The following is a 56,990-nucleotide window of genomic DNA, read 5'->3' as shown; positions in this document are numbered from 1 at the left end:
TCTTGAAAACCACCCTCAACGACGATTTGGCAATCGGTGAATTTGAGCGTAAAATAACCGACATGAACAACGCGTGCCAAAAAGCACTGGCGCGCTTGGAGCAAAACTAATTTCCCCTTTTCCCTGCGGTGTTCGCGAAGGCATATATTCCTTTGAACCAATACGTTCGCTTTAGGTTGCCGGGAGCTGTAGTGGGCGCGAGTGTCCGTTTATCGGACGCACCCGAAACTACCCGAGGTGACCGCCTTGTCAGCAAGGTTCAAGCGGATTCAGCCTAAACGGCACTCGTGGGGATTCCCTAAAAAAAGCCATACCGACAGGTGTGGCTTTTCCCTTTCTAAGTAAAGACTTTCGTAAAGATTTCCGGCCGTCTGAAAAAACCGCATATTCATGCATCAAACACACTCAATTAAGATTGACAAAAACCAATCTCCTCTTTAAAATCCATAACTTTCTATATATATCTGGATTCCAACCATGAAAACCTTCTCTGCAAAACCCCACGAGGTGAAGCGCGAATGGTTCGTCATTGACGCAGAAGACAAAGTTCTGGGTCGTGTCGCAGCCGAAGTCGCACACCGTCTGCGCGGCAAACACAAACCCGAATACACCCCTCACGTTGATACTGGCGACTACATCATCGTCATCAACGCAGACAAACTGCGCGTGACTGGTGCTAAATTCGAAGACAAAAAATACTTCCGTCACTCTGGTTTCCCAGGCGGCATCTACGAGCGTACTTTCCGCGAAATGCAAGAGCAATTCCCAGGCCGCGCTTTGGAACAAGCCGTAAAAGGCATGTTGCCTAAAGGTCCTCTGGGCTACGCCATGATCAAAAAACTGAAAGTGTACGCCGGCGCCGAACACGGCCACGCTGCACAACAACCTAAAGTTTTGGAACTGAAATAATAAGGACACGACATGAACGGTAAATACTACTACGGCACAGGCCGCCGCAAAAGTTCAGTGGCTCGTGTATTCTTGACTAAAGGTACCGGCCAAATCATCGTAAACGGCCGCCCCGTTGACGAATTCTTCGCACGTGAAACCAGCCGCATGGTTGTACGTCAACCTCTGGTTCTGACTGAAAATGCCGAATCTTTCGACATCAAAGTTAACGTAACCGGTGGCGGCGAAACCGGTCAATCCGGCGCTATCCGTCACGGTATCACCCGCGCCCTGATCGACTTCGATGCAGCCCTGAAACCAGCCCTGTCTCAAGCAGGCTTCGTTACTCGCGATGCTCGTGAAGTTGAACGTAAAAAACCAGGTTTGCGCAAAGCACGTCGCGCAAAACAATTCTCCAAACGTTAATACGTTTCTAGGATCGAATCAAAAGCCTTGCTCTGCAAGGCTTTTTTCATTTATAAAACGATAATCCAATATCCCCCGCAATATATGATGAAAACTCTGCTCCACTACGCCAAATCATTGCTTCAGGCTGTGATTATCTTCATCTTCTTATCCATGATTGTCGACTGGGTGCGCAAGCCTGACCAACCCTTGCAGTCGGCAGCACAAACCATCACTTTAACCGATGGACAAACCACTTCCCTCCAATCCTTCAGCCAAAATCGGGTTGCCGTCGTTTATTTTTGGGGCAGCTGGTGTCGTATTTGTTCATACACATCATCAACCATAGAAAAACTACACCAAGACGATATCCCAACACTGGGCATAGCCTTGCGCTCCGGAAGCGACGCGGACATTGCCCACCATATGCAACAAAACAATCTATCCTTTCCAAACTTCAATGATTCAGACGGCCTGATGGCTCAAAAATGGAATATAGCCGTCACACCGACCATTATCATATTAAAAGATGGCAAAATGATTCATCACACATCCGGGCTTTCTAGCTACATCGGCTTAAAAATCAGAATTTACTTAGCAGACATCTTCGGCTAAATTCATTGAAAATCCACCAAAAATAGAAAATCCAAAGAATCATCTTCGCCGAATATTTTTATCCTATTCCACTTCATAAATAAATAAACTATCTCTTTCCCGATAACATATGATTTTGTTGAGATTATAAAGAAAATAGACTAAGATATAACCATAAGAACAATTGGAAACATTATTATCAAAACAAACTGTTAGAGATCTTCATCTAATATTGTGGCAGTGATGCTTTTGTTCCCATGACCCGGCTGCCGACGGCAGCCTTAAAACAGCAATATTCGCCTTTATCAATCTACCTCACGCTTCAACGGTTTGATTTTTGATAACACCGGAGACTTAGTAATGCCCAACCAATCTAAACATGCATCTATCAATATCGGTCTGATTCAGGCACGGGAAGCATTGATGACCCAATTCCGCCCTATTCTGAACCAAGCCAATATTACTGACCAGCAATGGCGTATCATCCGGCTCTTAGCGGAAAACGGCACTCTCGACTTCCAAGACTTGGCTAATCAGGCCTGCATCCTCCGTCCCAGCCTGACCGGCATTCTGACCCGCTTGGAAAAAGCAGGTTTGGCCGTGCGCCTGAAGCCTTCCAACGACCAACGCCGCGTTTATCTGAAACTGACGCCCGAAGGCGAGAAACTCTATGAGTCCACCGGCGCATTGGTTGACGAGCGCTATGACGCAATTGAAAAAGTCCTTACCAAAGAAAAAATGGCACAACTCAAAGAACTCTTGGCAGAGCTGGCAAAAATCGAACAGGCATTAAAATAAAGCGAGCCGGATGACAGATTCAACACACACACTCAAGAGACCATTTCGAGATGCCATGGCCTCCTGTGCCGCCGGTGTGCACGTTATCACGACAGACGGCGAAGCGGGACGCTATGGCATTACTATGACTGCCGTAACTGCCGTTACCGACGAACCGCCGACAGTCATGCTGTGCATCAACCGCCAATCCGCCATTATTCCCATCCTGCAAGGTAACCGTGATCTGTGTATCAACACACTCAACGACAGCCAGCAGGATGTCGCCGAACACTTTGCCGGACTGACCGACCTCTCGCCCGAAGAACGCTTTGAATACCATATTTGGCATAGAGGACAAACCGGACAGCTAGAAGTCGAAGGCGCGCTGGCGCACCTGCACGGCAGCATTGTCGATCAACGCGAAATCGGCACGCATTACGTCTTTTTCGTTCAGATCAACGAAATCCGCAATACCGATACGCAAGCGCCGGCATTGCTGTATTTCCGTAGGCAATTCAAATCTTTGGCATAAATAAAGGTCTCATGCCGTCTGAAACATCGGTTTCATTTTTTCAGACGGCCTGAGACCTTTTCTGTTTCACACATTATAGGCACCCCCATGAAAGCAATGATACTGGCCGCCGGTCGCGGCGAACGCATGCGCCCCCTGACCGACCACACGCCCAAACCCTTACTCGAAGTAGCAGGCACGCCGCTTATCGGCTGGCACTTACGCCGCCTGCGGAAGGCCGGCTTTACTGAAATCGTCATCAACCATGCCTGGCTTGGCCAGCAAATCGAAGACACCTTGAAAGACGGTTCAGCCTACGGCGTACACATTGCCTATTCTCCCGAGCGCGCCGGAGGCCTGGAAACTGCCGGAGGCATTGCCACCGCCCTGCCGCTTTTGGGCAACGAGCCGTTTTTGGTCGTCAATGGCGACGTGTTGACCGACATTGATTTCCAAGCTGCACGACTGGCTGCCCAGCGCATGCAGGAACACAACTTTCTCGCCCATTTGTGGCTGGTGGACAATCCACCCCATCATCCCGAAGGCGACTTCGGCCTGCTTTCAGACGGCCTGGTATCCGCATCATCCTCAGACGGCCAGGCCCTGACTTTCAGCGGCGTGGGCGTTTATCATCCCGCGCTTTTCAAAGATACCCCGGCGCACCAGGCTGCCAAACTTGCCCCTCTGTTGCGTCAGGCCATGAGTCAAAGCCAAATCAGCGGCGAACACCACAACGGCCTTTGGTTGGACGTCGGCACAGTCGAACGCCTGCAAGAAGCTGACCGTATCGCCCAAAGCTGGTAAAACAAAAGGGACGTATCGGATACGTCCCTTTTAATATTCAAGGCCGTCTGAAAATATTGATCAACCCATTTTTCAGACGGCCTTAATCCATCAATCAAGCTTTAGCCAATTTCTTTTCTTTCTTCATTCCCAACAAGCCATTGACAATCATCACGCACAAACCCGACCAAATCAGGCCATAGCCGATCAATGCGCCTTTTTGCACCGGCTCGCCCAGCCATACAATCGACACAATAAAAAGCAATACAGGCTCCAAATAGCTCAACATGCCGAACACCGCCACCGGCAGCAACTGATTTGCCTTCAAATTCAAATGCATAGATATTGCACTATTAAAACCCAGCAACACAATAAAGAAAATTAAAACTGGTTTGGCCGCAATCATCGCCGGCGTATCCGTTGCAAATATAATATACGCCAATGCAAACGGCGTAATCATCATTAAATCAAAGGTCAGACCGATTAAAGAAGGCACGCCCAGTTTTCGGCGCAGCAGATAATAAAACGGATAAGTACCGAACACCCATACCGTCGTCCACGAAAACGCGCCCGACCGCACCAATTCACATGCCACGCCTGCACACGCCAAGATTACCGCCACCCTCTGCAACCGGTTCAAACGCTCTTTAAACCAAATCCGTCCACCCAGCATCATCGCCAAAGGAAACAGGAAATAACCCATGGCGATGTTTACCCCTTCCCCGTTGACCGGCCCCCAGACAAACAGCCACAACTGGCTGGCAAATATCGGCGTCGGCAATACAATCAGCAGCCATCGTTTCCAATCCCGGCCGACGCCATAAGCAAAACGCGTTGCCGCCTGCCAACCGTTGACCATCGTCATCAGCACGCACAAAGCCGACAGCATGGCGACCATGCGCCAGGCAAACACCTCCGTCCCCGTCATCGGCCGCATCCACATACCGTACAGAAACAGCATGGAAAACAACAAATTGGACGCTATCGCAGCCAGCAAACCTTTGGATAAATTCGTCATTTCAGACGGCCTTTTGCAATCAATCAACGTTAATATTGTAGAAAAAACGGATGAAAAAATTACTCATCTTTTTGAATGAAGTTTTACCGCAAACATCCGTTTCATTAAACGGCCGTCTGAAAACCCTGTCTTCGGGTTTTCAGACGGCCTTTCATTGCATCGAAGCAGTCTAATGCATCAACCCTGCTTCACAATATCCGACAGCGGCCAGCGCGGCTTGACATTGAATGCACCGACAGCCTGACGCTCGGCAAGTCGCATCGCGCCGGCAAAGGCAATCATTGCGCCGTTATCAGTGCAATATGCCATCGGTGGGAAATAGACGTTGATTTTTTCTTCCTGCGGTTTGGATTTGCCTTTTTCAGACGGCATTTTGACGGTTAAGCGCGAAAATTCATCACGCAGTTTCCAGTTTGCACCCACGCCGCCGGCAACCACCAAAGTTCTGAAGCCGGTATCCAACAACGCTTTTTTGGCTTTGGCCGCCAATACGTCAACCACCGCATCTTGGAAAGAGCGGCAAATATCGTTGCGCGTCTGTTCGGGAATTTCATCGCTGCCGGTTTCGGCGCGGACTTTTTCGACATCTGTCAAAACGGCGGTTTTCAAACCGGAAAAGCTCATCTGCAAATCGTGCGAATGGAGCATGGGGCGTGGGAATGTGAAAGCATCAGGCGTGCCGAGTTTGGCCAGCTCGGATAATTTGGCACCGCCGGGGTAAGGCAGGCCCAAAAGCTTGGCCGTTTTATCAAACGCTTCGCCTGCCGCATCATCCACACTTTCACCCAGCAAGGTGTAATCGCCGATACCGCGTACAGCCATAAATTGCGTATGTCCGCCCGACACCAGCAAAGCGACAAATGGAAATTCAGGCTTGTCGTCTGCCAACAAGGGAGAGAGCAAATGGCCTTCAAGATGGTGAACGGGGATAACGGGCTTGCCGATGGCAAATGCCAAGGCGTTGGCAAAGCCTGAACCGGCCAGTAATGCGCCGCCCAAACCCGGGCCTTGCGTAAAGGCAACCGCGTCAATGTCGGCATAGCCTACGCCTGCTTCCTTCAAGCAACCTTGCGTCAACGGCACGACACGGCGGATATGGTCGCGGCTGGCCAACTCGGGGACAACGCCGCCGTATTCGGCGTGCATCGCCATTTGTGTGTGCAAATGATGCGCCAACAGGCCGCGCTCGGTATCGTAGAGCGCAACGCCGGTTTCGTCGCAAGATGATTCAATTCCTAATACCAACATGGTTTGAGGCCGTCTGAAAAAATGATTAAAAACGATTAAGACGGCGTTTTCCCCGAAAACGGAAAAAGGCCGTCTGAAATAAAGTGCGGGATAAGCTGCTTACAAAGTGCCGTAAGAGTGCAGGCCGCTCAAGAACATATTCACGCCGATAAAGGCAAAGGCGGTAATGATCAAGCCGATGACCGCCCACCAAGCCAACACTTTGCCGCGCCAGCCTGCCACCAGCCGCAAATGCAACCAGATAGCGTAATTCAGCCAAACGATGAATGCCCAAGTTTCTTTCGGGTCCCAGCTCCAATAGCGGCCCCACGCATCGGCTGCCCACAATGCGCCGAGAATGGTGGCAATTGTGAAGAACAGGAAACCGACGGCAATCGCTTTGTACATGACTTCTTCAATGACTTGCGAGTGCGGCAGCCATGATTTTTTGCCCGCATCTTCTTTTCGGAGTGCCAGCAGTTCGGCAATACCCAGCATGGCGGCAATACAGAATGCACCGTAGCCGATAAAGTTGGCCGGAACGTGGATTTTCATCCACCAAGACTGCAAAGCCGGAATCAGCGGCTGAATGGCATGAGCCTCGCGTGAAACGCTGTACCACAAGACAAATCCGACCACAATCGCCATAAAGCTGAAGACAAAGCCACCCAGTTTTTGTACGGCAAAACGGCCTTCGTAATAGAGGTACATCAGCGCCGTAATGACCAAGAACAAGATGAATACTTCGTAAAGGTTGGAGACCGGAATATGGCCGGCATCGGGACGCAGCAGATAGCTTTCATGCCAACGCACCAGCAAACCGACAAAGCCCGCCATCGCGGAAACCCACGCAAACACGGTACCCATGCCCAAAAGCGTATTGGACGGCACATTCTTGCGCACCGCTGCCATCGCGCCGACGATATAGGCAAACAAGGCAAAGAACACAAACGCGCATTGCCACATAATCGCCGACTGGCTGCTTAACAGGTATTTGAGCAGGAAGCCGTCTGCGCGTTTGATGTCGCCGCCATACAAATCAACGGCCAAATACGCCAAGCATACGCCCACAGGGATAAACCAGCGCATCGGTTTGAAAAACCAACCTAGAAAAACAGCAATACCGGCACTCGCCCACAAAATCACCATTTCGTAGATGTCCATGTGCAAACCGGCCTGGGTTTGGGCAATAAACGCGCCGACTGCAATCAGCAGCGCGAATGCCCAGTCGAAGAGGTTGAGGTTTCGGATAAATGATTTGTGTGTCAGAAGCTCATGCTCGGGCAAGGCCTGATGTTTGTTATTCATGGTTCAAATCCTTGGCAAGCTGCTGCAATTGCCGTGTGTGTTGCGGAAATTCTTTCTGCAAGTCGCGTTCGTTGCGGCTGGAAGACATGGCAAAACGGATACGGCCGTCTGAAAACAGCAGCCAAGCACGTTTTTCACGGATATAGAACATAAACACCGTGCCCAACACCAGCAATACCGAACCCAGATATACCAAGAATGCGCCCGGCGAACGGGTCATCTGCAATCCGGAAGAGCGCACTTCGGAATAGCCGTCCAATTGCAGCAACATCGGCGCAGGATACTCGGTCAAACCGGTGTACGCGTCCATTGCATGCAGCAGGAAGCGGTTGCGTTTTTCATCTTGCGGCCAAGCCGGCAGGTTGTATGTACTGATCGTGTCTTCCAAAGCGGCATTCATCACGCCATAGAGCATCTCGTAGAAATAGCCCTGCATTTTTTCCTGCTGATCTTTCGGAATATTGGTGGTAACAAATTCGTCCAAAGCCAAATAGCCGCCTTTGGCAAAAATCGACAAGGTATTTTCCGCCGCCGCCATGAATTGCTCACGGATTTCGGCAGGCGCGTCTTTAACGGCATTGGCAACGGTTTTACGGCGTGCCGTATCGTTTTTCAGATATTGGCGCAAAGCCATAAAGGTGTCGATTTGGCCGTTTTTATCCATCGGAATGCGCAACCAACGGTATTGCTGCGCCAAGCCGCTGCGCGTGCCGGTAATGAAGAAATAGTCTTCATCTTGTTTCAGCGGCAACATATAGTTTTTATATTCGACCGCCTGCCCTGCTTTGTCGCGGATGCGGTAAACGATAGACGGACCGATATTGGTGTATTTTTTGCCTTCTTGACGGACGGAGCGAACATCATTGATGGCGGATTTCAGATTTTGCTCTTTTTCAGACGGCTCGCTCATGTCTTCGACGTTCATCGAAGTAAACTGGTCGAATTCCAGTTTATAAGAAGCCTTGTCCAAATCCAGCGGAAACTCGCGCATGGAAGTCGCTTTGAGTTTGACCGGAGTGCGGTCGGCATCGGCCAGATTCCACGCTTTAAACGTCAAGTCCGAGCCGCCGTCGGCGAAACTTGCCTGATAAACCGTAATACCATGCAGCGTCAAAGGATGGTTGACGCGGATGGTGTGTTCGCTGACTTTGCCGGTCGCCTTGTCCGTGACTTCCAAGTCGCTGGCGAAATCGCGCGGCATACCGGTATCGTAAAAGTCGATATGGAATTTCTTTAATTTGACCGAAAACGGCAAATCTTGCACCAGCATGCCGTTATCCGCATTCAGAAACACTACGTCCGCGCTCTGCCCTTCCGAAATATTGACATTGCCCCTAAACGACAAATTGGATGCGCCCAACACGCTTTCGGGCTTAAAGTCTTTGGCGTAAACCGCCGTATTGTCCGGCACGACTTGGCCGGTGAGCATGCCGATTTTCAGCAGGATATTGCTGTCTATCAAACCGCCCAAACAAATTACAATCAGCGCGGCATGGGCAAAGATATAGCCCCATTTGTTCATCGCACCTTTTTTCGCCGCCACCAAAACCGAACCGTCTTCACGCGTAACGGTTTTGCAGCCATAGCCCTGCACTTCCAAATAACGTTGCGCAACTTCGGGCGTTACCTGTCCGTCTAAAACGATGGAATGGCGCATTGCCGCCAGTGATTTTTCCTTCGCGTTTTCACGGAAGGAACGAATCTCGCGCAAAAACGGCGGAACATTGCGAATCAGGCACAATCCGGTGGAAATCACCAAAAACATCATGATGACAACGAACCACGCCGAGGCATACACGTCGTACAGGCCCAAAAAGCCGAAAATCTGCGACCAAAACGGGCCGAATTTCACCAAATAATCGACTTGTGGCTGATTTTGTTGCAAGACCGTACCGATAATCGAAGCCACGCCCAACAGGCTAAGCAGGGCAACGGCAAAGCGCATGGAGCTGAAAAAGGCAAACCATGGTCTACGGATAAGTGGGACGGATGATGAAGATTTACTCATGTCTCAAATGTCGGCTTGGGGCAACCCGATCGGTAGAACGGACTGCAATGACGTGTGATGCGAAAGGAAGAATACTGCATATTGTAGTAAAAATCTTTCTGTCGCTATTTGAAAAAAACAATCAGGCTTATCGGCCTATATTGGCTAAGGCCGTCTGAAGGGTTTTCAGACGGCCTGTATCAATAAGCTCGTTTCAAAACGAAATTAGTGCAAACCTTGGATGAAGTTGGCTACTGCGTTCAACTCTTCTTCGCTCAGACGGTTGGCAATATCGGCCATGATGGCGTTTTTGCGTTGGCCGGATTGGTAAGCTTTCATTTGCTCGACAACGTAAGCTTTGTGTTGGCCGCCCAGACGAGGATAGGCTTGGATTTCAGTACCGCCGCCAGGGATACCTGCGCCGCTAGGACCGTGGCAAGACATACATGCCGGCAGTTTTTTAGCGCTCAGGCCGCCGCGATAGATTTTCGCGCCCAGCTCTGGGTTTTCTTTAGGATTGGCTTCGCCCGGTTTGCCTTGTTGTTTAGCGTAGTAGGCGGCAGCGTCGCGGATGTCTTGTTCGGACAAGTTCATCACCATCGGTTTCATCACGCCGGCAGCACCGTGGGTACGGGTACCGTCTTTGATGGCCATGGTTTGACCGTAGGTGTAGGCCGCAGCCTGACCTGCCAGTTTAGGATAAGTTGCGATACCGCTGTTACCATCGGCTGCGTGACACGCCGCACAGATAGTAGTCGCTACCTGTTTGCCTTTTTCAGCATCTGCTTTAGGGGAAGCGGAAACCGCACCGGCAGCCAATACCAAGGCCAATAAAGTCAATCGTTTCATGGAGTGCTCCTGATTACAGCATTGCGTACCGCGTCAATGCCTTTTTTATACTCAAATACCGGGGAATTTTCCCGATTAAAACCGATAATTCTATAAACGTGCTATTCTATACCAAGTTTACATTAAATTACTACTCAAATTACCAAACTGCTGCAACATAAATGCCCGATACAAATTATGATGTTGCAGTTTTGTTTCCATGTAAGGAAATACTGATGAACCTTTTTCAAAACGCCAAATTCTTTACGACGGTCAACCATCTGAAAGACCTGCCCGACACGCCGGCCGAGATTGCCTTTGTCGGCCGAAGCAATGCCGGCAAATCCAGCGCCATCAATACTTTAACCAATCATGTGCGCCTTGCCTACGTTTCCAAAACACCGGGCCGCACCCAACACATTAATTTCTTTGAACTGGAAAACGGCAATTTCATGGTCGACTTGCCCGGCTACGGCTACGCGCAAGTACCGGAGGCCATCCGTGCGCACTGGGTCAAACTCTTGGGCGACTACCTGCAACAACGCCGCCAACTGATCGGCCTGATTTTGATTATGGACTCGCGCCATCCGCTCAAAGCTTTAGACATTCAAATGCTGGACTTTTTCCACATCACCGGCCGTCCTGTGCATATCCTGCTGTCAAAAGCAGACAAGCTGTCTAAAAACGACCAGATTAAAACTTTAGCGACGGTAAAAAAATCACTCAAGCCCTACACCGAACGTCAAAAAATCAGCGTTCAACTGTTCTCCAGCCTGAAAAAGCAAGGTATGGACGAAGTCAATCAAGTGGTCGGCTCATGGTTTGACGCGCATCGCGAAGAAATCGAGAATTTTGCAGGAGAAACATCGCCTGAATGATTGTAAAACAAGGAGGAATAAGATAAGTTGACCAACCGCAAATCTTATTCCGTCATTTGGTTTCTCAACATCGCGTTTACCATTTAATTCGGGGCATGTCTCACACATGCCCTTTTTTTCATCACGCTTTTTTGTTTTCACACGCAAACCACAATCTCCACCAAATATACCATCACAATATATCAGCAAGACCGTCTGAAAGCGCGGCTTCAATCTCCATTATTATTAAAGTGTTAATTTTAGTATTGCAACTAATTACACATCTTAGCATTTTGCTCATATTCAGCTAATTGTTGAGGCATAGAATGCATTCATCGTTCAACAACACAGTAGGAAAGAAAATCATGAAACGCATTAATGCTTTTATTTCAAAAAAACTCATCATTGCCGGTATTATTGCTTCAAGTTTGGGCGTTGCCGGTGCTGCGGGTGCCGTGGCTTTTAAAGAAGGCATGTTTGCGCAGGTTTCCGGTCAGCAAGCGGCAGCAACGGCAGTGGCGCAAGTTGGCGGCGTGGCCAAAGATGTTGATTATAAATACAAACAGCATTTGGGTGGCCGTTATAAGGTGGAAATTTTAAAAGACGGGGTCGAATATGAGGCTCTGGTTGATGCTCAAAGCGGCAAAGTATTGGCGGTAGCGCAAGATAACGATCAAGACAAACGACACTTTGATAAGTATGATAAGCATCATAAACATGACAATGCTGAGCCCTCTTCATCGCAAAATACAGATTATCAGGCTCCTGCCGATGCTGCACCTGGCACACCTGAAAATGCAACCGCTTCCGAGGTAACAAAATCTTAATTTATTTAAACTTTAAAAAAGCCAATGCCGTCTGAAACTTTCAGACGACATTGGCTTTAATGCAGCATTGTTTGAAACACAGCTCCTATCAAGCCCAATCGTTTTCAGACGGCCTTTGCCTCATCTTCGCCATCAGTCCAACCCGCTTCTTTCAATTTCCGCTGTTGCGCGTCATAACGTGCTTTTTCCGCCCAATACATTGTCTGGATACAAGCATCGCCGCATTCGCTGCCACAACATTCCCACGACTCGGGGCGGACGGGTTCGTCTAAAAGCGATTCGCCCAAGATGGCTTCGGCTTTATTCTTCAGGGTCGTATCCATCGGCAATTTCCAAGCGTGCGCCGTCAAACTCAATTACTTCGCCGCCGCGTATTTTGGCGGTTTTACGGGTTTCGGTTTTGCCGTTGCGCAACACCAGCCCTTCGGCGATAAACGCTTTTGCCTGTCCGCCGCTTTCGGCAAGACCGGCCAATTTCAATAAGTCGCACAACGCGATGTATTCGTTGTCTTCAAGATAGACAGTTGCTTCCATCATTTAATCCTTTTCAATAATGGCGATATTTTAACATGGCCGTCTGAAAGAAAGCCCCCTTCTGTTTGATTTGCTTTATCCAACCCCATTACATTTGGTTTTCAGACGGCCTTTAGCTGCCAACCCTGCTACAATACGCCTTTTATTGTTCACGCCGATTTTGCCATGACCGAGCCGACCTACATCCCCCTGCGCCTGCATACCGAATTTTCGATTACCGACGGTATGGTGCGGATTAAAAAACTGATTGCCAAAGCACAGGAATACGGTTTGCCTGCTTTGGGCATCAGCGATTTGATGAACGAATTCGGCTTGGTGAAATTCTATAAAGCCTGCCGCGGTGCAGGGATTAAGCCCATCGGCGCGGCGGATGTGTGGATAGGCAATCCGAATGCGCCTGACAAGCCGTTTCGCTCCATGCTGATTATCCGCAACGATGCGGGCTATCTGCGCTTGAGCGAGCTTTTGACGGAGGCTTATGTCGGCAAAGACCGCAATATCCATCATGCGGAACTCAACCCCGAATGGCTGGAAAATGGCGACAACAGCGGCTTGATTTGTTTGAGCGGCGCGCATTACGGCGAAGTGGGCGTGAATCTCTTAAACGGCAATGAAGACGCGGCACGTGCGGCGGCGTTGAAATATGCGGCGTGGTTTCCCGATGCGTTTTATTTAGAACTGCAACGCCTGCCCGAACGCCCTGAATGGGAGGCTTGCGTTTCCGGCAGCGTGAAGCTGGCGGAGGAGTTGGGTTTGCCGGTGGTGGCGACGCATCCGACGCAGTTTATGAGCCGCGACGATTTCAACGCGCACGAGGCGCGGGTGTGCATCGCAGGCGGCTGGGTGCTGACGGACAAAAAACGTCCGCGCGATTTTACGCCGAGCCAGTTTTTTCTTCCGCCGGAAACCATGGCCGAACGTTTCGCCGATTTGCCCGAAGCCCTCGAAAACACGGTAGAAATCGCCAAACGCTGCAACCTGCACATCACATTGGGTCAAAACTTCCTGCCGCTCTTCCCTACTCCGGACGGCCTGTCGCTGGACGATTATTTGGTGAAGCTGTCCAACGAGGGCTTGCAGGAACGCATGATTCAGCTTTATCCCGACGAGGCGGAACGGGCGGCGAAAATGCCTGAATATCAGGAACGTTTGGATTTTGAGTTGAACATCATTATCCAGATGAAATTCCCCGGCTATTTCCTTATCGTACAAGACTTTATCAACTGGGCGAAAACGCACGGCTGTCCGGTAGGGCCGGGCCGTGGTTCGGGCGCTGGCTCGCTGGTGGCGTATTCGCTGAAGATTACCGACCTTGATCCGCTCAAATACGCGCTGCTGTTCGAGCGTTTCTTGAACCCTGAACGCGTTTCCATGCCTGACTTTGACGTCGACTTCTGTCAGGCAAACCGCGGCCGCGTGATTGAATATGTGCGCGAGAAATACGGCGCGGATGCGGTAAGCCAGATTGTCACCTTCGGCACAATGTCGTCCAAAGCGGTGATTCGTGACGTCGGACGCGTGCTGGAACTGCCGTTTATGCTGTGCGACAAACTGTCCAAGCTGATTCCGTTGGAAGCCAACAAACCCCTGAGTTTGGAAAAAGCCATGGAGGCCGAGCCGCAGATTCAGGAATTGATTGAAGCAGAAGAAGCGGACGAACTCATTACGCTGGCGAAAAAGCTGGAAGACCTGACGCGCGGTCTGGGTATGCACGCGGGCGGCGTGTTGATTGCGCCGGGTAAGATTTCCGATTACAGCCCTGTGTATCAGGCAGACGAATCCGCCTCGCCCGTATCCATGTACGACAAAGGAGACGTGGAAGACGTGGGTTTGGTGAAGTTCGACTTTTTGGGTCTCCGCAACTTGACCATTATCGAAATGGCGCAGAACAACATCAAAAACACCACCGGCGATATCGTCGATGTCGGCAAGATTCCGCTTGACGACCAAGCCGCCTACCAAATCTTCCGCGATGCGAACACCACCGCCGTATTCCAGTTCGAGTCGACCGGCATGAAAAAAATGCTGAAAACGGCGCACACCACCAAGTTTGAAGAACTCATCGCCTTCGTATCACTCTACCGTCCCGGTCCGATGGACAACATTCCCGACTTTGTCGCGCGCATGAAGGGTCAGGAATTCCAATATATCCACCCGCTGCTCGAAGGCATCCTCGCGCCGACCTACGGGATTATGGTGTATCAGGAACAAGTGATGCAGGCGGCGCAGATTATCGGCGGTTACTCGCTCGGTGGTGCGGACTTGCTGCGCCGTGCCATGGGTAAGAAAAAGCCCGAAGAAATGGTGAAACACCGCGAAATTTTCGCCGAAGGCGCGGCAAAACAAGGCATTTCGCGCGAAAAATCCGACGAAATCTTCAACTACATGGAAAAATTCGCCGGCTACGGTTTCAACAAATCCCACGCCGCCGCCTACGCCCTGATTTCCTACCAGACCGCATGGCTCAAAGCGCACTACCCCGCCGAATTTATGGCGGCAACCATGTCGTCTGAATTGGACAACACCGACCAGCTCAAGCATTTCTACGACGACTGCCGCGCCAACGGCATCGAGTTCCTGCCGCCCGACATCAACGAATCCGACTACCGCTTCACGCCGTATCCGAACATGAAAATCCGCTACGCACTCGGCGCGATTAAAGGCACGGGCGAAGCCGCCGTCGAATCCATCATCGCCGCGCGGCAAAGCGGCGGCAAGTTTACCGGCCTCTTGGACTTCTGCGAGCGCGTCGGCAAAGAGCACATGAACCGCCGCACCCTCGAAGCCCTAATACGTGGCGGCGCGTTCGACAGCATCGAACCCAACCGCGCCATGCTCTTGGCAAACATCGACCTCGCCATGAACAACGCCGACCAAAAAGCCGCCAACGCCAATCAGGGCGGGCTGTTTGACATGATGGAAGACGCCATCGAACCGGTGCAGCTCATCGACGTGCCCATGTGGAGCGAATCGGAAAAACTCGCCGAAGAGAAAACCGTCATCGGCTTTTACCTGTCCGGCCACCCCTTCGGCCCGTATGCCCAAGAAGTCCGCCAAATCGCCCCGACCAAATTGGGCCGTCTGAAACCGCAAGACAGCGTGCGCCTCGCCGGATTCGTGACCGCCGTGCGCACCATGATGGGCAAGCGCGGCAAAATCGCCTTCGTCAGCCTTGAAGATTTGAGCGGGCAGATTGAAATCATGGTCAGCGGCCACACGCTGGAAAACTGCGCCGACTACCTCAAGTCCGACCAAGTGCTGATTATCGAATCCAAAGTCAGCCGCGACGACTACGGCGGCGGCGACGGGCTGCGCATCATGGCCAACCAAGTCATGACCCTGCAAATGGCGCGTGAACGCTACGCCCGCAGCCTCAGCCTCGCCCTCGCCCCCGGCCACGACATCACGCGCCTCGCCGCCATCCTCACCGCCCACCGTCTGCCCGATACGGCGCACATCCCGCTGCAACTGTCGTACAGCAACGGCAAAGCATCGGGCAGGTTTCAAGTGCCGCCGAAATGGATGGTTACGCCGAGCTCCGCGTTATTCGACGAACTGGAAAAACTGCTTGGCAGCAGGGCAGTTCGAGTGAATTGGTAAGGCGCAGAGGTCGTCTGAAACGGCGACGGAAAGCTGCTGTTTAAACTGCATCGCCATAAGATGCAAAGCTGTACCTTTATTTTCAGACGACGTTTGATAAACCATTCAAAGACGTCGTCTGAAAACGCAAAACAAAACCACATTACAACCAAATCATCACTCACCACATCATGAACACATACCAAGAAGAACCCGACGGCTTCATCCTGAAAGAGTTATTTAATCACTAATTGAGTAAAGGAAATTTAAAATGAATAAAGAATACGAGGATGTTTATTATCTAGATTTGTCTAGTGAGAAAACCTTAAAAGAGTCTATTGCTGATTTAGTTAACGACCATTTAAAAGGTGAAATCTCAACTCATGACTTTGTAACTTATTTAGATATTGCTAATAGCGTTATTCAAGAGTTAAACGAAACACGTAAGTGTTTAGACGCGTTTATTAAGAAAATTCGATATCATTCGATTAAAATGAGTGAATATATTGTAATGAATTACGTAGAAGAGGTAGATTTTGTTTTTACTCTGAATCCCACATACGAGCAACTATATCAAAAATTTATTGAGCGTAGTCAGTATCTTACCCAAGAATGGATACGTTACGAAAAAGAATTCGGCATGAGCTTAAACTATATAAAACCAGATGATCACTTCATGTTTGTATTCAGAATGGCAAACTTAATCACCGATGAATTTGAATCACGACAATCTCCAGATCCCGATTTACAACACACCTATCTTCTGGCTCGCGAAGTGCCTTATCTACTACAAAAAGCTCGTGACCTAGCACTACATCTAAATGTGAAATTAGTTACTGATAAATACTTCATGAAGAAATATTTAGGTAAACCCACTTATCCTAGTGTAGTTTATACTGGTTAGTATAAACCACCTAAAGGTCAGGTAGTGATACCAGGTTCTATTACTCCTCCACGTCCTAAAATGGATCGCAATGACAATACTCGTAAATATTAAACTAGAAAAGAAATTAATTATGCTCTACTCTCGTTATAATGATGATGAAATCCTATCTAAAGCTAGAGCTGTTTCTAAATTAAGAGATTAAGTTAATGAAACTGCCCGTCAGTACGGTAAATTCATTAATGCGGTTCATAAATCTCAAGGTGTTGAAGTACTCTCTTCTGTTGTTCAATACCTAGCGAAGAATAACCATAAAGCATTTAAAGCTTTCGCGGAACATCAGCCGTTAGATAAGAAATAAGGTCGTCCTTACTTCGGTATCAAAATCAGTAACCCTTTTATGACGAAAGGCCTGATTCCTTCGACAACCGCCGCGCCAGCCGTACGCGCTTTGCGGCAGTAAACCTGCCCATTTTGCTGGGCATAAGCGCAGTGTCCGCACTATTGCTGTGGATTACCCAATCATGTTTGGGTCAATGCGGCATCAACCGGCAGGTCGGCGGCGCAGTGTATGTCTTTGCTATCGCCCTTTACGGCCTACTGCACTATCAAAGCACTTGGCTGGAAAAGCGGTGCAATGATGCCGGAAAAGGGCATTATCCGGCGATATGGATGTTCAGAATCAGCATCGTACTTGCCGCCATCAGCCTGATATTTCCGATATACACATTGCCTATGGTGGCGGGCGGACTGCTTCAATTCGCCTACGGCATGATATTGCCATCCAACCCTCTACCGAATCTGATGGGCTACCCAAAAGCCAACTCAACAGCCCTGCAAATCTGCGCGCTCTTAGCATGTATCACGGCAGTGTTGATGGCTGTCGGTTTGCCGCATTGGTTTTAAGTGTTCCCCAATAAAGCAAAGGTCGTCTGAAAACCTTGTATAGAAGGCTTTCAGACGACCTTATTGTATAGAGAGATTATCTGAAAAGCTTATTGCATAAAGCCTTTGACTAATAAGGAAAGATAACCCACAACAAAGGGGAACGACAATGCCGAAAGAATGCCAAGCACCCAGTAAATACATTGGTTCAGTACAGTTTTTGAGGCGGTAAGCCGCAGCAGTTTGAAATACAGAGAGAACCAAGTGGATGACAAGACAATAATCAGCAAAAAGCTGACTAGGGAGAAGGAACCGGAGAAAACGTATCCCAGCATTGTCCCTATCGCGGCATAAAGCATGCCTGCGCCTAGCGCCCATTTCCAGATGGGATAAAGCCTATCGGGGAAATTCAGTGTTCCGGAGGCTTGGAGCCTGCCGAATACCAATACAAATATGATGTCAAACATGATAATGGCTGTTTTAGTGTAGGGTACGACAATATATATGAAAAGGGGGTGAAAATACCCCCCCCTTTCCCTACAGATGCCCCATATCAGAGGCCGTCTGAAAAACAGTTTTATTTAACGATTTCAACCGGACCGTGGTCGTCGCAGTGGTCGCCGTGTTGGTGATGCAGGCGGCCGTTGACGATGTAGTCGACGTGATCGCCGTGCGGTACGGCTTCGTGGCCGCAACCTTCGCCGTGAACGTGGCCGTGGCAGGTGTCAACCGGATGGCAACCGTCAGGATTGGTTTCATTGACGCTCAGGGCGTGCTCGTCGTAGTGGCCGTTGTGCTCATGGTGCAGGTGGCCGTCGTGCAGATAATCGACGTGGCCTTCGTGTTTGATGGCAGTGTGGCCGCAGTTTGCGCCGTGGACGTGGTCATGATGTTCGTGGGTTTTGCAGGTCATTTTTCTCTCCTAATGTTCAGTGAATAGCAATCTTTCTCGATTGATTATTCCATCTTATCTTTTTTTCATGCAACCGTAAAAAAATTTACAGTTATTAATATATTGTTACGATATATCATCTGTTGATATATCAGCCTATTTTGTTTTTCAGACGGCCTTTTATTTATTATTCATTTATTTTCAGCGGGTAATTTAACCCTTTCCGCCTATGCTGAATATCGAATTTTTTAGCCGTAACGGGTAATATTGAAACCAAGGGATGAATCCTTCAAACAAACAGGTACTGCAATGGGAAAGCAAGCCAAACTTTATATGGTTCGCAGCACGCAAGGTGCGCTTTATGATGTATTTTTTGAACGCGGTGTGGCGGCGTTGGCCTGGCCCATGCTGGCCGAAGCGGCGGCCAAGGGTTTTAGCCGTGAGGAACTGACGGATATTTACCGTTCGGCCGTGCCGGATGTGAAATTGAGAACGGCGCAATCGGGTGCGGCTCAGATGTGGCGTTTTGTCAATGAGTTGGCCGATGGAGATGCCGTACTGACCTACTCGCCTGCCCTGCGCCGTTATCGGGTCGGCAGGATTACGGGCGGCGCGGTGCATTGTCCGCAATGGGACGATGAAAAAATGTCGCTGGTGCGGCCGATTGAGTGGCTGGGAGAAGTATGCCGCGATGATTTGAGCGTGGCAGCGCAACGGGCTTTGGGCAGCGTGGCAACTTTGTTTGCGGTATCGGAAGCGTGTGCGGCAGAAATTTTTGAACGCGTGGGTTTTCAGACGGCCTAAGAAGGGAAAGGAAACAGGATTATGTGGAACACCATGCATGAATGGCTGAACGCTTTGCCTGTCAGTGAAGAAATCATCAAATCGGCATTGATGTCGGTATTGATGATTGTGGCCGTCATTGCCGGGCGCAGCATCTTGCTCTCGGCGCATTTTCGCAGCCATCCGGATTTGAGTATCGAAAATAAACGCCGTTCGCTGGTGGTCAGCCGCAACGTGACCATGCTGCTGATCCTGCTCGGGCTGGCGATGATTTGGGCGGCACAGATTCAAACTTTGGCCTTGTCGATGTTTGCAGTAGCCGCGGCGATTGTGGTGGCAACCAAAGAGCTGATTATGTGTTTGTCCGGCAGCATCCTGCGCTCGGTAACCAAACAATACTCCATCGGCGACTACATCGAAATCAACGGCCTGCGCGGACGGGTGGTCGATATCAATATGCTGAACACGCTGATGATGCAAATCGGCCCTAATCCGTTGATCGGCCAACTTTCCGGCAAAACGCTCTCGTTTCCCAACAGCCTGCTTTTGAGCCATACCGTGCGCCGCGACAATATTTTGGGTAATTATGTGATTCATACGGTGGAAATCCCCGTGCCGATTCATTTGGATTCGGACGAAATCATAGGCCGTCTGAAAGCCGTTCTTGATCCGTTGTGCGCAGCCTATGTTCCCGTTATCCAACAATATTTGGAAAACGTTCAAGCGCAAAAACTCTTTATTACCCCCGCCGCCCAGCCGCGCGTGTCCCGCGTGCCGCATGATGACAAGGTGTACCACATCATCGTACGCTTCGCCTCCCCCGTTTCCAAACGGCTGGAAATACAACAGGCCGTCTTAGACGAATTTTTGCGCACGCAATACCGACTGATCAACCAAACAAAATAGTACGGTTTGTTTATTGATACAATCAAATCCCTTACAATAATGAAGTTCACAATCAACAATAAGGAAAAGTCATGTTGCCCGAATCAGCCCTTGCCGAAATGTATCCCGTCATTATGACCCCCAGCCATGACGGCAAATATTTCCACAACTACACCCTCTCGCTTCTGAACATCGTCCACACCAACGCCTCCCTCGGCCTGCCGCTGCAAGTAATGATGCAGCGCGGCGAAAGCCTGATTACGCGCGCGCGCAACAACTGCGTGGCCAAATTTTTGGAAAACAAAGAATGGACGCATTTATTCTGGATTGACTCCGACATCGGCTTCTCTCCCGACTCATTCTACCGCCTGCTCTTGGCCGATAAAGACGTTGTAGCCGGCGTTTATCCACTCAAACGCGAAAACTGGCCCCAAGCAGGCCTTCCTGCCGGCATGACCCAAGCCGATTTCGAGCGCATGTACACTTCTTACACCGTCAATACCAACGACAAAAATGAAAACGGCGAAATCGTCCTGAAAGTCGATGAAGAAGGCTTTATGAAGGTTCATGACGCACCAACCGGCTTCATGGTTATCAAACGCAGCGTATTTGAAAAAATGATAGAGGCCTACCCCGAGTTGAACTACGTCTCCGACAGCGACTACAGCCCGGAAAACAAAGGCCTGCACTACCGCTTCTTCGACTGCATGGTCGATCCTGAAAGCAAACGCTATCTGTCCGAAGACTACACCTTCTGCCACCTCTGGCGTCAAATCGGCGGAGAAGTGTACGTCGACGTACAATCCAACCTGACCCACCAAGGCGCAAAAGTGTATCGCGGCTCGTTTGCCGAATCCCTGCAAACCAATGTTGCCAATGCGGTTTATGCCCCAGAAGGCACCACTATGCGCCTCGAGCTGGCCGCACCATTGCACGCCAATCCGCGCGGCGCAGAATAAGATTGGTTGATAGATAGGCGGAACACTTTAATTCTGTCTGTCTGCCACCATATAACGCCTATCGTTTTCTTTTCAGACGGCCACAAGGCCGTCTGAATCCATCTTATTCAGGAGAAACCATATGAGCGACAACGTCCTGCTCCACTTGGGCGAAGAACCCCGTTTCGACCAAATCAAAACCGAAGACATCAAACCCGCCCTGCAAACCGCCATTGCCGAAGCGCGCGAACAAATCGCCGCCATCAAAGCGCAAACGCACACCGACTGGGCAAACACCGTCGAAAAACTGACCGACATTACCGAACGCGTCGGCCGCATTTGGAGCGTGGTTTCCCATCTCAACTCCGTCGTCGATACGCCCGAGCTGCGTGTCGTATACAACGAATTGATGCCTGAAATCACCATTTTCTTCACCGAAATCGGTCAAGACATCGAGTTGTACAACCGCTTCAAAATCATCAAAAATTCTGCCGAGTTCGACACCCTCTCCCAAGCGCAGCAAACCAAGCTCAACCACGACTTGCGCGACTTCGTCCTCAGCGGTGCCGAATTGCCGCCCGAACAGCAGGCAGAACTGGCGCAACTGCAAACCGAAGGCGCGCAACTGGGTGCCAAATTCGCACAAAACATCCAAGACGCGACCGACGCTTTCGGCATTTACTTTGATGATGCCGCGCCGCTTGCCGGCATTCCCGAAGACTCCATCGCCATGTTTGCCGCCGCTGCGCAAAGCGAAGGCAAAACAGGCTACAAAATCGGCCTGCAGATTCCGCACTACCTCGCCGTTATCCAATACGCCGACAACCGCGAACTGCGCGAACAAATCTACCGTGCCTACGTTACCCGTGCCAGCGAATTGTCTGACGAAGGCAAATTCGACAACACGGCCAACGTCGAACAAACCCTCGCAAACGCGCTGAAAACCGCCAAACTGCTCGGCTTCAAAAACTACGCCGAGCTGTCTCTGGCAACCAAAATGGCGGATACGCCCGAACAGGTTTTAAACTTCCTGCACGACCTTGCCCGCCGCGCCAAACCGTTTGCCGAAAAAGACTTTGCCGAAATCAAAGCCTTTGCGCGAGAAAACCTGAATATCGAAGATCCGCAATCTTGGGATTTGAGCTACGCCGCCGAAAAACTGCGCCAAGCCAAATACGCCTTCAGCGAAACCGAAGTGAAAAAATACTTCCCTATCAGCAAAGTATTGGCAGGCCTGTTTGCCCAAATCAAAAAACTCTACGGCATCGAGCTGGCTGAAAAAACCGTCCCCGTTTGGCACAAAGACGTGCGCTATTTCGAGCTGAAACAAGACGGCCAGACCATCGGCGGCGTTTACATGGACTTGTACGCACGCGAAGGCAAACGCGGCGGCGCATGGATGGACGGCTACAAAAGCCGCCGCCGTTTCGCCGACGGTACGCTGCAACTGCCGACTGCCTACCTCGTCTGCAACTTTACCCCGCCGGTCGGCGACAAAGAGGCGCGCTTGAGCCACGACGAAATCATCACCCTCTTCCACGAAACCGGCCATGGCCTGCACCACTTGTTGACCCAGGTTGACGAAGTGGGCGTATCCGGCATCAACGGCGTCGAATGGGACGCGGTCGAGCTGCCCAGCCAATTCATGGAAAATTTCGTTTGGGAATACGACGTATTGGCACAAATGTCCTCGCACGAAGAAACCGGCGCGGTATTGCCGAAAGAGCTGTTCGACAAAATGCACGCGGCCAAAAACTTCCAACGCGGTATGTTCCTCGTCCGTCAAATGGAATTTGCCCTCTTCGACATGGAAATCTACCATCAGGAAGATGAAGCCCGTCTGAAAGAATGGCCGCAAATCTTGGACAAAGTGCGTCAAGAAGTCGCCGTGACCCAACCGCCGGCATACAACCGCTTTGCCTTGAGCTTCAGCCACATCTTCGCCGGCGGCTACTCCGCAGGCTATTACAGCTATGCATGGGCGGAAGTTTTGAGTGCAGACGCTTATGCGGCGTTTGAAGAAAGCAACGATGTTGCCGAAACCGGCCGCCGCTTCTGGGAAGAAATACTGGCCGTCGGCGGTTCGCGCAGTGCAGCCGAATCCTTCAAAGCCTTCCGCGGCCGCGAACCAAGCCTGGATGCCCTGCTCCGCCACAGCGGTTTCGACAACGCAGCTTGATTTGAAAACCCGCCGTTTTAAACAGAACGGTTGCTGATTCAAAATTAAAGGCCGTCTGAAATGTTTCAGACGGCCTTTCGGTTGGCACAATTAATGAGGAACAATAAATACGTCCAATCTCTAACAATTTTTTCGGAAGAAACTGAAGCACGTATTTCAAACCCCAATCTCCCCCGGCCCATCGCTAAAATTAATTTTTGCCCTTTTTATCGCCGGCATTCAAGCGCATATTGATAAATTCCATCATCAAATCTTTTTTCGTCCAGAAAAAGGTTTTCATTTTTTCCAAAGAATAGATTTTCCGAATCATCGCCGGCAATCCTGCGTGAACAATGGCTGCGACTTCGCCATTGGTTGTTTCGTTGTCCATGGCGGCTTTAAGGTTTAGATTGCGCGTATTCAGGTAGTTGCTAAGCTCTTTCCTGACGCTGTTGCTGATTTCGAATTGTTTCATGTTTTCCGTCCATAATGTTTTTATAATTAAATAGCATAGGATTCTAACAAGTTTTTTGCATCGTGCATATCTCAACTTGCATATTGTTGCGGAATTTACAATTTGGTTTTTGGGTAATTTTGTGCCTGCAACACATTGTTGCGGCGCACTAAATCGGATTGTTTTGACTATTTTGTTTTGGCTTAAGCAGTATTGCGGATAAAATAATGGTTTTAGGTTTTAAGGCCGTCTGAAATGTATTTGTGGTTTAAGCTGCTGCATGTGTTTTTTGTAATTTCTTGGTTTGCCGGACTGTTTTATCTGCCGCGGATTTATGTGAATCTGGCGCAATTAGAGCCTGGCAGCGTGGAATATGTACGGCTGACGGATATGTCGCGGCGGCTGTACCGCTTTATGTCGCCTTTGGGCTGGGGAACGCTGATATTTGGCGCGGCCATCGGGTTTATCAATAATTGGTGGGGCAACGGCTGGCTGGCGGTTAAATTATTGTGCGGCCTGCTGCTCTTGGCTTACCAGCTTTATTGTGGCCTGCTGCTGCGCCATTTTCAAAACGGCAGCAATGTGTATTCGCACCGCTGGTATCGGGTATTCAACGAACTCCCCGTATTGATGATGGTGGCCGCGCTTTATATGGTGGTTTTCAAGCCGTTTTGATCTTCAGACGGCTTGTTTGGTAAATAAGGAAAGAATTCATGACGATCGAAATCGAACGCCGCTTTTTGCTGGCGGATGACAGTTGGCGCGAAGCGGCAAGCGAGCCTCTGGTGTTGCAACAGGGCTATTTGAGCGTGGAAAAAGAGCGCACCATCCGTGTGCGGATTATCGGTTCGCAAGCCTGGCTGACCCTGAAAGGCTATATTTCCGACATGACGCGCAGCGAGTTTGAATACGAAATCCCGCTGGCTCACGCGCAAGCGATGATGGCGGATATGTGTCCGTTTAAAATGGAAAAATACCGCTACCGGGCCGAATTTGAAGGCTTTGTGTATGAAATCGACGAATATTTCGGCGACAATGCGCCATTGATTGTGGCGGAAATCGAATTGCCGTCTGAAGATACCGAGTTCTCCAAACCGTCTTGGTTGGGCAAGGAAATCACGGCAGACGGTAAATTCACCAATGCGTATCTGAGCAAACATCCATATTCGTCTTGGACGGAATAACGAGTACAACCCACATACAAAAAAGGCATGTATCGCACATGCCTTTTTTCTTTTCAGACGGCCTGATTTGCCTTACCGATATTTGTATCGAGCTGCTTTCGACATACCGTTTCAAATATTGGGCAAGCCCTTGTGTTTTATCCGTGTAGCCTTACGCCGGACGGCAGGCCACCATGTAGTTGACTTCGGTTGAGTCGCACAAAGAATAACGGCCGCTCAACAAATTATAGGTCATGCCCTTGCTTCCGACGGTATCCAATCCGGCTTGGCGGCACATGCGAGCGAGTTCTGCCGGCGTGATAAATTTTTTCCAGTCGTGCGTGCCTTTGGGGACGAATTTCAACAGATATTCTGCACCGACAATCAGATGCAGATAAGATTTGGGATTGCGGTTGATGGTGGAGAAAAACACCATGCCGTCGGGTTTGACCAGTTTCGCACAGGCTTGAACGATGGCAGACGGATCGGGAACGTGTTCCATCATTTCCATACACGTTACCACATCGAAGCTGTGCGGCTGCTCGGCGGCGAGGTCTTCGACGCGGATGCAGCGGTAATCGATATTGGCAACGTGTTGAGCGGCCGCATGGGCAGCGGCGGTTTGCAGGGATTTTTCCGCCATATCGATGCCGGTCACGTGTTCTGCACCGCGTTTGGCCATGCTTTCCGACAAAATACCGCCGCCGCAGCCTACATCCAGCACGCGTTTGCCTGCCAATCCGGCATAGCCGTCGATATAGTCGAGGCGCAAGGGGTTGATGTCATGCAGGGGCTTGAATTCGCCGTTTTTATCCCACCATTTGTCGGCGATTTGGCTGAATTTGGCGATTTCGCCGGCATCTACGTTGTCGTGTTGATTGCTCATGGTTTGCTCCTGCATAAAATAATTCGCCTGATTTTAGCCGATTGCGCTTCAAAATAAAATGTTTCAGACGGCCTTTGCCCGTTTATCGGCCCTATTTCAACTTTCATCCGCCTGAATATAAAAAACGCACCTTGTGGCAAGGTGCGTTTCAATCGGTGCGATTTAGAATTTAGCGCCGGATTCGTTGGCCATGTAGTCAACTGCGGCTTTCACTTCGTCGTCGCTCAAGCTGCCGTTGCCTCCTTTGGCAGGCATGGAATTAAAGCCTTCGAGGGCGTGTTTGTGCAAGGTGTCTTTACCTTGTTTAATGCGAGGCGCCCAGTCTTCTTTTTTGCCTATGGCAGGAGCACCGGGAATCAAGCCGCTGTGGCATGCTTTACAGTTCGCTTCAAAAACAGCTTTGCCGTCCACTTTGGCGGATTCGGCAGGCTTGGCTTCAGCGGCAGGCGCTTCGGTTTTCTCTTCAGGCTTGGCCGCTTCTTCAGGTTTAGCGGCTCCCTCTGCTTTGCTGGCAGCGGCTTCGGCTTTATCGGCAGCTTCTTGAGCGGCAGATGCAGCATCGGCAGCAGAAGCAACTTCGTTTTTAACTTCAGATGCAACGGCTTGAGCAGTCTCTTGTGTCTCCTGTTTAGCCTCTTGGGAACAAGCTGTCAAACCAGCCATCATCATTACGGCAATCAGTAATTTGTTCATGTTCGGTCTTTCCTTAGTTTTAGTTTAAATCACTGTTTTATATAAACAGCTTAAAAATTCTAGCATAGAAACTAATACTTTCGACCTACACTATAATAAATATTGGTATAAATCAGATTTTGTCTCAAAAACTGAAAAACATATTGACACCACCTCTCTACTCGGATAGAAATTTACCCCATTTGTCATGAAGCGCGATAACTTTCATTTTATTGTTCAATCAGTTACTCATTTTATTTTCAAAGTTTCTTTTAGAATTCAACTTTTTACCTACTTCTCCATGAGTAGCGTCAACCTGAAAGCCATCCCCATCTCAAAAAGGCCGTCTGAATCCCAATCAGGTTTCAGACGGCCTTTTTGAATTATGTTAATAAACATTTGCCGCTTGCCTATGCAAAACACACCAGCAGACTTACCTATTTATGTGGTTATTCATATTCCGACGACAATTTAATCCATTGCTGCCATTAGTCTTTTGCCAATGTTTCAGCTTCAGCCCACAATTCCCGCTTCTGCTCCGCCGTCAATTTCTTAATCCCGATTTCCCGTTTCAGCGCTTCACTTTTGTTCAGGCCGTCTGAAACGATGCGCATCTCAACAGGCTTGTTCAACCGCGTGTATTTCGCGCCTTTTCCTGACAAATGCGTTGCAAATCGCTCTTGCGGACGGTTGCTGATGCCGCAATAAAACGCGCCGTTTTCACACAAAATCAGGTAAACGCTCCAATTGTCCGCGTTCATAAATCCCCTTCCTTGGCAAAACTCTCAGTAAAAATGCGCACGGCAGCCTCGGTTTTGGCAGACTGCACACGATAAGGCGTGACCAAATAAAGGCTGACCGGAGGCAATGTCCATTCGGGTAAAACGCTTTTCAGACGGCCTTGTGCAATTCTCTCCCTCACTTCGCCGCCCACTTGCAACGACAAACCGAAACCGCTTTCGGTCAAGCTACGCACAGCGGCCAAATGCGTGCAGGCAATGCTGTCGGAAATATCGAGAAAATAGCTTTCTTCACCATTTTGCAAGGTGGTGCGGACAGGTAAAAAATGCAGCCAGCGGTGCGCATGAAGCTGCGCGGGATGGGTGATGGGCGGATGGCGGTCGAGATAATCGGGGGCGGCGCAAATGGTGTACGGCCAGGTAACGAGATGGCGCGCGACCAGATTGGGATCGTCCAAAGCGCGGTCGCCGCCGCGTATGGCGATGTCGGTCTGATTGTGTTGCAGGTCGTCCAAGGTATCGCTGAAATTGAGGACGGGACGGATTTTAGGGAACTCGGTTTGCAATCGCGAAAAGGCCGTCTGAAAAGCGCGGGATTCGATGACCGTAGAAGTCAGGGAAATCCGCAATTCGCCGACAGGTTCGGTTTTCAGATTGTCGATAACGGTACGCGTATCGGACAAGGTAGCGGCGAGGCGGCGGCAGTATTCGCCCAAGGCGCGGCCGGCATCGGTGGGCGAAAGGCTACGCGTACTGCGGTTTAACAGCTTGATGCCGTGCAGGGTTTCAAGGCGGTTGATGTGCTGGCTGACCGCCGACGGGGTCATGCCCAGCGCGGCAGCGGCGGCGTTCATGCTGCCGTGTTCGAGGACGGCAGTGAAAACAAGCAGGGGTTTGATGTCTTGCATTTTGACTGATTATGTAGTTTAACTTCACAATCATAACAGCAAAACAGGGATTATCAAGCGTTTCAGACGGCCTTACAATGCACTCATCTAATCAATCACATCCCCACAAGGAGTTAAACATGAAAATCGCAGTCATCGGTGCAACAGGTTATGTCGGCAACGCAGTCGTGCAAGAACTGGCAGGCCGCGGTCATGAAGTAACCGCTTTCGCCCGCAATACAGACAAAGTTTTCCAAGCGCAAAATGTTGCCGCCGTTTCCGCAGATGTCAACGCGGCGAATTTTGCCGACAAACTGGTCGGTTTTGATGCCGTAGTCAGTGCCTTCAACCCGGGCTGGACCAATCCCAACATCGGCGCGGATTTTACACGCGGCGCAAACAGCATCGTCGAAGCGGCAAAAGCAGCGCAAGTGCCGTATCTCTTGATTGTCGGCGGCGCGGGCAGCCTGTATGTCGCGCCCGGTTTGCAAGTTATCGATACGCCCGATTTCCCCAAAGCCATTTACGACGGCGCCAATGCCGCACGCCATCTCTTGGCAGAACTCCTGCCGCGCCGCGACGTGAACTGGTCTTTCGTTTCCCCTCCTGCACGACTGGGCGCGGACGGCGGCTTCAGCGAAGACAAAACCGGCAAATACCGCTTGGGCAAAGACGATTTGCTGATGGACGGTGAAATTCCGGCAGGCATCAGCGTGGCTGATTTGGCAGTCGCCATCGCCGACGATGTGGAAAACAAAGCGCATTTGTTTGAACGCTTTACCGTCGCCGCTGTTTAATCATCTTAATTTAAAGGCCGTCTGAAACTAAAAGTTTCAGACGGCCTTTGCATGCGCTCATCTCATCAATCGAATCTCAACAAGAAGTCACACATGAGAATCGCAGTGATTGGTGCAACAGCTTATGTCGGCAACGCAAGCAAAGTTTTCCAAGTGCAAAATATTGTCGTCGTCTCCACATACGAATAAAATCTGTCGGCAATTTATATCAAAATTACAAAAATATTTTGAACAAAGTGAAGGAACTGTACCAGAGTAGTAAGGAGCCCATCCTGAAAAGATGTAGATCATAAATTGCATATTGTGAGCAACAATCCGCTCCGCTACCGATCTTTTCTCACGCAAGCGCTGATGGTTAAGATGATCTGAAAGCATCTCTCTAATTTTTCAGACGGCCTCAATTTTCCCTGTACTCTATTTCAAGGAGTTTTCATGACACCTCAAACTGTCTTAGATTTCTGGTTTACCGAAGAAAACCACCCTTTCCAATTTGCCCGCAACAATGGATTCGATGCCCAAATTCGCGCTCAATTTTTCGATATCTGGCAGCAGGCAGCTCGCGGCGAACTTTCACACTGGCGCGATACTCTGCAAGGCAGGCTCGCCGAAATCATTATTCTTGACCAATTCTCGCGCAATCTGTTCCGCGACAGCCCTCAAGCGTTTGCCCAAGATACTGCTGCACTCATTCTTGCCCAAGAAGCCGTTCGCCAACCCGGCTTCGCCGACCTCCTTCCGCATGAACGCCATTTCATGCTGATGCCGTTGATGCACAGCGAAAGCCAAGTTATCCATGAACAAGCCGTACCGCTGTTTGAACGCTATACCAATGAAAACGCATTGGCCTTTGAAATCAAACACAAAGTCATCATCGACCACTTCGGACGCTATCCGCACCGTAACGCCGTATTGGGGCGTAAAACCACGGAAGAAGAAGCAGAATTTCTGAAGCAGGAAGGTTCATCATTTTAATTCCATCAAAGTCAAAGGCCGTCTGAAACCGAAATCAAGGTTTTCAGACGGCCTGCATCATCGTGAAATCACTATATAATACCGTCTATTAAATTCCAGATACGAGCCAACCATGTCCGTAACCCAACCCACCATCGCCGCCATCGCCACCGCACCCGGACGCGGTGGAGTCGGCGTTATCCGCCTTTCCGGCAAAAACCTGTTGCCTTTGGCGCAAACCCTCAGCGGCGGCAAAACGCCCAAACCGCGCACCGCGCTTTACACCGACTTTCTCGGCGGCGACGGGCAGCCGATAGACAACGGCATCCTGCTCTACTTCGCCGCGCCCGCCAGCTTTACCGGCGAAGACGTGATTGAATTGCAGGGACACGGCGGCCCCGTCGTGATGGACATGCTGCTTTCGCGTTGCCTCGAACTGGGCGCGCGTATGGCGGAGCCGGGCGAATTTACCAAACGCGCCTTCCTCAACAACAAACTCGACCTTGCCCAAGCCGAAAGCGTCGCCGACCTCATCGACGCCTCTAGCAAGTCCGCCGCCCGCATGGCGTTGCGTTCGCTCAAAGGCGCGTTTTCCCAACACATACACGAGCTGGTGGACGACCTTATTACTTTGCGGATGCTGGTTGAAGCCACATTGGACTTCCCTGAAGAAGATATCGACTTTCTCGAAGCCGCCGACGCGCGCGGCAAGCTCCAAGCGTTGCAAGGCCGTCTGAAAACCGTGCTTGCCAGTGCGGAACAGGGCGCGATTTTGCGCGAAGGCATGAACGTCGTCCTCGTCGGCGCGCCCAACGTCGGCAAATCCAGCCTGCTCAACGCCTTGGCGGGCGACGACATCGCCATCGTAACCGACATCGCCGGCACCACCCGCGACACCGTGCGCGAACAAATCACCCTCGACGGCGTGCCTGTCCACATCATCGACACCGCCGGCCTGCGCGAAACCGACGACGTAGTCGAACAAATCGGCATCGAACGCAGCCGCAAAGCCGTCTCCGAAGCCGATGTCGCCCTGATTCTGATTGACCCGCGCGAAGGCGTGAACGCCAAAACCCAAGCCATTTTGAACAGCCTGCCCGAAGGTTTGAAAAAAATCGAAATCCACAACAAAGCCGACCTGACCGGCGAACCCGTTGCCGTCCGTTCAGACGGCCTCGCGCAAACCGGTGCGGACACCGTCATCAGCCTGTCCGCCAAAACCGGCGCGGGTCTCGACTTGCTCAAACACGCGCTCTTGCAGGAAGTCGGCTGGCAGGGCGAAAGCGAAAGCCTGTTCCTCGCCCGCAGCCGCCACCTCAACGCCCTGCACGAAGCCGAAGCCGAGCTGGAAAACGCCGCCCTCTGCAACAACAACCAAATCGAGCTTTTCGCCGAACACCTGCGCCTCGCCCAAAACGCGTGCAGCGAAATTACCGGTGAATTTACCGCCGACGATTTGCTGGGCGTGATTTTCTCGCGCTTCTGTATCGGCAAATAAAACGGTTTACCATCAAATACAAAGGCCGTCTGAATGTTCAGACGGCCTTTTTATCACCAAAACAAGCTTTGTTTTACTCGTATTTATTTATCGGCAGCTTCTGCCATATTCTTGACGATATTGGTCGCACCCACTGTCAAACCGGACATGCCGATCAGAGAAGCTGCGGCCAATTTGATTAATTTTTTCATTCTGACTCTTTTCTGTGTATTGATTTGAGGAAGCGTTGTGTGTTTTTATTTGTCGGCATCAGCCATATTGTGGGCAATATTGGTTGCACCGGCGGTCAGGCCGGACATGCCGATTAAAGAGGCTGCAGCCAGTTTGATTAAAGTTTTCATTGTTTGTCTCACTTTCTTGTCTGTCGGCCGAAAAACGGCCTAAGTTGCGTTTTCTAAGGTATTGTAATTGATTCGTTTATAATTGAATTATTTGTGTATGGCCGTTTCGATATTACGGGAGATGCCGATGGCAGAAGCCGATATTCCGGACATACCGATTAAAGAAGCGGCAGCAAGCGTTATTAAATTTCCCATTTTAAGTAGTCCTTTTTCATAGAAACAAAATGTTATTTAACAACATACACATTTTTTCATCGGCATCTGCGCTACCGACAGGGCGAATCATACCGTTTTAAATGTAAACTAATACAGCTTAATCGTAAATATATAGCGCAAAAATCAAACATATCAATATTTTTTGTTAATTTCCATTATTTTTTGAAAATGACACCGATGTCTTACCAAATGACACCGATGTCTTGATTACATACGCACTACAAACGTGTTTCATTCCCCCCATAAAATCCCACTTTTTTTGTTGCAAAATTGCACTCTAAATAAAATAAATTTTAAAATTCAATATCTTATAAATTTATATTTTTTACAACAAAAATATTTAATTAGTCAAAACCAATACCCTTGATAGCTTCTTTTAAAAGAAAACCCACGTTACCCGCACACATCCGACCATAAAATGCGTTGCAAATATATGATATAGTGAAACATTCCGCATATTGACTATTTCCAGCATGAACACCACCCTAATCCTGACCGGCGCGGCCGCATTTTTTATCGGCGCGCTGTTTGCTTGGCTGATAACACGCTACCAAGCCCAAAACCGACACTTTATTGTTTTGCAAGAATTGGCCGAAAGCCGCCGCCTGCATGAGTTTGCCGAACAGGTACAGGCTCAAACTGCGGCGGACTTGGCGCAAAGCCGCCATACCGTGCAGGAATTGCAAGACGAATTGCAGGAGACGGGCAACCGCTTTGCCGCAGCCGAAAAACAGATTGCCTATCTGCAAGATTGCGAGGCCGAAGCCGAAGCTTTAAAACACGAATGTGCAAAATGGCAGCAAAGTGCGCAAAACCTGCAAATCAACAACGAACTCCTAAACACGCAACTGGCTCAAGAACAGGCATTGAGTGCGGATAAAAATACACTTTTACAACAGCAGGAAACGGAAAAAGGCCGTCTGAAACAAGACTACGACACGCTTTTGGAGCAAAACCATGCGCTGCAAGTCCAAAATGAACGCCTCTCCACACAACTGGCGCAAGAAAAAGCCAATATCGACGACAAAAACAGTCTTTTACAGCAACAGGAAGCTGAAAAAGGCCGTCTGAAACAAGAATACGCCGCCCTTTTGGAGCAAAATCACGCGCTTCAAGTCCAAAACGAGCGCCTCAATACCCAATCGGAAAAAGACCGTCAGGCTGCCGAAGAAAAACTGACCCTGCTGGCAGATGCGCGTAAAAACCTGAGCGACCAGTTCCAAAACCTCGCCAACACTATTCTGGAAGAGAAAAGCCGCCGCTTTACCGAACAAAACCACGACCATCTCCAACAACTGCTCAATCCGCTCAACGAACGCATCCACGGCTTCAGCGAGCTGGTTCAGCAAACCTACGAAAAAGAAGCCAAAGAGCGCCTGACCATCGAAAACGAGCTCAAACGCCTGCAAACCCTCAACACCCAGCTCCACCACGATGCCAAAGCGCTGACCACTGCGCTGACCGGCACGCAAAACAAAACCCAAGGCAACTGGGGCGAGATGATTTTGGAAAGCGTATTGGAAAATTCCGGCCTACAGAAAGGCCGCGAATACATCGTTCAAGCCTCCAGCGTCCGCCACGAAGCAGATGGCACCCAACGCCGCCTCCAGCCCGACGTCCTCATCAATCTGCCCGACAACAAACAAATCGTCATCGACTCCAAAGTATCGCTGACCGCCTACGTCCGCTATACGCAAAGCACCGGCGCAGAAGCAGAACGCGAGCTTGCCAACCACGTCGCCAGTATCCGCGCCCATATCAAAAGCTTGGCAGCAAAAGATTACACCGACCTTGAGGGTATCAAAACGCTGGACTTCGTCTTTATGTTCGTCCCTGTCGAACCGGCCTACCTCCTCGCCCTGCAACACGATCCAAACCTCTTCCAAGAGTGTTTCGACAAACGCATCATGCTGACCGGCCCCAGTACCCTGCTCGCCACCCTGCGCACCGTTGCCAACATCTGGCGCAATGAGCAGCAAAACCAAAACGCGCTGGCGATTGCCGAGGCAGGCAGCAAACTCTATGACAAATTTGTTGGCTTTGTCGAAAGCATGGACGGCATCAATAAAGCGCTCGGTCAGGCTCAATCCCAGTTTCAGACGGCCTATGGCCGCTTGGTTTCCGGCAGGGGCAACCTCATCAGCAGCACCGAAAAACTGCGCAAATTGGGCATCAAAGCCGGTAAGCAACTGCAACGCGATTTATTAGAAAAAGCCATGTTGGAAAACGAAGACCACGCCGCCTTACCGACCGCACAAGCCCAAGAAAATGACTGATAAAATTTAAGGCATTGCAAATAAAGGGAATTTAACCAATGAGCAACATCACCATCGTCCTTGCCGCCGATACCGGCTATGCCGAGCAGGTTCATACACTGATGAAGTCCGTCTGTACCCACAAAAAAAATGTCAATTTCTACCTCATGCACAATACCTTCAGGCGGGAATGGATCGACTATACCAACCAAAAGCTCGCAGCCAGCGGCAGCCGTCTGAATGATGTCAAAATCGAGATGGACTTCAGCCAATATCGCCGCCTACCCCATATTTCGGATGCCGCATTTTTCCGTCTGATGATGCAACATCTGCCTGTCGACCGCGCCCTGTATCTCGACAGCGATATGGTGGTTACCCAATCCCTACACGATTTGTTCAACCTCGATATGCACGGTTATCCCGTTGCGGCGGTACAAGACTCCTTTCTTGCCCGTACCGAATGGAATCACCCGACCGGCCTGCACACTACGCCCTATTTCAATTCCGGTATGTTGTTGGTCGACCTGGCGCAATGGCGGGAACACAATATCGCAGCGCAACTGCTGCAAACTGCTACCACCATTGATAAATCCGTTCCCTACGGCGACCAATGCTTTCTAAACACCGTATTTCAAAAAAATTGGCTGCAATTGGAAGAATCTTGGAATTTTCAAACAGGCGCAGTCCAATATTTCCAAAAACGAAATCTCGGCGAAATATTCCCCAAACCTGACACCGTCCCGCCCGTTATCCACTACACCACACGCGCCAAACCGTGGTTGTGCGATTACGGCAAGATTCCTTTTGAAGAAATCTATTGGCAATACTATTGCGCCGACTGGCCGAAAGCGTAATTTCAGGCAGAGATTTTTATCTATCATCAAAAACAAAAGGCCGTCTGAAATCGTTTCAGACGGCCTTTAAACCATAAAAAACAGGCAGAACATTCTGCCTGTTTTTTTGTTCAAAACTAACCATAGAGTGAGCATACCACCCTCAGTCGGCATTATCGTTATCCGATTAGATACCGCGTAACAATTCGTTCACACTGGTTTTCGCACGGGTTTGTGCGTCCACGCGTTTAACGATAACTGCGCAGTAGAGGCTGTGGCTGCCGTCTTTGGAAGGCATGCTGCCGGATACGACAACCGAACCAGCCGGTACGCGGCCTTGATAGATTTCGCCGGTCGTACGGTCAAAGATTTTGGTGGATTGACCGATGAACACGCCCATAGAAATCACGCTGCCTTCTTCGACAATCACGCCTTCAACAATTTCAGAACGCGCACCGATGAAGCAGTTGTCTTCAATAATGGTCGGGCTGGCTTGCAGAGGCTCGAGTACGCCACCAATGCCGACGCCGCCGCTCAAGTGCACGTTTTTACCGATTTGCGCGCAAGAGCCGACAGTCGCCCAAGTATCGACCATCGCACCTTCGTCAACGTATGCGCCGATATTGACATAAGAAGGCATCAACACGACATTTTTAGCTACAAAGCTGCCGCGGCGGGCAACCGCACCCGGAACTGCGCGGAAACCTGCGCTGCGGAATTCGTCTTCAGACCAATCGGCAAATTTAGTCGGCACTTTGTCGAAGTATTTGTTCACACCGTCGTTGAGGATTTCATTGTCCTGAATGCGGAAAGACAGCAATACGGCTTTTTTCGCCCATTCGTTGACTTTCCATTCGCCCACGCCCAAACGCTCGGCAACGCGCAGTTTGCCGGAGTCGAGTTGATGAATGGTTTCCAAAACCGCTTCACGCACTTCCGGGGTAACGGTATTCGGATTGATTTCGGCACGGTTTTCAAAAGCCGTTTCAATGATGTTTTGCAAAGACATGTTGATTCCTTCAAGAGATCAGGGCCATCTGAAACCTATTCAGGCCACCCTATTACAAATATTTAACTCGTTATTTTGCCATGTAAAAGCGATTTCGTCAGCTATTAACATGATTAGCGCCAAGCGTTACACGGCTGGATTTCGGTTAAAGCCAAGATTTTCAGACGGCCTGCTTAAGTGAATTATTTTCTAACTAATTGTCCAGCTACGATATACAGACTGTCGCTTCTGCCGACACGCCGTGCCGATAAATCAATCTTCGCCGCCAATCTTTTGCAGAAGATTTTCAACCACCACGCCGTATTCGATATTCCGCTTTAACGGTTTCGCGTTCCAATCCTTCAAGGCCGTCTGAAAGTCGGCAAAATTCATCAGCTGCGAACCGAAACGGCGCATATGTTCGGTATCCTGCTGACAGTCTATCAGCGCAACGCCCAAATCCGATAAAAACGGGACGGCGCAGGCAAACGCAATCTTTGACGCATCGGGACGCAAGGCAAACATCGATTCGCCATAAAACACGCAGCCGATTTGCACGCCGTAAAATCCGCCTGCCAACTGCATTTCGCCTTGTTCATCAGGCAGCCAACATTCAAACGAATGCGCATGCCCCTGATGGTGCAGCTTCAAATAGGCCGTCTGAAACGCAGGTTCTATCCACGTTCCGTCCTGTTCCGGACGCGGCACATTGGCGCAATGGGCAATTACTTTTTCAAAACAGCGGTTGACCGTTACCCGATAAGGCTTGTGACGCAAAGTTTTGGCGAGCGATCGGCCGATACGCAGGTTTTCCGGCACAATCACGGCACGCGGCGCAACCGCATACCAGAAAAACCAACCGTCGCGGCTAAACCACGGAAAAATCCCCTGCCCATACGCCGACAACAGTCGCCCCGTATCCAAATCGCCACTGACGCCGACCAAGCCGTCGCATTCATCTAATGCGTAAGACGGGTCGGGGAAACGATAATCCCGTGGCGCAAGTAAAGGAATCCTCATCGTAAAGCCCATAAAGTTTCAGACGGCCTCAGGCTGAAAATGCCCAAGGCCGTCTGAAAAATCAACATACAAACTGATTAACGTTTGGTTTTGGTTTGGCATTCGCCGCATACGCCATACATATACAGCGCGTGATCGACGATGCGGTAGCCGTTTTCTTCGGCGATTTTGTCTTGCAGCGCTTCGATTTCCGGATTGTGGAATTCGGTTACTTCGCCGCATTTCACGCAGACGATGTGGTCGTGGTGATCGCCTTTGTCCAATTCGTAAACCGCTTTGCCGGTTTCAAAGTGGTGACGTTGCAAAATGCCGGCCTGTTCAAACTGGGTCAACACACGGTAAATCGTCGCCACGCCGATTTCCACGCCCTCTTCCAACAGGATACGGTACACATCTTCCGCACTCAAATGCTCCTCGGCATGAGTCTCGAACAAGTCCAAAATTTTCAAACGTGGACCAGTAACTTTCAAACCGCTGTCTTTCAATTGCGCAATGTTGCTGAATTTTTCCATAATATTCAATATCCCTGTAAGGTAATAACCGTTATAATACGCACTTTCCGCCCGTTTGCCCACTATTGGGCCGTTAAAGGGCGGCAATCTGCCGCCGGTCTTGCAATTGAAAATCGGCGAAAAGAAAAATTAAGAAGATGATTATCGTTTGCTTTTTAAAAATATTCAAGCGATGATAAACATCTTTCCCGAAATGACACAGAAAGGTAAGCCCGTGAATAAAGCCTTATGCCTTGCCATCGCCGCTATTTTAGGTCTGGCCTCATGCAGTGCCGAGCGCGTATCCAACTTTCCATCCTACAAACTCAAAATCATTCAAGGTAACGAGCTCAATCCCCGCGCCGTGGTTTCCCTGCGCCAAGGTATGACCCGCGACCAAGTCCAACTGCTGCTCGGTACGCCGCTCCTGCGCGACGCCTTCCACGCCGACCGCTGGGATTACACTTTCAACACCAGCCGCAACGGCATCATCAAAGAACAAAGCAACCTGACCCTGTACTTTGAAAACGACGTCCTCGCACGCGCCGAAGGCGATGCCATTCAAAAATCCATCGAAGCGGTTCAAGCCGGACAAAACATCGTTCCGACCACTGAAACCAAACCGCAATAAGGAAGCCCCATGAGCGCATTGAAAATCGCCATTGCCGGCGTCAACGGCCGCATGGGCCGCATTTTGGTTGAAGCGGTCAACAACCATCCCGATGCCGTCCTCTCCGGCGCACTCGAGCATTCCGGTTCGGAAGTATTGGGTTTGGATGCAGGCTTCGCCTCCGGCCTCAAAACCGGCGTTACTATTTCAGACGACGTGGATGCCGTACTGGCTCAAAGCGATGTCCTCATCGACTTTACCCGTCCCGAGCCAACCCTGAAACACCTGCAAAAATGCGTGGAAAAAGGCGTCAACATCATCATCGGCACGACCGGTTTTGACGACGCAGGCAAAGCCGCCATCCAAGCCGCAGGCGAGAAAATAGGCGTTGTCTTCGCCGCCAACTTCAGCGTCGGCGTCAACCTGACCTTCCACATCCTCGACACCGTCGCCCGCGTGTTAAACGAAGGCTACGACATCGAAATCATCGAAGGCCACCACCGCCACAAAGTCGATGCCCCAAGCGGTACCGCGTTGCGTATGGGTGAAGTCATTGCCGACGCACTCGGCCGCGACCTCAAAGAATGTGCCGTTTACGGCCGCGAAGGCCATACCGGCCCGCGTGATCCGTCCACCATCGGTTTTGCCACCGTCCGCGCAGGCGACATCGTCGGCGACCACACCGCCCTCTTCGCCACCGACGGCGAGCGCGTGGAAATCACCCACAAAGCCAGCAGCCGCATGACCTTTGCCGCCGGTGCCGTACGTGCCGCAGTTTGGGCAAACGGCAAAAAAGGCCTGTACGATATGCAAGACGTACTGGGTTTGAAAAACCGATAAACCCGCATCATCAGGTTTCATACATTACAAGGCCGTCTGAAAGCACAACGTCGATTTTCAGACGGCCTTATTAAAAAGAAAGCCCCACCATGTCCTATCAACAAATCACCATCAACGTCAACGATGCCGTCGCCGAACGCCTTGCCGACGCGCTGATGGAACACGGCGCATTGTCCGCCGCCATTGAAGATGCCTACGCCGGTACAGAAAACGAGCAGGCCATTTTCGGCGAGCCGGGCATGCCGACCGAGCAAATCTGGCAACAAAGCAAAGTCATCGCCCTTTTCGGCGAAAGCGACGATGCCGCTTCCATTATCGAAGTCGCCGCGCAGGAATGCGGTTTGAACGATTTGAAATACACCGGCGAAATCCTTGAAGATCAAGACTGGGTGCGTCTGACCCAAGCGCAATTCGACCCGATTCAAATTTCCGACCGCCTGTGGATTACCCCGTCTTGGCACGAAGCGCCCAACGGCAACGCCGTCAACCTGCAACTCGACCCGGGCCTTGCCTTCGGCACCGGCAGCCATCCGACCACCCGCCTCTGCCTCAAATGGCTGGACACGCAGCTCAAAGGCGGCGAAAGCGTGTTGGACTACGGCTGCGGCTCAGGCATTTTGGCCATTGCCGCCCTCAAACTCGGCGCAGGCTCCGCCATCGGTGTAGATATTGACGAACAAGCCATCCGCGCCAGCAAAGACAATGCCGCGCAAAACAACGTCGATGCGCAGTTCTACCTGCCGGACGGCCTACCGCAAGGCCAATTTGATGTCGTTGTCGCCAACATTCTGGCCAACCCGTTGCGTATGCTCGGCGAAATGCTTGCCGCGCGTACCAAACAAGGCGGCCGCATTGTCTTGTCCGGTCTTTTGGACGAACAAGTCGAAGAACTCAGCGGCATTTACAGCCAATGGTTCGACATCGAGCCTGCCGAAATCGAAGAAGGCTGGGCGCGATTGAGCGGCGTCAAACGCTAAACCTGTTTTCCGATACAAAGGCCGTCTGAAATTTAATCTTTCAGACGGCCTTTTTGCACTTAAAACGCTGAATATTCCAGCAAAATCAGGTATAATTGCCTATTATTTTGACCTTTCGGAACACATCCGCCGCGCCCGTTTGACATTTCATTGCGCGCACGGAAAAATTCCTTGAAATTCAGCAAGAAAAGACCATGACTGACCAAAAACACGAAGAATACGGCGCCGACAGCATACAAGTGCTGGAAGGCTTGGAAGCGGTACGCAAACGCCCCGGTATGTATATCGGCGACACGCAGGACGGCAGCGGCCTGCACCACATGGTGTTCGAGGTGCTCGACAACGCCATTGACGAAGCGCTCGCCGGACATTGCGACAAAATCACCGTAACCATCCATGCCGACAATTCCGTCAGCGTGGCCGACAACGGCCGCGGCATGCCGACCGGCATCCACCCGAAAGAAGGCCGCTCCGCCGCCGAAGTCATCATGACCGTCCTGCACGCAGGCGGCAAATTCGACAACAACAGCTACAAAATCTCCGGCGGTCTGCATGGCGTGGGCGTATCCGTCGTCAACGCGCTGTCCGACTGGGTAACGCTGACTATTTACCGCGACGGCAAAGAACACTTTGTCCGCTTCGTGCGCGGCGAAACCGAAGAGCCGTTGCGAGTAGTCGGTGATTCCGACAAAAAAGGCACGACCGTGCGTTTCCTCGCCAGCGCAGAAACCTTCGGCAACGTCGAATACAGCTTCGACATCCTCGCCAAACGCATCCGCGAACTTTCCTTCCTGAACAACGGCGTGGACATCGAATTGATTGACGAACGCGACGGCAAACACGAAAGCTTCGCCCTCTCCGGCGGCGTGGCTGGCTTCGTGCAATACATGAACCGCAAAAAAACGCCGTTGCACGAAAAAATCTTCTACGCGTTCGGCGAAAAAGACGGCATGAGCGTCGAATGCGCGATGCAATGGAACGACAGCTACCAAGAAAGCGTGCAATGTTTTACCAACAACATTCCGCAACGCGACGGCGGCACCCACTTGACTGCACTGCGCCAAGTGATGACCCGCACCATCAACAACTATATCGAAGCCAACGAAGTAGCCAAAAAAGCCAAAGTCGAAACTGCCGGCGACGATATGCGTGAAGGCCTGACCTGCGTTTTGTCCGTCAAACTGCCCGATCCGAAATTCTCATCGCAAACCAAAGACAAACTGGTTTCCAGCGAAATCGGCCCCGTCGTCAACGAAGTCATCAACCAAGCCTTGACCGACTTCCTTGAAGAAAACCCGACCGAAGCCAAAATCATCACCAGCAAAATCGTCGATGCCGCGCGCGCACGCGAAGCCGCCCGCAAAGCACGCGAAATTACCCGCCGCAAAGGCGTGATGGACGGCTTGGGCCTGCCGGGTAAACTTGCCGACTGCCAAGAAAAAGACCCTGCCCTGTCCGAACTCTACCTCGTCGAGGGCGACTCCGCAGGCGGCTCCGCCATGCAGGGCCGCGACCGCAAATTCCAAGCGATTTTGCCGCTCAAAGGTAAGATTTTGAACGTCGAAAAAGCACGTTTTGAAAAAATGCTGGCCAGCCAAGAAGTCGCCACGCTGATTACCGCTTTGGGCGCAGGCATCGGCAAAGAAGAATTCAATGCCGAAAAACTGCGCTACCACCGCATCATCATCATGACCGATGCCGACGTAGACGGCGCGCACATCCGCACCCTGCTCCTGACCTTCTTCTACCGCCAAATGCCCGAGCTGGTCGAACGCGGCTACATCTACATTGCCCAACCGCCTTTGTACAAAGCCAAATACGGCAAACAAGAGCGCTATCTCAAAGACGAATTGGAAAAAGACCAATGGCTGCTCGGTTTGGCCTTGGAAAAAGCCAAAATCGTTTCAGACGGCCGTACCATCGAAGGCGAAGAACTTGCCAACACCGCCAAACAATTCCTGTTGGCCAAAACCGTCATCGAGCAAGAAAGCCGCATCATTGACGAACTCGTCCTGCATGCCATGCTGCACGCTTCGCCGGTCGACCTCAGCACAGCAGAAAGCGCAGACCGCGCCGTTGCCGAATTGAGCGGCCTCTTGGACGAAAAAGAAGTTGCACTCGAACGCATCGAAGGCCACGAAGGACACCAGTTCATCAAAATCACACGCAAGCTGCACGGCAATGTGATGGTGAGCTACCTTGAGCCTAAGTTCCTCAACAGCAAAGCCTACCAAACCCTTACCCAAACCGCCGCCGCACTCAAAGGCATGGTCGGCAAAGGGGCGAAGCTCTACAAAGGCGACAACGAATACGACATCGACAGCTTTGAAGCCGCTTTGGACATTTTGATGAGCGTTGCCCAAAAAGGCATGTCCATCCAACGATACAAAGGCTTGGGCGAGATGAACCCGGAACAACTTTGGGAAACCACGATGGATCCTACCGTCCGTCGCCTTCTGAAAGTGCGCATCGAAGACGCCATCGCCGCCGACGAAGTGTTCGTTACCCTGATGGGCGACGAAGTCGAACCGCGCCGTGCCTTCATCGAAAACAACGCCCTGCTGGCACAAAACATCGACGCCTAAGCATGGAAAGATAAAAGGCCGTCTGAAAAACGATTTTCAGACGACCTTTTTGTTTTTTTATTTTATTCACAATATTCTTTTTATAATCCAAAGTCCGATAACTTTTTGTGTTTACTTTCAAGTAAATCATGAATAAATTGTGGTTCTATTTCTAATAATGATTTTACAGTATCATGGATTTCCCAATACCGTTTACTTGGATAGTCAATAATATGCTGTAGATATTCTTTAACGAGCGGCACATACTCCATAAACTGCATTTTCGTAACCAGCCAAAACAACTCACTGATAGAAAAATCTGCCGATGATGCTTTACGAATAATTCTAACCACAGGAGGAAAGATTTTCTGACGTGCATCATCACCTTTTTGCTGACTCTGATCTGCTTTAGATGCCCAGTAACTGATAAAAGCAGACAAGATATGCCGATCTGTATCATCATAACCATGTAAACGATGATCAATCATTCCCTCTGTCTCCCCTTTCTCAAACATCAAAACCAAAGTATCAAAGCCTTCATCAATACCCCAGTGAGCAAGCAGGCGTGCTGAATCAAATTGCAATACCTCATTTTCATTGGATAGCAATTCAATTAATCCATCTATCCTCTCTTGCGGCACATCCTCCAAGTCAAGCTCTTCTGGAATCGTCGTATAGTCCACATTTTCAGGTACGCTATACAGCAAAAAATCTATTTTTTTCTCATCCATTAATTTGACCCTTAGGCAACTTACTTAAGCCGCGTATTCTAGTAGAGCGTTCCAACTGATTCGGAGTCGGGACAACCCAAATAACCAGTTTGAAACGCTCCAATCCGCTTCAAATTTATTCCGCTTTCCCCAAAATCATCGCATCGCCATAGCTGAAAAAGCGGTATTCCTGTTCCACCGCATGACGGTAAACGCTGCGGATATGCTCCATGCCCGAAAACGCGCTGACAAGCATCAGCAAGGTTGATTTGGGCAGGTGGAAGTTGGTAATCAATCGGTCGGCAACATTGAAGCGGTAGCCCGGCGTAATGAAAATATCGGTATCGCCGCGACCGGTTTTCAGACGGCCTGTTTCGCGTGCGGCGGATTCCAAGGCGCGCATGGAGGTTGTGCCCACTGCCCACACTTTATTGCCGCGCGCTTTGGCGGCTTCAACGGCGGCAACGGTCTCGGCCGGTACATCAAACCACTCGCTGTGCATTTTGTGTTCTTCAATTTTATCGACGCGCACAGGTTGGAATGTGCCGGCACCGACGTGCAGGGTCACTTCCGCGGTTTCTACGCCTTTGGCTTTCAGACGGCCCAACAATTCATCGGTAAAGTGCAAACCTGCCGTCGGCGCGGCCACTGCGCCTTGATATTTGGCGTACACGGTCTGATAGCGGCTGTCGTCTTCATCATCGGCCGCGCGTTCGATATAAGGCGGCAAGGGCAGATGGCCGTTTTGCTCTAAAAGTTCGTAAACGGTTTGCTCGCCTTCAAATTTCAGGCAAAACAATTCTTCCGCACGCTCCATCATGACGGCACAGATATCGCCTTCAAAAATCAATTCTGTACCCGGTTTCGGCGATTTGGACGAGCGGATATGCGCCAATGCGGTATGCGCGTCCAATACCCGTTCAATCAGGGCTTCGATTTTGCCACCGCTGGCTTTTTGGCCGAATAGGCGCGCCTTCATCACTTTGGTATTGTTAAACACCAGCACATCGCCCGGTGCGACATAATCGGGTAAATCGCCGAAATATTGGTCTTCAATCGGCAATGTAGGCAAGGCAACCAGAAGCCTGCTGCTGCCGCGCACTTCCGGAGGATGCTGGGCAATCAGTTTTTCGGGCAATTCAAAATCAAAATCGGAAATATCCATTGTCGCGCATACTTTAAAAAAACAGGCGCCATTATACGCGCAAAGTTGGTTTTCAGACGGCATGTTTTGTCGAAAAACCAATAAATTAGAATAAACGCTCTTGAAAAAATCACCTTTTAACGAAAATCAGCGTTCCTTTCTTTTTTCGCCGAAAAACGCCTTTTTTCTATCTTTTACTGGACATTTACCGACAAGTTCGGGAAAATAACCAGATTCATTTCTCAGGCTCCGCCCTGTTCCGACATTATTTAAACGCCGGATGGCAAACCTGCCTTCCAACGTCTCAGGAAATCATCTAAAACCACAGCGGCGCATACCCAATATGCACTTTATGCCGCGCTAAAAAGGAAAAGCAATGGATTTGCGTAAATTAAAAAAACTGATTGATTTGGTCGAAGAATCAGGCATTGCAGAAATTGAAGTTACCGAAGGCGAAGAAAAAGTCCGCATTACGCGTACCACTGCCGCCGCAGCTCCTATTTATGCTGCTCCGGCACCTGCCGCAGCCGCTCCGGTTGCCGCCCCTGCTGCTCCGGCAGCCGCTCCAGCAGCCGCCCCTGCCGCTCGCGATTTGTCCAACGCGCAAAAATCGCCTATGGTCGGTACTTTCTATCGCGCTCCCGGCCCTAACGCCGCTGCTTTCGTCGAAGTCGGCCAACAAGTCAAAGCCGGCGATACTTTGTGCATCATCGAAGCCATGAAGCTGATGAACGAAATCGAAGCCGAGAAATCCGGTGTCGTTAAAGAAATTCTGGTTGAAAACGGTACTCCGGTCGAATACGGCGAGCCGCTCTTCATCATTGAATAATCCGTTTTTTCAGACGGCCTTTATCTTTAAGGCCGTCTGAAATTCCTTTTTCTGTTCATTAAGGACAAACCATGCGTCTGATTTTGGCTATTTTCTTGCCATGGCTTCAGTTTTTCACCATCGGCCGTCCATTTGCAGGCATCATCTGTCTGATTCTGCAATGTACGCTGGTTGGCTGGATACCGGCAGCCATGTGGTCGGTTTACGCCTTGAGCCAATACAAAACCGACCAAAAAATCCGCAACGCATTAGGCGGCCGCCAATAGGCCGTCTGAACCATCCGGAAAGATTATCATGCTGAAAAAAGTATTGATCGCCAACCGGGGCGAAATCGCCCTGCGCGTCCTGCGTGCCTGCCGTGAAATGGGCATCGCCACCGTCGCCGTCCATTCCGAAGCCGACAAAGACAGCCTTCACGTCAAACTCGCCGACGAATCCGTGTGCATCGGCCCTGCCACATCCGCACAAAGCTACCTCAACATTCCCGCCCTCATTGCTGCTGCCGAAGTCACCGAAGCCGACGGTATCCACCCCGGCTACGGCTTCCTCGCCGAAAACGCCAATTTTGCCGAGCAAGTCGAACAATCCGGCTTTGTCTTCATCGGCCCTAAAGCCGACACCATCCGTCTGATGGGCGACAAAGTATCCGCCAAACACGCCATGATTGAAGCCGGCGTGCCTTGCGTTCCCGGCTCTGAAGGCGCATTGCCAGACGACGGCGACGAAATCCTCAAAATTGCCGATAAAGTCGGTTATCCCGTCATTATCAAAGCCTCCGGCGGCGGCGGCGGTCGCGGTATGCGCGTCGTCGAGAAAAAAGAAGACCTCCTCCAGTCTGTTGAAATGACCAAAGCCGAAGCAGGCGCGGCATTCGGCAACCCGATGGTTTACATGGAGCGCTACTTACAGCGTCCGCGCCACGTTGAAATCCAAGTGATTGCCGACGAACACGGCAACGCCATCTACCTCGCCGAGCGCGACTGCTCCATGCAGCGCCGCCACCAAAAAGTCATCGAAGAAGCACCTGCTCCGTTCATCACTGAAGAAGAACGCGCCAAAATCGGCAAAGCCTGTGCCGACGCTTGCAAACGCATCGGCTATCGCGGCGCAGGTACGTTTGAATTCCTGTACGAAGACGGCGAATTCTTCTTTATCGAGATGAACACACGCGTTCAGGTTGAGCATCCGGTTACCGAGCTCATCACCGGCGTGGACATCGTCCAAGAGCAATTACGCATCGCATCCGGCTTGCCTTTGCAATACAAACAGGAAGACATTCAAGTCGAAGGCCACGCGTTTGAGTGCCGTATCAATGCCGAAGACCCGTACAACTTCATTCCAAGCCCGGGCCTGATTGAAAGCTGCCACCTGCCCGGCGGCTTCGGCATCCGCGTCGACAGCCACATCTACCAAGGCTACCGCATCCCTCCTTACTACGACAGCCTGATCGGCAAAATCTGCGTCGTCGGTAAAGACCGCGACCAAGCCATGGCAAAAATGCGCGTAGCCCTTGCCGAGCTAGCGATTACCGGCATCAAAACCAATACGCCGCTGCACCGCGACTTGTTCAGCGATCCGGGTTTCCAAAAAGGTGGTGTCAGCATCCACTACTTGGAACATTGGTTGGAAGAACGCAAAGCCAAACAGGATAAATAATCCTTTGTTTTGACTAAAAATCAGGCCGTCTGAAACGCAAAATAAAGTTTCAGACGGCCTTTTTTAAGGCGAAGCAGGCTTCTTCAAATACCACGTGGACTTTGACGCGCTGGAAAGCCTGCCCGAACTCAAAGCAGGCAAAATCGGCGCGATTTGCTGTTCGCGTCCGACCAACCCGACCGGCAACGTGCTGACCGACGGCGAAATGGCGCAGCTGGACGCTTTGGTGCAAAAACACGGCATTCCGCTGATTATCAACAACGCCTACGGAATGCCGTTCCCCAACATTATTTACAGCGACGTGACGCTCAACTGGCACGAAAACATCATCCTCTGCTTCAGCCTTTCCAAAGTCGGCTTACCGGGCGTACGCACCGGCATCATCGTCGCCGCGCCGGAAGTGGTCAAAGCCGTCAGCAGTCTGAACGCGATTGTGAACCTGTCGCCTACCCGCTTCGGCGCAGCCATTGCAACGCCGCTGTTGCGGGACGGTCGTCTGAAACAGCTTTCAGACGACGTCATCCGGCCGTTTTACCGCAATCAGGCACAAACTGCCGTCTCGCTGCTCAAGCGCGAGCTGGGCGCATATCCGCTGAAAATCCACAAGCCCGAAGGCGCGATTTTCTTGTGGCTCTGGTTTGAAAACCTGCCCGTTTCGTCGCAAACCCTGTACGAAATGCTCAAAGCCGAAGGTACGCTGATTATTCCGGGCGAGCATTTCTTTGTCGACATCGACACGCAGGATTACCCGCACGCGCACGAGTGCATACGCATGAGCATTGCGCAGGACGCGGAAACGCTGGAAAAAGGCATCGCCGCCATCGGCAAGGTGGTGCGCGGTTTGTACGATGCGGCGTAAACGGTAAAGTTGATAGCCATTCAGTCAAAAGGTCGTCTGAAAACAGTTTCAGACGACCTTTTATCATTTATTTATTTTTTTTTGAAATAAAATTAATTTTCTTTTAAAATTAACCGTTACGATCGACTTTTGAAAGAAAATACAAATGACTAAGCCCGCTTCCAGACTCAGCATCCTCAGCCTCTCCCTCCTTGCCGTTTCGGCGGCATTTGCCTCAGACGAACCCCAAGCCCGAGAAATCGACGAACTCGAAACCATCACCGTAACCGCCAGCGCGGACGCATCCAAGGGCGGTTTGATTCCTGCATTTAAAGGCGGACAGGTGGCGCGCGGCAGCCGCGTGGGTATTTTGGGCAATAAAAAAAACCTAGAATCGCCGTTCTCCAATACTGCTTACACCAATAGGCTGATTCAAGACAAACATGCGCGCAGCGTCGGCGACGTACTGCAAAACGACCCGACCGTCCGCGTTGCGCGCGGTTACGGCAATTTTCAGGAAGCGTATTTCATACGCGGCTTTGCCGCCGAATCGGACGATACCATGTACAACGGCCTTTACGGCATCCTGCCGCGCCAATACATCGCCACTGAGCTTTTCGAACGCGTGGAAGTCCAGCGCGGCGCATCCGCCTTCTTAAACGGCATGGCGCCGGGCGGCAACAATATCGGCGGCACGGTATCCGTATTGCCCAAACGCGCGTCCAATGAAGGATTGAACCGGCTGACTGCCAATTACGGCGCGGGAAAACGCGGTGGTTTGGCAGCGGACGTGGCGCGCCGTTTCGGACAAAATCAGGAATTCGGCGTGCGCGTCAATGCGGCGCACCATAACGGCAAAACCGCAATAGACGACGAAAAGTCCAAACTCAGCCTGGTCAATGTCGGCCTAGACTGGCGCAATGAAAATGCCCGCCTGTCCGCCGATTTGGGCTGGCAGGACAACAAGCTCAAAGCCACGCGTACCAATGTTACCCGCCGTGCCGGCCGCGCCTGATGCCTCGTCCAACTGGGCGCAGCCGTGGACGTATTCCAACGAGCGCGACTGGTTCGGCACAATGCGCGGAGAATACGATTTCAACGACAACCTGACTGCCTACGCCGCCTATGGCTTCCGCCGCAGCAAGGAAAACAATTCTCTGGCAAACCTGACTGTCCGCAATGTCAACGGCGACGGATCGATTTACCGCTTCGACAACGCGCGTAAGGATAAAATCGACACGGGCGAAATCGGTTTGCGCGGCAAATTCAATACGGGCGCGGTAGGGCACGAATGGACCGCCGCCGCCAACCGGTTCCAATCCTCGCGCAAAAACGCTTACATAATGGATTGGGGCAACCAATATACGACCAACCTCTACAATCCGTCCCGCTATCCGCAACCCGCAGCCGCCAACCCGCTGTATTCGGGCAACGACATGGGCAATCCTGCCGTTACCGGCAAAACACGTCTGACCAGCTTCGCCTTGGGCGACACCTTCAGCCTTTGGGACAAACGCCTGCAATTCATGCTAGGGGCGCGCTGGCAGCAGGTGCATAACAAGGCTTACGCCTATAATACGGGCGCGCAAACCGAAAATTACAAAAAATCGCGCCTCAGTCCCTCCGCTGGCGCGGTGTACCGCATCACGCCGAATTGGTCGGTGTACGGCAACTATATCGAAAGCCTGGGACAAGGCGCGACTGCAGGCTCGACTGCCTCCATCAACGGCCGGGTCTACGCCGTCAGCAATACCGGCGAATCGCTCAAACCCTATGTTTCCAAACAAAAAGAAATCGGCACGAAATTTGAAGCTAACGGCTTCGGCGCGGGATTGGCCCTGTTCCACACCGACAAACCGCGTTCGCTTTACGTTGCCGAAAGCAACAACACCGCCCGCTTCACCTCCGAAGGCAAAGATCGCCACCGGGGCGCGGAAATTACCGTTTACGGGGAAGTCGCACAAGGTGTGAGGCTCTTGGGCGGCATTACCCTGCTCGATGCCAAGCAGAAATCTACCGGCTCATCTTTAACTGACGGCAAACGCACCATCGGCGCGGCTAAAGCCCAAGCCAACATTGGCTTGGAATGGGAAGTGCCGAAAGTGCAGGGTTTGGCATTTGACGGACGCATGGTTTACACCGGTTCTTCCTACGCCGATGCGGCCAATACGCTTAAAGTCGGCGGCTGGACGCGCTTCGACATCGGCGCGCGCTACCACACCCAAATCGGCAGGCATGAAGCCACCTTCCGCGCCCGCCTCGATAATGTTGCCAACAAGAAATACTGGGCATCCGTCGGCGGATACCCTAACAGCGGCTACCTGAACGCCGGCGCACCGCGCAGCTTCACCCTGTCGGCTTCGGTCGATTTTTAATGGACGGGCGGCAAACGGCCTCCAACGGTCCAAAGGTCGTCTGAAACGTTTTCAGACGACCTTGGAGCATGGGGCGTCCGACTTTGCCCTACGCTTTCGGACAACCGCCGTAAAACTCCGCCTTTGCGGCATCGGCACCGACAACGGGCAATGGATTTTGCCGCTCCGCCGCTTTCTCCGAATAACGTCAAACCCACCAAAAGGTCGTCTGAAACGTGTTCCAAATCCAAAACGCCACCTTCGCCATACCCGGACGCTCGCTGCTGCACGACATCAGCGTCAACTTTTCCCCTAACCGCGTGTACGGCCTCATCGGCCATAACGGCTCAGGCAAATCCACGCTGTTGAAACTGCTCACCCGCCAGCATGAACCCGCAGGCGGCAGGATATTGCTGAACGACAAAGAAATACGCGCCTATTCCGCCCGCGCATACGCCAAAGAAGTCGCCTATCTTCCGCAGCACCTGCCCGCCGCCACCGCGCTGACCGCGCGCGAGCTGGTTATGATGGGGCGTTATGCCTGGAGCGGGCTTTTAGGGCGCACGAACGATGCGGACAGACAGGCGGTGGAACAGGCGTTGCGGCTGACGCATACGGAAAAATTTGCCGATCAAATCGTCGATACGCTTTCGGGCGGCGAACGTTCGCGCGTCTGGCTGGCGATGTGCCTGGCGCAGCAAAGCCGCTTTTTGCTGCTGGACGAACCGCTTGCCGCTTTGGACATCGCCCACCAAATCGACGTGATGGCACTGGTGCGCAAGCTGTCTCGCGATTTGGGTTTGGGCGTCATCATCGTCATCCACGACATTAATCTGGCGGCGCAGTATTGCGATGAACTGGTTGCGCTCAAACAGGGACGGCTATTAAAAACGGGCAAACCCGCCGACATCATGACCGCAGAAGTGTTGAAAGACATTTACAGCGTCGATATGAACATCATCGCCCATCCTGAAAACGGCCGCCCCGTGGCATTGCCTTGACGCAGGCAAGCCGTCCTGCCGCATAAGCTCCGACCATAAAATCCGCCACCCGAATCCAAACCGGATGACATTGCAGACCATTGTAGAATACCTGTATCCGATATGTTTCAGACGACCCTTTATTCAAAAACCGAAAGACCTTCCAAGCTGATGTCCCACCGCTTTTCAGACGACATTCCCCGCCTTGCCGCACGGCTGTTTTTTACCGCCGCCCTCCTGTTTTCCCTGCCTGCACCCGCCGCACCGCGCGTGGCGACTTCGGACTGGACGGTCGCCGAAACACTGACGGCGATGGGGCATCCGCCCGTCAGCGTCGCTGACCGCCGCGTGTACGATACCTGGGTGAACCATCCTCCGCTGCCCGCTGCCGTCAAGGAAGCGGGGCTGCGCTTCCAGCCGAATTTGGAGCGGCTGTATCAGATAAAGCCTGATTTTTTCGTGCAATCTTCCTGGTATGCCGCCGCCAAGTCCCAGTTTGAAAAAATCGCCCCAGTACGCGAAGTGGATTTCGGCACGGCAAAAGGCATCGAATATGCCCACACGGTCAAAGCCACGCGCAGGCTGGGTAAAATCATCGGCGACCCTGCCGCTGCCGAAAAGCTGATTGCCGGTACGGAAAACCTGTTTGCCCGCGCCAAACCCGCGCTTTCGGCATATCGCGGCCGCCCGTTTGCGGTGGTGCAGTTTGCCGACGGGCGGCATTTGCGGATTTACGGCAAGACTTCGCTGTTGCAGGCCGTGTTCGACAAATTGGGGCTAAACAATGCCTGGACGGGCAAAAGCAACGAATGGGGTTTCGAAAACATCACGTTTTTAGATTTGGCAAAGCTGCCGCCGAACACGCTGCTGATCATCGTCAAACCGCATCCTCAAAATACACGTACAACGCTCGAAAAAAGCGCGCTTTGGCAACGTCTGCCGTTCAGCCGCCCTGCAAACCGCCGCATCTTCGAGCCGTCGTGGAGCTACGGCGCGCTGCCATCCATGCAGCGTTTCACTTTGCAACTGATGCGTTCGATGTCGTCTAAAAACCCGTCCGCACAAAAGGAAGTCGCATGGTAAAGATTTTCAGACGACCCCTGCCTATCCTTGCCGCCGCGTTGGCAATATCGTGCGCGCTGACGGCGTTTTGGATATTGAAGCTGGAATGGACGCTGCCGTGGCTGCGGCTGTTTGACCGTCCCGACAGCCTGCCTTTGGACGCGCTGATGGTGCAGAACAACACCCTGCCCCGTATGGCGATGGCGCTGCTCGCAGGTGGCAGTACGGCGATGGCGACCATGCTGATGCAGCAGTTGATGCGTAATCCGCTTGCATCCGACAGTACACTGGCAGTCAGCAGCGGCGCGCAAGCGGCTTTGGTGGCGGCGACCGTGTTCGCCCCTTCCTTCCTTGCCTACGGCACGTCTGCCGTGGCGTTTGCCGGCGCAGCGGCGGCTTTGGGTGTGGTATTGCGGCTGTCGGCACGGCGCGCCCTGCAACCGCTCAGCGTCGTGCTGGCGGGTTTGGTGGTCAGCCTGTATCTGGGTTCCCTCACCGGTATCGTGATGCTGTTTTTCAGCGAAGAGACGCGCGGCGTGATGCAGTGGGGCAGCGGCTCCCTGGTACAGGACAGTTGGCGCGATACGTTGGGGCTTTTGTGGCGGATTGCTGTTGCCGCCATACTTACCGCCTTTTTAATCAAACCGTTAAACATCATGAGCCTGGGCGACACGCAGGCGGAATCGGCAGGCATACCGGTGAAGAAAATCCGTCTGCTGTCTTTGGCGGTTGCTGCATTTTTGAGTGCGGGCGTGGTCGGCTTTGTCGGCATGATGGGCTTTGTCGGATTGGCGGCGGCGACGCTGGTGCGGCAAATGGGCGTACGCACGCTGTCCATGCGCCTGATTTGTTCCTTCATCGTCGGCGCACTGCTTTTGATGCTGACGGACAACGGCCTGATGCTGCTGAAACACTACCGCGGCACCGATCTGCCCGCCGGCGCTGTAACTGCCCTCGTCGGCGCGCCGCTTTTGTTGTGGCTGACGGCGAAAGCACCTCCGCGTCCTTCGTTTCAGACGACCTCCGATATTTCAACCGCCGCGCCGCATGTCCCGCGCCTCTTGCGTTTTCTGCTGCTTATCGCCGTCGCCGTATCGGTATTGGCGTTTACGGTCGGACGCTATGACGAAACCCTGCGCCTGACCATAGACCCGGAATATTTCGTATTCCGCTACCCGCGCGTGCTACTCGCCGCCGCCACCGGCACTATGCTCGCGTTGACCGGCGTCATACTGCAAAGGCTGACGCAAAACCCGATGGCGGGACCCGAACTCTTGGGCATCAGCTCTGGAACGGCATTCGGCGCGATGTCGGTAGTGATGCTGTTCGGCATTACCTCGGGCAGCGGCTGGTTTTGGCTGACAGGTATCGTTTCCGCTCTCGTATCCTTGGGGCTGTTGATGCTGTTCAACCGCAAAAACGGATTTACTCCCGAAAAAATCCTGCTTACCGGCATGGCGCTGGCCGCACTCGCCGATGCCGCCATCCGCATTTGGATGGCAACCGGCGATTTCCGCGTACAACTGCTTTTATTGTGGATGTCAGGTTCGACCTATCAGGCAACGCCCGAATCCACCCTTACCGTCAGCCTCCTCGCCGCCGCCTCGCTCCTCCTCATCCTCACGCTGCAACGCTGGCTCGGACTGCTCAGCCTGAACGCAACAATCGCCCGCTCCGTCGGCATCAACGTCCCCCTCGCACGGCTGGTGCTGATCGTCTCAAGCGCAGCGTTAACTGCCTTATCCACACTGCTTATCGGCCCCTTGAGCTTCGTCGGACTGCTTGCGCCGCATCTGGCCCGTATGCTCGGCGCACGCCTGCCCAAACAGCAACTTGCCGCCGCCGCACTCATCGGCGCATCGGTTATGATGACGGCCGACTGGCTGGGCAGGCAGGTAATGTTCCCTTACGAAGTCCCCGCCGGAATGATGGCCACGCTCATAGGCGGCGCATATTTCATGATGATGATGCGCAAGCTTTAATGCGAACAGAGATACAAAAAGGTCGTCTGAAAACAGTTTCAGACGACCTTTTTGTTTAACATGTTTATTCAATAATAAAAATCTAACAAAAATAAAATCTCAATTAATAATAACAATATTAAATTGAAGCCATAGTTTCAATAGTCAAAACCTTTCTGTATAGTTCTTTTCATAGCTTAAGTAAAAGGAAAAACAAATGTCGATACAAGAAATTTATGAACGCCAAGAAACCGGCTACGAATATGCTTTTCGGCAAATCGTTTTATAAATCACTGACCATTTTGCAAAGGAAACCATCATGACTACCTCCAAATGCCCTGTTACCCACCTGACCATGAACAACGGCGCGCCCGTTGCCGACAATCAAAACAGCCTGACCGCAGGCCCACGCGGCCCGTTGCTGGCGCAGGATTTGTGGCTGAATGAAAAACTCGCCGACTTCGTGCGCGAAGTTATCCCCGAACGCCGTATGCACGCCAAAGGTTCGGGCGCGTTCGGTACATTTACCGTGACACACGACATCACAAAATACACCCGCGCCAAAATCTTCAGCGAAGTCGGTAAGAAAACCGAAATGTTTGCCCGTTTCACCACTGTGGCCGGCGAGCGCGGCGCAGCAGATGCGGAACGCGACATCCGCGGCTTTGCGTTGAAGTTTTATACCGAAGAAGGCAACTGGGACATGGTCGGCAACAACACGCCTGTGTTCTTTCTGCGTGACCCGCGCAAATTCCCCGACCTGAACAAAGCCGTCAAACGCGACCCGCGCACCAATATGCGTTCTGCCACGAATAACTGGGACTTCTGGACGCTGCTGCCCGAAGCCCTGCACCAAGTTACCATCGTCATGAGCGACCGCGGCATCCCCGCCAGCTACCGCCATATGCACGGCTTCGGTTCGCATACATACAGCTTCTGGAACGAAGCGGGCGAGCGTTTTTGGGTGAAATTCCATTTCCGCAGCCAGCAAGGCATTAAAAATCTGACCAACGAAGAAGCCGCAAAAATCATCGCCGACGACCGCGAAAGCCACCAGCGCGACCTGTACGAAGCCATCGAGCGCGGCGAGTTTCCGAAATGGACGATGTACATCCAAGTCATGCCTGAAGCCGATGCGGAAAAAGTGCCGTATCATCCTTTCGATTTGACCAAAGTTTGGCCGAAAAAAGACTATCCGTTGATTGAAGTGGGCGAATTCGAGTTGAACCGCAATCCCGAAAACTTCTTCGCCGATGTGGAACAATCCGCCTTCGCACCGAGCAACCTAGTTCCCGGCATCGGCGCCAGCCCCGACAAAATGCTGCAAGCGCGTTTGTTCAATTACGCTGATGCGCAGCGCTACCGTTTGGGCGTAAACTTCCGCCAAATCCCCGTCAACCGCCCGCGTTGCCCTGTTCACAGCAACCAGCGCGACGGACAAGGCCGAGCCGACGGCAACTACGGCAGCCTGCCGCACTACGAACCCAACAGCTTCGGCCAATGGCAGGAGCAGCCCGACTTCGCCGAACCGCCTTTGAAAATCAGCGGCGACGCGGCACACTGGGACTACCGCCAAGACGATGACGACTACTTCAGCCAACCGCGTGCCTTGTTTAACCTGATGAACGACACACAGAAACAGGCTTTGTTCGACAACACCGCCGCAGCCATGGGCGATGCGCCTGACTTCATCAAATACCGCCATATCCGCAACTGCCACCGTTGCGACCCGGCATACGGCGAAGGCGTAGCCAAAGCCCTTGGACTGACTGTCGAAGATGCCCAAGCGGCACGAGCCAACGATCCGGCTTTAGGTCAACCTAGTTTACTGTAAGGAGGCATTATGTGGATAGAAATTGAAGAACTCTTGTCCCAAGCTGTCCGATACAGCCATTCAAACAAAAAGTAACGGTTTAGATCATTAATCAGGCCGTCTGAAACGCAAAATAAAGTTTCAGACGGCCTTTTTTGATGATGAAATTTATTTGATTTCTTCAAATTCAATAGAACTGGCTACCCTTATTTTTCTGTAAATCATGGCGTACCCCTACCATCTCATGCTTCTACTGACAAATAAAAAACCGCACGGCTGCTTGCCGTGCGGTTTTGCTTTTTGTCTGAAGGTTTCAGACGGCCTTACATCATGCCGCCCATACCACCCATGCCGCCCATATCAGGCATAGCAGGTTTTTCTTCAGGGATTTCAGCGATCATACAGTCTGTGGTCAGCATCAGGCCGGCGATGGATGCGGCGTGTTGCAGCGCAGAACGGGTTACTTTAGCAGGGTCGAGTACGCCCATTTCGATCATGTCGCCGTATTCGCCGGAGCCTGCGTTGTAACCGTAGTTGCCTTTGCCTTCCAACACTTTGTTTACAACCACGCTAGGTTCGCCGCCTGCGTTGGCAACGATTTGACGCAGTGGAGACTCAACGGCGCGCAAGACGATTTGTACGCCTGCGTCTTGGTCAGCATTGCCGGTGTGCAGGTTTTCCAAAGCAGCACGTGCGCGCAACAGGGCTACGCCACCGCCTGCAACCACGCCTTCTTCAACGGCGGCGCGGGTAGCGTGCAGCGCGTCTTCCACGCGGTCTTTTTTCTCTTTCATTTCCACTTCAGTAGCGGCACCGACTTTGATTACTGCCACACCGCCGGCCAATTTAGCCACGCGCTCTTGCAGTTTTTCTTTGTCGTATTCGCTGGTTGCGGTTTCGATTTGTTGGCGGA

57 protein-coding genes, 1 other RNA gene and 1 pseudogene (2 of these 59 cut by a window edge) are annotated in these 56,990 nt (G+C 51.5%); 39 read left to right on the top strand and 20 right to left on the bottom strand.

Annotated features, from left to right (window positions below):
• From CYJ98_RS10820 to murU, 8 genes are all read left to right on the top strand, one after another.
• Positions 1-110, top strand: the final stretch of a protein-coding gene (locus CYJ98_RS10820; RefSeq protein ID WP_003681511.1) for a cell division protein ZapA. It extends 193 nt beyond the left edge of the window; only the last 110 of its 303 coding nucleotides appear in the window; its start codon lies off the left edge, out of view; its stop codon occupies positions 108-110.
• 7 nt (positions 111-117) lie between these two features.
• A non-coding RNA gene (gene ssrS, locus CYJ98_RS10815) (6S RNA) lies at positions 118-298 on the top strand.
• A gap of 179 nt (positions 299-477) precedes the next feature.
• Positions 478-909, top strand: a complete 432-nt coding sequence (gene rplM, locus CYJ98_RS10810) for a 50S ribosomal protein L13 (RefSeq protein ID WP_003684605.1) — start codon at positions 478-480, stop codon at positions 907-909.
• Positions 910-921: 12 nt separating this feature from the next.
• Positions 922-1,314, top strand: coding sequence for a 30S ribosomal protein S9 (gene rpsI / locus CYJ98_RS10805; RefSeq protein ID WP_003681515.1), 393 nt, complete (start codon positions 922-924; stop codon positions 1,312-1,314).
• A gap of 87 nt (positions 1,315-1,401) precedes the next feature.
• Positions 1,402-1,908, top strand: a complete 507-nt coding sequence (locus CYJ98_RS10800; RefSeq protein ID WP_101756219.1) for a protein disulfide oxidoreductase — start codon at positions 1,402-1,404, stop codon at positions 1,906-1,908.
• A gap of 339 nt (positions 1,909-2,247) precedes the next feature.
• On the top strand, positions 2,248-2,685 hold the full coding sequence (hpaR, locus tag CYJ98_RS10795) for a homoprotocatechuate degradation operon regulator HpaR (protein ID WP_004520883.1): 438 nt from the start codon (positions 2,248-2,250) through the stop codon (positions 2,683-2,685).
• Positions 2,686-2,695: 10 nt separating this feature from the next.
• Positions 2,696-3,196 carry a 4-hydroxyphenylacetate 3-monooxygenase, reductase component gene (gene hpaC, locus CYJ98_RS10790; RefSeq protein ID WP_101756158.1) on the top strand — a complete coding sequence of 167 codons (501 nt, stop codon included), beginning with the start codon at positions 2,696-2,698 and terminating at the stop codon, positions 3,194-3,196.
• An 87-nt stretch (positions 3,197-3,283) separates the two neighbouring features.
• Positions 3,284-3,979 (top strand): N-acetylmuramate alpha-1-phosphate uridylyltransferase MurU, encoded by a 696-nt coding sequence (gene murU, locus CYJ98_RS10785; protein ID WP_101756159.1) that lies wholly within the window; start codon positions 3,284-3,286, stop codon positions 3,977-3,979.
• 94 nt (positions 3,980-4,073) lie between these two features.
• On the opposite strand, the gene rarD is transcribed toward murU, so the two are convergent.
• Entirely contained in the window at positions 4,074-4,976 is a 903-nt protein-coding gene (rarD, locus tag CYJ98_RS10780; protein WP_101756160.1) for an EamA family transporter RarD, read from the bottom strand.
• A 50-nt stretch (positions 4,977-5,026) separates the two neighbouring features.
• Between rarD and CYJ98_RS10775 the strand changes: the two genes are divergently transcribed.
• A complete protein-coding gene (locus CYJ98_RS10775) occupies positions 5,027-5,149 on the top strand; it encodes a hypothetical protein (RefSeq protein ID WP_283126988.1) in 123 nt (40 codons plus the stop codon).
• 4 nt (positions 5,150-5,153) lie between these two features.
• On the opposite strand, the gene tsaD is transcribed toward CYJ98_RS10775, so the two are convergent.
• The 4 genes from tsaD to CYJ98_RS10755 form a co-directional block, all read right to left on the bottom strand.
• Positions 5,154-6,224: a tRNA (adenosine(37)-N6)-threonylcarbamoyltransferase complex transferase subunit TsaD gene (tsaD, locus tag CYJ98_RS10770; protein WP_101756161.1), complete on the bottom strand. Its 1,071-nt coding sequence runs from the start codon at positions 6,222-6,224 to the stop codon at positions 5,154-5,156.
• 99 nt (positions 6,225-6,323) lie between these two features.
• Complete coding sequence (ccsB, locus tag CYJ98_RS10765) at positions 6,324-7,511, bottom strand: c-type cytochrome biogenesis protein CcsB (protein WP_101756162.1); 1,188 nt, start codon at positions 7,509-7,511, stop codon at positions 6,324-6,326.
• Entirely contained in the window at positions 7,504-9,456 is a 1,953-nt protein-coding gene (locus CYJ98_RS10760) for a cytochrome c biogenesis protein ResB (protein ID WP_167382876.1), read from the bottom strand. The genes ccsB and CYJ98_RS10760 overlap by 8 nt, the downstream gene beginning before the upstream one ends.
• Before the next feature lie 267 nt (positions 9,457-9,723).
• Positions 9,724-10,347 carry a c-type cytochrome gene (locus CYJ98_RS10755; RefSeq protein ID WP_101756164.1) on the bottom strand — a complete coding sequence of 208 codons (624 nt, stop codon included), beginning with the start codon at positions 10,345-10,347 and terminating at the stop codon, positions 9,724-9,726.
• A 215-nt stretch (positions 10,348-10,562) separates the two neighbouring features.
• Here CYJ98_RS10755 and yihA point away from each other — a divergent pair, with 215 nt between their 5' ends.
• Positions 10,563-11,204 (top strand): ribosome biogenesis GTP-binding protein YihA/YsxC, encoded by a 642-nt coding sequence (yihA, locus tag CYJ98_RS10750; protein WP_101756165.1) that lies wholly within the window; start codon positions 10,563-10,565, stop codon positions 11,202-11,204.
• A 344-nt stretch (positions 11,205-11,548) separates the two neighbouring features.
• Complete coding sequence (locus CYJ98_RS10745; RefSeq protein ID WP_224783388.1) at positions 11,549-12,010, top strand: PepSY domain-containing protein; 462 nt, start codon at positions 11,549-11,551, stop codon at positions 12,008-12,010.
• Positions 12,011-12,114: 104 nt separating this feature from the next.
• Here the strand turns inward: CYJ98_RS10745 and CYJ98_RS10740 are convergent, their stop codons facing one another.
• Together CYJ98_RS10740 and CYJ98_RS10735 are read right to left on the bottom strand one after the other, a co-directional pair.
• On the bottom strand, positions 12,115-12,333 hold the full coding sequence (locus tag CYJ98_RS10740; RefSeq protein ID WP_049328316.1) for a hypothetical protein: 219 nt from the start codon (positions 12,331-12,333) through the stop codon (positions 12,115-12,117).
• Positions 12,311-12,544, bottom strand: a complete 234-nt coding sequence (locus CYJ98_RS10735) for an RNA-binding S4 domain-containing protein (protein ID WP_101756166.1) — start codon at positions 12,542-12,544, stop codon at positions 12,311-12,313. Before CYJ98_RS10735 ends, CYJ98_RS10740 begins: the two co-directional genes overlap by 23 nt.
• A 165-nt stretch (positions 12,545-12,709) precedes the next feature.
• Between CYJ98_RS10735 and dnaE the strand changes: the two genes are divergently transcribed.
• The 3 genes from dnaE (at position 12,710) to CYJ98_RS10720 (ending at position 17,912) form a co-directional block, all read left to right on the top strand.
• Positions 12,710-16,144 (top strand): DNA polymerase III subunit alpha, encoded by a 3,435-nt coding sequence (gene dnaE, locus CYJ98_RS10730; RefSeq protein WP_101756167.1) that lies wholly within the window; start codon positions 12,710-12,712, stop codon positions 16,142-16,144.
• A 250-nt stretch (positions 16,145-16,394) separates the two neighbouring features.
• Positions 16,395-17,027, top strand: a complete 633-nt coding sequence (locus CYJ98_RS10725; protein WP_101756168.1) for a hypothetical protein — start codon at positions 16,395-16,397, stop codon at positions 17,025-17,027.
• 471 nt (positions 17,028-17,498) lie between these two features.
• Positions 17,499-17,912 carry a cytosine permease gene (locus tag CYJ98_RS10720; protein WP_234395601.1) on the top strand — a complete coding sequence of 138 codons (414 nt, stop codon included), beginning with the start codon at positions 17,499-17,501 and terminating at the stop codon, positions 17,910-17,912.
• Positions 17,913-18,001: 89 nt separating this feature from the next.
• Here the strand turns inward: CYJ98_RS10720 and CYJ98_RS10715 are convergent, their stop codons facing one another.
• Both CYJ98_RS10715 and CYJ98_RS10710 read right to left on the bottom strand, forming a co-directional pair.
• Complete coding sequence (locus tag CYJ98_RS10715) at positions 18,002-18,358, bottom strand: hypothetical protein (RefSeq protein ID WP_101756169.1); 357 nt, start codon at positions 18,356-18,358, stop codon at positions 18,002-18,004.
• A 110-nt stretch (positions 18,359-18,468) separates the two neighbouring features.
• The gene (locus tag CYJ98_RS10710; protein WP_003684489.1) at positions 18,469-18,804 is read right to left on the bottom strand and encodes a hypothetical protein; all 336 of its coding nucleotides are present in this window, start codon (positions 18,802-18,804) and stop codon (positions 18,469-18,471) included.
• A 288-nt stretch (positions 18,805-19,092) separates the two neighbouring features.
• On the opposite strand from CYJ98_RS10710, the gene CYJ98_RS10705 reads away from it, so the two are divergent.
• The 4 genes from CYJ98_RS10705 (at position 19,093) to CYJ98_RS10690 (ending at position 23,568) form a co-directional block, all read left to right on the top strand.
• Complete coding sequence (locus CYJ98_RS10705; protein ID WP_101756170.1) at positions 19,093-19,587, top strand: restriction endonuclease; 495 nt, start codon at positions 19,093-19,095, stop codon at positions 19,585-19,587.
• Positions 19,588-19,608: 21 nt separating this feature from the next.
• Positions 19,609-20,472, top strand: coding sequence for a mechanosensitive ion channel family protein (locus tag CYJ98_RS10700; RefSeq protein WP_101756171.1), 864 nt, complete (start codon positions 19,609-19,611; stop codon positions 20,470-20,472).
• A 71-nt stretch (positions 20,473-20,543) separates the two neighbouring features.
• On the top strand, positions 20,544-21,410 hold the full coding sequence (locus CYJ98_RS10695; RefSeq protein ID WP_101756172.1) for a hypothetical protein: 867 nt from the start codon (positions 20,544-20,546) through the stop codon (positions 21,408-21,410).
• A gap of 121 nt (positions 21,411-21,531) precedes the next feature.
• Positions 21,532-23,568 (top strand): M3 family metallopeptidase, encoded by a 2,037-nt coding sequence (locus CYJ98_RS10690; RefSeq protein WP_101756173.1) that lies wholly within the window; start codon positions 21,532-21,534, stop codon positions 23,566-23,568.
• Positions 23,569-23,758: 190 nt separating this feature from the next.
• On the opposite strand, the gene CYJ98_RS10685 is transcribed toward CYJ98_RS10690, so the two are convergent.
• Positions 23,759-24,022 carry a hypothetical protein gene (locus CYJ98_RS10685; protein ID WP_101756174.1) on the bottom strand — a complete coding sequence of 88 codons (264 nt, stop codon included), beginning with the start codon at positions 24,020-24,022 and terminating at the stop codon, positions 23,759-23,761.
• A 234-nt stretch (positions 24,023-24,256) separates the two neighbouring features.
• On the opposite strand from CYJ98_RS10685, the gene CYJ98_RS10680 reads away from it, so the two are divergent.
• Together CYJ98_RS10680 and CYJ98_RS10675 are read left to right on the top strand one after the other, a co-directional pair.
• Positions 24,257-24,676, top strand: coding sequence for a CopD family protein (locus CYJ98_RS10680; protein WP_101756175.1), 420 nt, complete (start codon positions 24,257-24,259; stop codon positions 24,674-24,676).
• 38 nt (positions 24,677-24,714) lie between these two features.
• The gene (locus tag CYJ98_RS10675; RefSeq protein WP_101756176.1) at positions 24,715-25,185 is read left to right on the top strand and encodes a CYTH domain-containing protein; all 471 of its coding nucleotides are present in this window, start codon (positions 24,715-24,717) and stop codon (positions 25,183-25,185) included.
• A gap of 151 nt (positions 25,186-25,336) precedes the next feature.
• Here the strand turns inward: CYJ98_RS10675 and ubiG are convergent, their stop codons facing one another.
• The 4 genes from ubiG to CYJ98_RS10655 all read right to left on the bottom strand — a co-directional run bounded on the left by ubiG (position 25,337) and on the right by CYJ98_RS10655 (position 28,370).
• A complete protein-coding gene (gene ubiG, locus CYJ98_RS10670) occupies positions 25,337-26,050 on the bottom strand; it encodes a bifunctional 2-polyprenyl-6-hydroxyphenol methylase/3-demethylubiquinol 3-O-methyltransferase UbiG (RefSeq protein WP_070584652.1) in 714 nt (237 codons plus the stop codon).
• Positions 26,051-26,212: 162 nt separating this feature from the next.
• Complete coding sequence (locus CYJ98_RS10665; protein ID WP_101756177.1) at positions 26,213-26,743, bottom strand: c-type cytochrome; 531 nt, start codon at positions 26,741-26,743, stop codon at positions 26,213-26,215.
• 467 nt (positions 26,744-27,210) lie between these two features.
• Positions 27,211-27,483, bottom strand: a complete 273-nt coding sequence (locus CYJ98_RS10660) for a GIY-YIG nuclease family protein (RefSeq protein ID WP_101756178.1) — start codon at positions 27,481-27,483, stop codon at positions 27,211-27,213.
• The gene (locus CYJ98_RS10655; RefSeq protein WP_101756179.1) at positions 27,480-28,370 is read right to left on the bottom strand and encodes a LysR family transcriptional regulator; all 891 of its coding nucleotides are present in this window, start codon (positions 28,368-28,370) and stop codon (positions 27,480-27,482) included. Before CYJ98_RS10655 ends, CYJ98_RS10660 begins: the two co-directional genes overlap by 4 nt.
• 119 nt (positions 28,371-28,489) lie before the next feature.
• On the opposite strand from CYJ98_RS10655, the gene CYJ98_RS10650 reads away from it, so the two are divergent.
• The 5 genes from CYJ98_RS10650 to CYJ98_RS10630 all read left to right on the top strand — a co-directional run bounded on the left by CYJ98_RS10650 (position 28,490) and on the right by CYJ98_RS10630 (position 35,261).
• Positions 28,490-29,146: an NAD(P)-dependent oxidoreductase gene (locus CYJ98_RS10650; RefSeq protein WP_101756180.1), complete on the top strand. Its 657-nt coding sequence runs from the start codon at positions 28,490-28,492 to the stop codon at positions 29,144-29,146.
• 432 nt (positions 29,147-29,578) lie between these two features.
• Positions 29,579-30,118 (top strand): DUF924 family protein, encoded by a 540-nt coding sequence (locus tag CYJ98_RS10645; protein WP_004520918.1) that lies wholly within the window; start codon positions 29,579-29,581, stop codon positions 30,116-30,118.
• 112 nt (positions 30,119-30,230) lie between these two features.
• On the top strand, positions 30,231-31,595 hold the full coding sequence (gene mnmE / locus CYJ98_RS10640) for a tRNA uridine-5-carboxymethylaminomethyl(34) synthesis GTPase MnmE (protein WP_101756181.1): 1,365 nt from the start codon (positions 30,231-30,233) through the stop codon (positions 31,593-31,595).
• Positions 31,596-32,625: 1,030 nt separating this feature from the next.
• Positions 32,626-34,428 (top strand): DNA recombination protein RmuC, encoded by a 1,803-nt coding sequence (gene rmuC / locus CYJ98_RS10635; RefSeq protein ID WP_101756182.1) that lies wholly within the window; start codon positions 32,626-32,628, stop codon positions 34,426-34,428.
• Between the two features lie 38 nt (positions 34,429-34,466).
• Positions 34,467-35,261, top strand: a complete 795-nt coding sequence (locus tag CYJ98_RS10630; RefSeq protein WP_101756183.1) for a glycosyltransferase family 8 protein — start codon at positions 34,467-34,469, stop codon at positions 35,259-35,261.
• A 166-nt stretch (positions 35,262-35,427) separates the two neighbouring features.
• Here the strand turns inward: CYJ98_RS10630 and dapD are convergent, their stop codons facing one another.
• The 3 genes from dapD to fur all read right to left on the bottom strand — a co-directional run bounded on the left by dapD (position 35,428) and on the right by fur (position 37,823).
• Positions 35,428-36,249, bottom strand: a complete 822-nt coding sequence (dapD, locus tag CYJ98_RS10625; RefSeq protein ID WP_004520923.1) for a 2,3,4,5-tetrahydropyridine-2,6-dicarboxylate N-succinyltransferase — start codon at positions 36,247-36,249, stop codon at positions 35,428-35,430.
• Between the two features lie 252 nt (positions 36,250-36,501).
• Positions 36,502-37,248, bottom strand: coding sequence for a leucyl/phenylalanyl-tRNA--protein transferase (aat, locus tag CYJ98_RS10620; RefSeq protein ID WP_101756220.1), 747 nt, complete (start codon positions 37,246-37,248; stop codon positions 36,502-36,504).
• A gap of 77 nt (positions 37,249-37,325) precedes the next feature.
• Entirely contained in the window at positions 37,326-37,823 is a 498-nt protein-coding gene (gene fur, locus CYJ98_RS10615; protein ID WP_003682812.1) for a ferric iron uptake transcriptional regulator, read from the bottom strand.
• 151 nt (positions 37,824-37,974) lie between these two features.
• Between fur and CYJ98_RS10610 the strand changes: the two genes are divergently transcribed.
• From CYJ98_RS10610 to gyrB, 4 genes are all read left to right on the top strand, one after another.
• A complete protein-coding gene (locus CYJ98_RS10610; RefSeq protein WP_049333683.1) occupies positions 37,975-38,370 on the top strand; it encodes an outer membrane protein assembly factor BamE in 396 nt (131 codons plus the stop codon).
• 9 nt (positions 38,371-38,379) lie between these two features.
• Positions 38,380-39,189 (top strand): 4-hydroxy-tetrahydrodipicolinate reductase, encoded by an 810-nt coding sequence (gene dapB, locus CYJ98_RS10605; RefSeq protein WP_101756184.1) that lies wholly within the window; start codon positions 38,380-38,382, stop codon positions 39,187-39,189.
• An 89-nt stretch (positions 39,190-39,278) separates the two neighbouring features.
• The gene (gene prmA, locus CYJ98_RS10600) at positions 39,279-40,166 is read left to right on the top strand and encodes a 50S ribosomal protein L11 methyltransferase (RefSeq protein WP_101756185.1); all 888 of its coding nucleotides are present in this window, start codon (positions 39,279-39,281) and stop codon (positions 40,164-40,166) included.
• Positions 40,167-40,360: 194 nt separating this feature from the next.
• On the top strand, positions 40,361-42,751 hold the full coding sequence (gene gyrB, locus CYJ98_RS10595; RefSeq protein WP_101756186.1) for a DNA topoisomerase (ATP-hydrolyzing) subunit B: 2,391 nt from the start codon (positions 40,361-40,363) through the stop codon (positions 42,749-42,751).
• 80 nt (positions 42,752-42,831) lie between these two features.
• Here the strand turns inward: gyrB and CYJ98_RS10590 are convergent, their stop codons facing one another.
• A complete protein-coding gene (locus tag CYJ98_RS10590; protein ID WP_101756187.1) occupies positions 42,832-43,461 on the bottom strand; it encodes a hypothetical protein in 630 nt (209 codons plus the stop codon).
• A gap of 115 nt (positions 43,462-43,576) precedes the next feature.
• A complete protein-coding gene (gene queA, locus CYJ98_RS10585; RefSeq protein ID WP_101756188.1) occupies positions 43,577-44,605 on the bottom strand; it encodes a tRNA preQ1(34) S-adenosylmethionine ribosyltransferase-isomerase QueA in 1,029 nt (342 codons plus the stop codon).
• A 355-nt stretch (positions 44,606-44,960) separates the two neighbouring features.
• Here queA and accB point away from each other — a divergent pair, with 355 nt between their 5' ends.
• The 10 genes and pseudogenes from accB (at position 44,961) to katA (ending at position 56,098) form a co-directional block, all read left to right on the top strand.
• Positions 44,961-45,413, top strand: coding sequence for an acetyl-CoA carboxylase biotin carboxyl carrier protein (gene accB, locus CYJ98_RS10580; RefSeq protein WP_101756189.1), 453 nt, complete (start codon positions 44,961-44,963; stop codon positions 45,411-45,413).
• Between the two features lie 71 nt (positions 45,414-45,484).
• Positions 45,485-45,679, top strand: coding sequence for a YqaE/Pmp3 family membrane protein (locus CYJ98_RS10575; RefSeq protein ID WP_039862547.1), 195 nt, complete (start codon positions 45,485-45,487; stop codon positions 45,677-45,679).
• A gap of 28 nt (positions 45,680-45,707) precedes the next feature.
• Positions 45,708-47,069, top strand: coding sequence for an acetyl-CoA carboxylase biotin carboxylase subunit (accC, locus tag CYJ98_RS10570; protein WP_101756190.1), 1,362 nt, complete (start codon positions 45,708-45,710; stop codon positions 47,067-47,069).
• 67 nt (positions 47,070-47,136) lie between these two features.
• Positions 47,137-47,928: pseudogene (locus tag CYJ98_RS10565) on the top strand (aminotransferase class I/II-fold pyridoxal phosphate-dependent enzyme); the annotation flags it as partial.
• Between the two features lie 145 nt (positions 47,929-48,073).
• The gene (locus CYJ98_RS10560) at positions 48,074-48,922 is read left to right on the top strand and encodes a TonB-dependent receptor plug domain-containing protein (RefSeq protein ID WP_234395600.1); all 849 of its coding nucleotides are present in this window, start codon (positions 48,074-48,076) and stop codon (positions 48,920-48,922) included.
• Positions 48,894-50,282: a TonB-dependent receptor gene (locus CYJ98_RS10555; protein WP_234395599.1), complete on the top strand. Its 1,389-nt coding sequence runs from the start codon at positions 48,894-48,896 to the stop codon at positions 50,280-50,282. Before CYJ98_RS10560 ends, CYJ98_RS10555 begins: the two co-directional genes overlap by 29 nt.
• Positions 50,283-50,497: 215 nt before the next feature.
• Complete coding sequence (locus tag CYJ98_RS10550; protein ID WP_045074339.1) at positions 50,498-51,262, top strand: ABC transporter ATP-binding protein; 765 nt, start codon at positions 50,498-50,500, stop codon at positions 51,260-51,262.
• Between the two features lie 150 nt (positions 51,263-51,412).
• Positions 51,413-52,324 carry an iron-siderophore ABC transporter substrate-binding protein gene (locus tag CYJ98_RS10545; protein ID WP_234395598.1) on the top strand — a complete coding sequence of 304 codons (912 nt, stop codon included), beginning with the start codon at positions 51,413-51,415 and terminating at the stop codon, positions 52,322-52,324.
• Entirely contained in the window at positions 52,318-54,285 is a 1,968-nt protein-coding gene (fhuB, locus tag CYJ98_RS10540; protein ID WP_101756192.1) for a Fe(3+)-hydroxamate ABC transporter permease FhuB, read from the top strand. Before CYJ98_RS10545 ends, fhuB begins: the two co-directional genes overlap by 7 nt.
• Positions 54,286-54,583: 298 nt before the next feature.
• A complete protein-coding gene (gene katA, locus CYJ98_RS10535) occupies positions 54,584-56,098 on the top strand; it encodes a catalase KatA (protein ID WP_101756193.1) in 1,515 nt (504 codons plus the stop codon).
• Between the two features lie 302 nt (positions 56,099-56,400).
• Here the strand turns inward: katA and groL are convergent, their stop codons facing one another.
• A protein-coding gene (gene groL, locus CYJ98_RS10530) for a chaperonin GroEL (protein WP_101756194.1) crosses the window boundary here: on the bottom strand, positions 56,401-56,990 show its end. Its footprint extends 1,045 nt past the window's final position; only the last 590 of its 1,635 coding nucleotides appear in the window; its start codon lies off the right edge, out of view; the stop codon is at positions 56,401-56,403.

This window comes from Neisseria perflava, from assembly GCF_002863305.2.
Lineage (GTDB): Bacteria > Pseudomonadota > Gammaproteobacteria > Burkholderiales > Neisseriaceae > Neisseria > Neisseria perflava_A.
The sequence above is the reverse complement of the archived record's forward strand: the minus strand, read 5'-3'. Positions and strand labels throughout refer to the sequence as shown.

Excerpts from the sequence above, each read along its gene's own strand:
- rplM (WP_003684605.1), top strand. The coding sequence starts at position 478 with ATGAAAACCTTCTCTGCAAAACCCCACGAGGTGAAGCGCGAATGGTTC.
- rpsI (WP_003681515.1), top strand. The coding sequence starts at position 922 with ATGAACGGTAAATACTACTACGGCACAGGCCGCCGCAAAAGTTCAGTG.
- CYJ98_RS10800 (WP_101756219.1), top strand. The coding sequence starts at position 1,402 with ATGAAAACTCTGCTCCACTACGCCAAATCATTGCTTCAGGCTGTGATT.
- hpaR (WP_004520883.1), top strand. The coding sequence starts at position 2,248 with ATGCCCAACCAATCTAAACATGCATCTATCAATATCGGTCTGATTCAG.
- hpaC (WP_101756158.1), top strand. The coding sequence starts at position 2,696 with ATGACAGATTCAACACACACACTCAAGAGACCATTTCGAGATGCCATG.
- murU (WP_101756159.1), top strand. The coding sequence starts at position 3,284 with ATGAAAGCAATGATACTGGCCGCCGGTCGCGGCGAACGCATGCGCCCC.
- rarD (WP_101756160.1), bottom strand. The coding sequence starts at position 4,976 with ATGACGAATTTATCCAAAGGTTTGCTGGCTGCGATAGCGTCCAATTTG.
- CYJ98_RS10775 (WP_283126988.1), top strand. The coding sequence starts at position 5,027 with ATGAAAAAATTACTCATCTTTTTGAATGAAGTTTTACCGCAAACATCC.
- tsaD (WP_101756161.1), bottom strand. The coding sequence starts at position 6,224 with ATGTTGGTATTAGGAATTGAATCATCTTGCGACGAAACCGGCGTTGCG.
- ccsB (WP_101756162.1), bottom strand. The coding sequence starts at position 7,511 with ATGAATAACAAACATCAGGCCTTGCCCGAGCATGAGCTTCTGACACAC.
- CYJ98_RS10760 (WP_167382876.1), bottom strand. The coding sequence starts at position 9,456 with ATGCGCTTTGCCGTTGCCCTGCTTAGCCTGTTGGGCGTGGCTTCGATT.
- CYJ98_RS10755 (WP_101756164.1), bottom strand. The coding sequence starts at position 10,347 with ATGAAACGATTGACTTTATTGGCCTTGGTATTGGCTGCCGGTGCGGTT.
- yihA (WP_101756165.1), top strand. The coding sequence starts at position 10,563 with ATGAACCTTTTTCAAAACGCCAAATTCTTTACGACGGTCAACCATCTG.
- CYJ98_RS10745 (WP_224783388.1), top strand. The coding sequence starts at position 11,549 with ATGAAACGCATTAATGCTTTTATTTCAAAAAAACTCATCATTGCCGGT.
- CYJ98_RS10740 (WP_049328316.1), bottom strand. The coding sequence starts at position 12,333 with ATGGATACGACCCTGAAGAATAAAGCCGAAGCCATCTTGGGCGAATCG.
- CYJ98_RS10735 (WP_101756166.1), bottom strand. The coding sequence starts at position 12,544 with ATGGAAGCAACTGTCTATCTTGAAGACAACGAATACATCGCGTTGTGC.
- dnaE (WP_101756167.1), top strand. The coding sequence starts at position 12,710 with ATGACCGAGCCGACCTACATCCCCCTGCGCCTGCATACCGAATTTTCG.
- CYJ98_RS10725 (WP_101756168.1), top strand. The coding sequence starts at position 16,395 with ATGAATAAAGAATACGAGGATGTTTATTATCTAGATTTGTCTAGTGAG.
- CYJ98_RS10715 (WP_101756169.1), bottom strand. The coding sequence starts at position 18,358 with ATGTTTGACATCATATTTGTATTGGTATTCGGCAGGCTCCAAGCCTCC.
- CYJ98_RS10710 (WP_003684489.1), bottom strand. The coding sequence starts at position 18,804 with ATGACCTGCAAAACCCACGAACATCATGACCACGTCCACGGCGCAAAC.
- CYJ98_RS10705 (WP_101756170.1), top strand. The coding sequence starts at position 19,093 with ATGGGAAAGCAAGCCAAACTTTATATGGTTCGCAGCACGCAAGGTGCG.
- CYJ98_RS10700 (WP_101756171.1), top strand. The coding sequence starts at position 19,609 with ATGTGGAACACCATGCATGAATGGCTGAACGCTTTGCCTGTCAGTGAA.
- CYJ98_RS10695 (WP_101756172.1), top strand. The coding sequence starts at position 20,544 with ATGTTGCCCGAATCAGCCCTTGCCGAAATGTATCCCGTCATTATGACC.
- CYJ98_RS10690 (WP_101756173.1), top strand. The coding sequence starts at position 21,532 with ATGAGCGACAACGTCCTGCTCCACTTGGGCGAAGAACCCCGTTTCGAC.
- CYJ98_RS10685 (WP_101756174.1), bottom strand. The coding sequence starts at position 24,022 with ATGAAACAATTCGAAATCAGCAACAGCGTCAGGAAAGAGCTTAGCAAC.
- CYJ98_RS10680 (WP_101756175.1), top strand. The coding sequence starts at position 24,257 with ATGTATTTGTGGTTTAAGCTGCTGCATGTGTTTTTTGTAATTTCTTGG.
- CYJ98_RS10675 (WP_101756176.1), top strand. The coding sequence starts at position 24,715 with ATGACGATCGAAATCGAACGCCGCTTTTTGCTGGCGGATGACAGTTGG.
- ubiG (WP_070584652.1), bottom strand. The coding sequence starts at position 26,050 with ATGAGCAATCAACACGACAACGTAGATGCCGGCGAAATCGCCAAATTC.
- CYJ98_RS10665 (WP_101756177.1), bottom strand. The coding sequence starts at position 26,743 with ATGAACAAATTACTGATTGCCGTAATGATGATGGCTGGTTTGACAGCT.
- CYJ98_RS10660 (WP_101756178.1), bottom strand. The coding sequence starts at position 27,483 with ATGAACGCGGACAATTGGAGCGTTTACCTGATTTTGTGTGAAAACGGC.
- CYJ98_RS10655 (WP_101756179.1), bottom strand. The coding sequence starts at position 28,370 with ATGCAAGACATCAAACCCCTGCTTGTTTTCACTGCCGTCCTCGAACAC.
- CYJ98_RS10650 (WP_101756180.1), top strand. The coding sequence starts at position 28,490 with ATGAAAATCGCAGTCATCGGTGCAACAGGTTATGTCGGCAACGCAGTC.
- CYJ98_RS10645 (WP_004520918.1), top strand. The coding sequence starts at position 29,579 with ATGACACCTCAAACTGTCTTAGATTTCTGGTTTACCGAAGAAAACCAC.
- mnmE (WP_101756181.1), top strand. The coding sequence starts at position 30,231 with ATGTCCGTAACCCAACCCACCATCGCCGCCATCGCCACCGCACCCGGA.
- rmuC (WP_101756182.1), top strand. The coding sequence starts at position 32,626 with ATGAACACCACCCTAATCCTGACCGGCGCGGCCGCATTTTTTATCGGC.
- CYJ98_RS10630 (WP_101756183.1), top strand. The coding sequence starts at position 34,467 with ATGAGCAACATCACCATCGTCCTTGCCGCCGATACCGGCTATGCCGAG.
- dapD (WP_004520923.1), bottom strand. The coding sequence starts at position 36,249 with ATGTCTTTGCAAAACATCATTGAAACGGCTTTTGAAAACCGTGCCGAA.
- aat (WP_101756220.1), bottom strand. The coding sequence starts at position 37,248 with ATGAGGATTCCTTTACTTGCGCCACGGGATTATCGTTTCCCCGACCCG.
- dapB (WP_101756184.1), top strand. The coding sequence starts at position 38,380 with ATGAGCGCATTGAAAATCGCCATTGCCGGCGTCAACGGCCGCATGGGC.
- prmA (WP_101756185.1), top strand. The coding sequence starts at position 39,279 with ATGTCCTATCAACAAATCACCATCAACGTCAACGATGCCGTCGCCGAA.
- gyrB (WP_101756186.1), top strand. The coding sequence starts at position 40,361 with ATGACTGACCAAAAACACGAAGAATACGGCGCCGACAGCATACAAGTG.
- CYJ98_RS10590 (WP_101756187.1), bottom strand. The coding sequence starts at position 43,461 with ATGGATGAGAAAAAAATAGATTTTTTGCTGTATAGCGTACCTGAAAAT.
- queA (WP_101756188.1), bottom strand. The coding sequence starts at position 44,605 with ATGGATATTTCCGATTTTGATTTTGAATTGCCCGAAAAACTGATTGCC.
- accB (WP_101756189.1), top strand. The coding sequence starts at position 44,961 with ATGGATTTGCGTAAATTAAAAAAACTGATTGATTTGGTCGAAGAATCA.
- CYJ98_RS10575 (WP_039862547.1), top strand. The coding sequence starts at position 45,485 with ATGCGTCTGATTTTGGCTATTTTCTTGCCATGGCTTCAGTTTTTCACC.
- accC (WP_101756190.1), top strand. The coding sequence starts at position 45,708 with ATGCTGAAAAAAGTATTGATCGCCAACCGGGGCGAAATCGCCCTGCGC.
- CYJ98_RS10560 (WP_234395600.1), top strand. The coding sequence starts at position 48,074 with ATGACTAAGCCCGCTTCCAGACTCAGCATCCTCAGCCTCTCCCTCCTT.
- CYJ98_RS10555 (WP_234395599.1), top strand. The coding sequence starts at position 48,894 with ATGTTACCCGCCGTGCCGGCCGCGCCTGATGCCTCGTCCAACTGGGCG.
- CYJ98_RS10545 (WP_234395598.1), top strand. The coding sequence starts at position 51,413 with ATGTCCCACCGCTTTTCAGACGACATTCCCCGCCTTGCCGCACGGCTG.
- fhuB (WP_101756192.1), top strand. The coding sequence starts at position 52,318 with ATGGTAAAGATTTTCAGACGACCCCTGCCTATCCTTGCCGCCGCGTTG.
- katA (WP_101756193.1), top strand. The coding sequence starts at position 54,584 with ATGACTACCTCCAAATGCCCTGTTACCCACCTGACCATGAACAACGGC.